Genomic DNA, 57,671 nt, shown 5'->3' on the forward strand with positions numbered 1-57,671 from the left:
TGTTGATCTGTATTTACACAATCATTTTAAAAAATACTTTAATCTACTTTTAGACTATCAATGGCTATTGGTGTTTTGCGTTTTAAAACTGGAATTTTGTTAACTGTTGCTTCGATACTTGGAATAATAATAACTGGGCTTACTTTTATTTTCTCTCTAATCACAACTGCATCTGTCAGCACAAACGGTGTCGGCATCATCCAGTTTTCTCTTTTTTTCATTTTAAATAATGGATTTGTTATTAAGTCAAAAGAACTTTCTAACATCTCCATATCTAAGATTGTTTTACTATCAATTGAAAACTCCATTTCTAATGGCGCATTTTCTAACACATAGTAACTCAAGAGTTTCTTTCCTCTTCGCTTGTATAAAGCCGATTCTTGTCCTAATGATGTAACTCCATTTGCTTTAAAATTATAAATAAGCATTCTTTCGTTAGCAAAAATATCGTAGCGATTTACTTTTCTATTTGGTGTAATTCTAATTTTTAGATTTCTTTGATTTCCTATAATTTGATCTTCTAGAAATTCAATGGTTGGTTTAGCAATTTCTACTTTCGTGGCGTCAACACTGTAAGTAAAGCCAGAATTATATTTACTAAATAATGGAATAGTGTTCAAATCTGTTGCTGAATTTGGGTTTTCACCTAGATAGCTTTTCGTCCAAGAATCTAAGTTAGTATCATATGTCGCCCAGTTGGCTTTATTCGAATCTGCATTATAAATGTATAATAAACTGTTTGATTTTGCTTTTCCTAATTCGTAACCGGAGTCAACATGCGCTTTAGCAAAAAATCCAATAGAAAGTAGTAAAAACAATAAAGCCCATATTCCTTTTTTGGCGAAAGCCCCAAAAGTTGGAAGTAATAAAACGAAGGTTAAAACAGTAAGCAATGCGCTTCCAAAAAGTACTTTCAAGCCTAAACCAATTGGAAACATCTGAATAAAGGGAGCAATTAAAAGTAGCGCAGGAATACTTAAAATTAAATTTAAAACTTTATTAGATCTTTGAGTGATTACGAAAACAGCCAAAATCAATAATCCAAAATATACAGGAATAATTAAAAACCCAGCACCTTTTAAACTAACAGCAAGAGCTATGTTCAGTAAAATCCAAAAGAATAATGGAGCTACATAATGATTTAAGGTCAGTTTTTTAATTGAAAACCGATTATAAACCGCAAAGCAAATAGCAATAGTTAAGAGAACAAAAGTGGCAATATAAGAATGCCCATTATAGGTGAAGCCGTTAAGTAAATCGTTGTATTGTGGGTAAGCAATAAGTAGAATTTTCCACCCAAAAAATGTTACGCATCCTGAAGCAATTAAGGAAATTAATAGTGGTATAAATCCTTTTATAATTTCGGGAACAGATAGAAGACGTTTTGCTATTCCTACAAAAATTAGCCCTGCAAAAAATAGTAATGCGATAATCGCCAGTGGTAAAACCCAACTAAATGGATAATTGACAAAGGTGTAGGGAATGGTAAAGTAAACATAATCGGCTGTAGATTGAGTGGCATTTAAATCAGCATTTGAAAAGTACTTTAATAACGGCATCAAGTAGCTTCCTTGATGAGCTAATGTGTTTTTGTTTAAATGATTAATATCATCCTGGGCTGTGTGATAATTATAATGATCATCAATGAAGGCAAAATTATATCCTTGAATATTTCCTTGCTCTCTAAAAACTGTTAAATCAGTGTCATTGGGCAGCATTTTATAAATGCTATACATTAAGGAATTTGAAACAGGAAAAGTAGCTTTTGCAGCAGCAAATTCTTTTACTAAACCTTCATTTCCTTTATTGGTTTCCATCAACATATAACTTGGTCCAGATGACCCACGCGCTTCAAAGTTTAGTACAACACCAACTTCTTTTGCCCATGAATGTTTCGTTACGAAGAGTGAGGCTCCGTTAAGTCCTAGTTCCTCAGCATCTGTAAAAAGAATAATTATATCGTTTTTGTGAGGTGTTTTATTGTGAATAAAAGCGCGAACACTCTCTAATATTGTGGCAACACCTGAGCCAGCATCGCTGGCGCCTTTAGAGTAGGAATGTGGTGCGCTATCATAATGTGTTAGTAATACAAGTGCTTTTGAACTATTGGAACCATTTATACGAGCTAAAATGTTTTTTGATTTTACCAAGTTTCCCCAATCGCTTAACGTATATCCTTCTTGTAAAGAAGTTTCAAGCCCTAAATTACTCAGTTCTTTTTGGAGATAGTTAGCCACTACTTCATGATTTTCAGAACCTACATAATGAGGTTGCTTTGAAATCTCTGTTACTATATTCAGTGCGCGTTTAGTTGAAAAGTCAGTGAGCATTCCTTCATCATCTGATGTGAATTGTGGCATCATTGTGAAGAAAGTAGTCCCTAGAATTATCGAGATAAATAAAATGGCAAGAATGGAGAAATAATCTTTTTTCATTACAGCAGATTTAAGGTTCTAAATATCTTTTTTGACTAACATATAATAATCATTATCTAGAACCATATATCCTTGGTCGTAGAGGAAATAATATGTATTTCCTGTTTTTGTTTGTAAAACGTTAGTGAAGAATTCAAAGTCAAATCCTTTACTTAGTAATTTTGCTCGGGTTGCTTTAGATTTTCCTTCAGGATTAAGTTCACCTAGAATGCGGTAATTTTTGCGCAACTTGTTGTTGATGTTGCGCATAAAATTAGTACTGTCTTTATTTATTTTATTATTGTAGGCATTGCGACAACCGTCGCTGCAAAACTTTTTGTCTTCCCGACCTACAATTTTTTCTCCACATTCTAAGCAAGCTTTGTTCATGGCTTTATTTTTTTGATATCGTATAAGTCGGTTCTACGATCTTTAAGAATACGAACACTTCCATGCTCATGCAATTCTTTAAGTAAGTTTAAATCTACGTCTACAATAAGCGTCATTTCTGTATTTGGAGTCGCTTCTGCTTTAATTCCATTACTTGGAAAAGCAAAATCAGAAGGGGTAAACACAGCAGATTGAGCGTATTGTATATCCATGTTATTGACCTTTGGTAGATTACCTACACAACCTGCTATTGCTACATAACATTCGTTTTCTATCGCGCGCGCTTGTGCACAATGTTTTACTCGCGTATATGCATTTTGAGTATCAGTTAAGAATGGAACAAATAAAATATTCATTCCTTCATCGGCCATTAATCTGGATAATTCTGGAAATTCAACGTCATAACAAATCATAATTCCTATTTTCCCACAATCTGTGTCAAACGTTTTAATTGTTGAACCACCCGTCATACCCCAGTGCTGCACTTCATTTGGAGTTACATGGATTTTAGAATACATTTCTGAGGTTCCATCTCTTTTACAAAGGAAACCAACATTGTAAAGCGTGCCATCCTCTAGATAAGGCATACTTCCTGTAATGATATTGATATTATATGAAATTGCTAATTCTTGGAATCGTTTCCTAATGGGATCAGAATGTTTAGCAAGTTCGCGAATTGCTTCTGCTTCTGATAGATGATTATAATCAGCCATTAACGGAGCTGCAAAAAGCTCTGGAAATAATGCAAAATCACTACCGTATCCAGAAACTACGTCGACGAAAAATTCACATTGTTCGAACAATGCTTCAAGATTATTAAGCTGACGCATTTGCCATTGTACTAATCCAAGTCGGATTACACTTTTTTCTAAGTTAATTAACCTCGGACTTTCGTCAAAATAGATATTGTTCCATTCTAGTAAAACAGCAAATTCCTTAGAATCAGCATCGCCTTCTAAGTAATTTTTCATAACGCGAATCACGTGAAAATCATTGCTTAATTGGAATGAAAGAACAGGATCATGCAATTCTTTTCTTTTTACTTTTTCAATATAATCTTTAGGAGTCAACTCTTGTGCATGTTGCCCGTAATTAGGAATTCGACCAGCAAAAACAATTGCTTTCAAATTAAGTTGCTCGCATAATTCTTTTCGAGCGTCATATAAACGTCTTCCTAAACGCAGTCCTCTATAGTTTGGGTGGATGAAAACATCTATTCCGTATAGAACATCTCCGTTTTGATTATGAGTCGAAAACGAGTAGTTTCCTGTAATGTCTGAATAATTGTGGTTTTTATCAACTACGCTTTCGTCGACAATAAGTGATAGTGCTGAACCAACTACTTTATCATCTACTAAAATAACCAATTGTCCTTCTGGGAAAATGCTCAGTAATTTTTCAATTTGATGTTCTCTCCAGTAGGAACCTACCATTTCTGGATAGGATTCAACCATTGATTTTTTTAATTCTTTATAATCGTCGTATTTTAAATTTCTTAATTCTACTTTATTTATGTGGGCTTGCATATTGCTTTGTTTTCACCAAATATAACGAATTATTTCCATTTACAAACGTTTACAATTAGTTACAACCGAAAGTAAATAGTTAGTAACCGAATGTTTTTCATTTCTTATCGCATCTTTGCAGTGTTGATTCGAAAGAACGATTTAACAAAACAAACTATAAGCACTAACATTTAAATTTACACGCCATGAAAAACAGAGTACAATTAATCGGAAGAGTTGGTCAAGATCCTGAAGTAAAAACTTTAGAAGGAGGAAAAAAATTAGCTAATATTACAATCGCTACTAATGATGTTTATTACAAAGAAAACGGTGATAAAGTGGAGCAAACGGAATGGCATAGAATTACTGCATGGGGCAAAACGGCAGAGATTATTGAAAAGTATGTTACTAAAGGAAAAGAAATAGGTATCGAAGGAAAATTAACGCATAGAAGTTATGACGACAAGAATGGAGAAAAAAGATACGTTACCGAAGTTGTCGCTAATGAAGTATTGCTTTTAGGAAAATAATCTATCGAGAATTTTTTGTAAATAAAGAATCCCCTCTAATTAAATTAGAGGGGATTTATGTTTTGTTAAGAAAGCTTTTTCAACAAGTCGAGCATTGGACAACGTTTACACCGTTTCTCTTCTCCCTTTTTAAATTTCTTGCAGCATTTAGATTTACAGTTTTCTGCTATCTTAATATTTTCTACAAGCAGTGTCTTGTCCTTTTTCTTATCCTTTTTTTTCTTTTCCAATGTGTAGAGAATTAAAAACTAAGGCAAATATAAATTATTTTTATCTATTCTAAATAAACTTTAACATTCTAAACTACTGGTTTTGTAATTGCAATTTGTTGTAAGTCTCTATCAAATAAATATAGTCCGGCTCTATCGTCGCCGATTAAATTAATTTTGTCTAAAATGGTTTTGGCAGTTGCTTCTTCTTCAATTTGCTCAGCAACGTACCACTGCAAAAAGTTGTGTGTGGCATAATCTTTTTCTGAGAACGTAATATGAACTAACTCATTTATAGAATCAGAAACGAATATTTCGTGCTTGTAGAGCTCTTCAAACATTCCTTTAAAGGTTTCGTAAGTTGTTTTCGGTGCTTTTAAATCGGTGATTTGAGCGTGGCCACCACGTTCGTTCACGTATTTGATTAATTTAAGCATATGTTGGCGCTCTTCATCAGATTGTGCAAACATAAACTGAGCTATTCCTTCAAGTCCGCTAATTTCAGCCCAGCAAGCCATAGAAAGATAAGTCTGCGACGATTCTGCCTCAATACGTATTTGCTTATTTAAAGCTGTTTCAATATTTTTTGATAACATAATAATGGGTTTTTAGTAAAGTTAGAAAATTAAACCACTATAGTACCATTAACGGAGTTTAATAAGATCTTTAAACAGCTTAGATCATATAAATCAACAACTAAATGAGCGTTTTTAATATTCACTAAAATAGATTAATATTTTCCTTTTGTAAATTAATTAAAAATATGATTAAAACTTAATTCTCGGGATTTCATTCTTAAAATTTAAAAATGAATTTACATTCGAACAAAGGAAAATCTTTAATAAGTAAAAATTGTTTATAATAAAATAATTGTAGGATAATAGTAGGGTATTCTAGCTGTAAGATGAATCGAATTTTACTACGATTAATATCAAATAGAACATAAAGTAAATCACCTAAATGAAAAAAGCCCTAAAGGAAATTTCCTTTAGGGCTTTAAATATTATAAGTAGATAATTACTTTACCATGAAAGTAACTCTTCTAACTAATTTTCTTGCAGCATCTGAATCTTTGTTTACTGAAGTGTCTTCACCAGCAGCAACAACGTTCAATCTTGAAGCGTCAATGTTAGCTTTTACTAAAGTATTTTTGATAGTAGTAGCTCTTGCATTAGATAATTTATCATTGTAAGCAGATCTTCCTAATTCGTCAGCATGACCAATAATGTCTACTGAAGCAGATGGATTGTTTCTTAAGTAAGTTAAGATAAAATCAGTTCCCTCTGTAGAAACATTTGTTGGAGTAGATTTATTGAAATCAAAATATGTAGCAACATAACCACCATTGATCAAACTTTTGATTAGGTCATTGTTATATACAGTAGAACCATTTCCACCATTAGCAGCATAATTTTTCATGATGAAATCTTCAGTAACATCATCAACTCCATTATTGTTTTTGTCAATAGACTGTCCTTTAGTGTTAACTAAAGCTCCAGCAGCAGTATCTTTTTCAACATCTAAATAATCAGCTACACCATCATTGTCAGCATCAACCATTTTATCTTCGATTGCAGTAACTCTATCTTTCAAAGCAACTACTTCTTTATCAGTAAGAGTAACCCAGTCAGCATGTTTAGCATTTTTACCTAAGTATACAGTAAGACCAACAGTTCCGTTGAATAAAACTCCACCAAATCCAGGAGAACTTACTGAAGATGCAGCATCAAAAGTACTGTTTTGTTTAGCATTAAGGATTGTTGTGAAATCTCCAGTTAACGAAATTCTATCAGATAATTTAATTTGACCAGTTACACCAGCAATAAAGTTACCCATTCTGTCTTTAACTGCAGAATTTTGATCTTCTAATTGAGCTAAACCGAAACCTGCATGACCTAATAATCCAAGAGTGTTAGTCCAAGTTTCAAAGTTCATGATTCTTCCAAGGTTAGCTACACCTTGTAAGTCTGCTCTATAATATTTAGTATCAAATGCTATTGAACTTTCTCCTTCTTTAAAGCTGTTGTATCCGAAATCAGCTTTTAAACCAAATTTGTTGTTGAACATGTATCTAACTCCTAGGTCAGCTACATAAGAGCTTAGTACTGCAGTTCTGTAACCAGCAGTCATAGGTCTCATTGGTTTGTTTAAACCACCAGCTAATTCAACAGACCATTTGTTATAATCGTTCTCGGTGTTTTTTACAGTTTCAGTTTGTGCAGTTACAGTCGTCGCTGCTGCTACAAAAGCTAAGGCAAACATTAATTTTTTCATTATAGTAGATTTTTATATTTAGTGCAAAAATACAACATAAAAACTAATGAGAATTTTCAATCAGTAAATTATATAAAACAAACTAGAAATTTTATAAATAAAAGATTATACTGCAGTGTTTATTACATATTTAGCTATTATTTACAAAATTAATTTCCAAATTGTAACTAAATTGTGAATTTAATTTTAAGAAAAAAGAGCCTAAACTGAATTTTAGTACTTAAAAACTATATCGTTCACTTTTAAAGGCCATAAACAACGTTACAAACAGCCCATCTTTTTAATGATCGAAGTGGCCTAAAACTTCTGTAATTTTTTCGAAAGAGCTGAAATTTTCATGTTCCACTTTATGGTCAATTCGCTCATGTTCCCATGTAGTGTGAAAAGGAATATGTACCGCATGTCCACCAATGGCTAGAACGGGTAAAACATCTGACTTTAAAGAATTACCAATCATAAAAAACTCAGAGGGTTCTATTTCTAATCGTTTTATCAAATCAGTATAGTCGATTTCTTGTTTATCAGACATGACTTCAATATGATGAAAATATTTTCCTAATCCAGAATTGTGTAATTTTCTGCGTTGGTCTAATAAATCACCTTTAGTTGCAACAACTAATTTATACTTGCCATGAAGTGCTTGCAAAGTTTCTTCCACACCGTCAAGTAAAACAATAGGTTTCTCTGTTAATTCTTTTCCATATTGAATGATGCGTTCAATGGCTTTTACTGAAATTGTATTATTAGAAATTTTCATTGCTGCTTCAATCATAGAAAGAATGTATCCTTTGATTCCGTAGCCATATATTTTAAGATTATCTATTTCAATTTTAAAAAGTTCTTTCGCAATTCCTTGGTTTGAAAGATAATCACTCATCAAGCTGCAGAATTTCTCTTCGGTTTCAGCAAAATAAGTTTCGTTTATAAATAAGGTGTCATCTGCATCAAATGCAATTACTTTTATGTTTTTCATGTTGTGATATTATTTGTAAAGAAGACGTTTCTTTAGCTTTTACTAAATATATTTTTGATAGAAAGAGTTTTAGCATAAAATGTTACCCGAATTCCAAGTAGCAAAATTAACCCGCCAATAATCATTTGCAGTGTTATTTTCTCGTCTAGAAACAACCATGCTAATATAGTCGCTAAAACGGCTTGACCTAATAAAGATAATGATACTCGAGTAGCACGCATATTTTGAGTAGCGTAACTAATTAGTAACCAAGCAATCAATTGACATACTATTCCTTGAATAAACAATACAGTCCACCCTGCATTAGAAAAACCGGTAAAAGGTTCATCAGTAACGAAACATACAATTCCTAGAAATAGAGTAGAAGTGATCAGTGTTACTAACATAAAGGAAAGCACGTCCATTTCTGATAACACATCTTTACTCACTAGCATATATACAGCGTATAGCACTCCAGATAAAATAGCTAGCAGAAAAGCCATGTTGAAATCTAAATTTATAAAAAATTGGAATCCAACCAGAGTGATCATTCCAAATATTGCTATTAATGTTCCAATCCAAAAATTAGTTGCAGGTTTATTTTTTAAAAATAAAAACGAACCTACGCCAACCCATACAGGCGATAAATTAGTTAATAACGTGGCTTGAGTCGCACTCGATTGCTGTATAGAAATATTCCAGACCGCCACATCTGAAGCGAATAATAAACCACAAACAATAGCGAGAATCAAAATATTGGTTCGAGGTAATTTAAACTTTCCTGTAATTAGAACATACGGCAAGAGTAGTGCTCCTGCAATTGCCATTCTATAAAAAGCTGAAATTAATCCACCAGTGAGGTTAAGCTTAACCAATATTGGAAAAACTGAGATGCATAAAATTCCAATGGCTAGAGCTAATCGTGGTTTATTGACTTTCATATTATGATTAATTAAGCTGCTGCCAATTTTTAAATTTAAAAGCTACTTATTATTGGACAAAAACTCAGCTATTTTTCAAAACTGAACGACATCTTAATCAACAAACTTTCTAACTATATATTCTTTAGCTTTATTATCATAATATCCTAAATAATAAGCATCTGTTTTAAATAATGTTTGAGAGGAGAAATCTTTATTCTTCTCTAAAAAATCCCGAATCTTATCGAAAGCCAAAGGCTCTAAATCACCTTTTATATGATTGCCGTTAGCATCAAATAAACCTTCTGTTTTTACCACTTTCCTATTCGCGTAGGAATTAAAACTGTCTAATGTTGGGTTGTAAACTGCAATTGAAACTAGAGCACCAATGAGTCCAAATTGCCCTAAACCTGCTTGCAAGCCAGTTTGCTGCGCTGCTGAAACTCCTCCAAAGGTTACTACATTATTAGTAGCAGTAGTATAACTAGTGACGCCTGCTTTAAGATTATTTAATTTACGAATAAACTGCGATGAATTTTCTAAAACCCTTTTTCCTCCAAACTCCCCTCCTTGTTGAGAAACTTCGGAGTTTTTAAAGTCAATGGGTTGGGTTGATGTAGCTACGTATTCCTTTACAAGATTACCTTCTAAATCCTTTATGGTAAAATAGAATAATTTTGGTGAACTTTTTATCTGATACAATCTACTTTTACTGTAAAAAGAATTAGAATTTACGAATATTCTTTCTTCTTCAATATTGCTGGTTTTTATTCTTTTTTCAGTAGATGTAAAATCCTTTAAGTCAATAGTAATTATCTGCGTAAACTCACTATTAGTATCTAATGTTATGATAATTTTTTTATCTTCTTGGTAACATTTTCTTTTTTTTGCAGCAGCTGTTAATGATGAAGGATTTTCAGAGTTTATTAGCTCTAAAGAAAAGGGTGCTTCAAAAGGAAGTAAATTTTCGCGAAAAACGCCGTATAAGTCTGAAATATAATTATTTGATTCATAAAAGGTAAATGATCTTAAATTAATTACTTTTTCTGCGTAATTACCGTCATTATCAAAAACATATAATTTGAAATTATTGCTATTTTTTAAAACCGTAAGAATATAGAAAAGATCATTTTCACTGAATTTTTGTAATACTTTTTCATCTTTTAAATTAAGAGAAAACTCCTTTGTTTCTGTCTTCCGACTTTTGAAATCATACAACTGTGAAAGAATATTTTTATAATCATTTGATGACCAAAACAACCTAGTGTTTTTATCACTTAGATTATAGCCAATCATATTGGTGTATGTTTTCGTATTTGGTCTTTCAGCAGACATGCTATCTATTACTTGTGTTTTTTCATCAAATTGAATAGCCTTTACATTTGTTTTATCACTTATAAATAAAGTAACTTCTTTCTTATCGCTATTTACGGTCTGAAAAACGTCTCGATTCTTCTTTAAATTTAATGGTAATGTTGACACAATTTGCTGTGAAAAAGCAGTTAAAGCGCTTAGAAAGCAAAATCCAATAAATATTTGTTTTATCATTTTTGTTAAGTTGTTTAATTTTAGGCTATTGTGTTACTTAATTTGCCTAAAAAAAGTAAATAACATATTATAGTAATAAGAAAATGCAAGCATCAATTAAAATATAAAATTGAAACCTGCATTATAACTTTGGACATTTGCAACGGCAATTAATTTATTGTCTCGCCATTAGAAGCATCAGCATCTGGATTTACAAAAACTAATTTCTCCTCTGCATTTGTAGTCATTAATATCATTCCTTGACTTTCTACTCCGCGAAGATTTCTTGGCGCCAAGTTTACTAAAACGGTCACTTTCTTACCAATAATATCCTCAGGTTTAAAACTCTCAGCAATTCCTGAAACAATGGTGCGAACATCAATTCCCGTATCTACTTTTAATATCAGAAGTTTATTAGCTTTTGGCATTTTTGTAGCTTCTAGAATGGTTCCTACACGCAAATCCATTTTAGCAAAATCGTCAAATTGAATCGCTTCTTTTTGAGGTTCGACTACTTTGTTTTCCGCTTTGTTAGCTGTTTTTGTAGCTTCTAATTTGTCTATTTGTTTCTGAATTTCTTCATCTTCGATTTTCGAAAATAATAATTCTGCTTCACCTATTTGGTGTCCTGCAACAATCAAATCTGAATTTTCTGAAATAGTACTCCAAGACAACGGTGATTCTATTTTTAAAATTTTAGATAGTTTAGTTGCTGTAAAAGGTAGGAATGGTTCACATAGTGAACTCAAAGCGGCTGCGATTTGCAAGGCTACATACATTTGTGTTTGTACGCGTTCTGGATTGTCTTTGATTACTTTCCAAGGTTCCTCATCGGCCAAATATTTGTTTCCAAGTCGAGCTACATTCATTAATTCGCCTAATGCTTCTCTAAATCTATATCTTTCTATAGAACTCGAAATCACAGCTGGATACGCTTTTAATTCGGTTAAAGTCGCTTCGTCAACTTCCGATAAATCATTCGGTTGAGGTACAATTCCGCTGTAATATTTATTCGTTAGAACGACAACACGGTTTATAAAATTTCCGTAAATCGCAACTAATTCATTGTTATTTCTAGCCTGGAAATCTTTCCAAGTAAAATCATTATCTTTTGTTTCCGGCGCATTTGATGTCAAAGCATAACGCAATACATCTTGCTGATTAGGAAATTCTTCTAAATATTCGTGCAACCAAACAGCCCAATTTTTAGAAGTCGATAATTTATTTCCTTCTAAATTTAAGAACTCATTCGCAGGAACATTATCTGGTAAAATATAACTTCCTTCCGCTTTTAACATCGCAGGAAAAATGATACAGTGAAAAACAATATTGTCTTTCCCTATAAAGTGTACCAGTTTTGTGTCTTGATCTTTCCAATACGGTTCCCAATCTTTTCCTTCTCTCAAAGCCCATTCTTTAGTAGATGAAATATAGCCAATTGGCGCATCAAACCACACATATAATTTTTTTCCTTCGGCACCAGGAACAGGAACGTCAATTCCCCAATCCAAGTCGCGAGTTACCGCACGAGGTTCTAATCCGCCATCAATCCACGATTTTACTTGTCCGTAAACGTTAGGTTTCCAGTCATTTTTATGTCCAACAAGAATCCACTCTTTCAAGAAATCTTCATAACGATCTAAAGGTAAAAACCAGTGTTTCGTCGACTTCATAATAGGAGTTTCACCTGTAATTGTCGATTTAGGATTGATCAAATCTGTGGCGTTCAGCGTAGAACCACATTTTTCACATTGATCTCCGTATGCTTCTTCGTTGCCGCATTTTGGACAAGTTCCTATAACAAAACGATCTGCTAAAAACTGATCCGCTTTTGCGTCGTACAATTGCTCGGTTACTTGCTCTATAAAATCACCTTTTTCGTATAAAGTTGTAAAAAATTCTGAAGCCGTATCGTGATGAATCTTAGCCGAAGTTCTAGAATAATTATCAAACGAAATTCCAAAATCAGAAAACGATTTACGAATAATTCTATCATATTTATCAATTACTTCTTGCGGAGTAATCCCTTCTTTCTTTGCTTTCATCGAAATGGCAACACCGTGTTCATCGCTTCCGCAAACAAACAAAACGTCTCTTCCTTGCAAGCGCAGGTAGCGTGAATAAATATCTGAAGGCACGTAAACACCCGCTAAATGGCCAATGTGTATAGGTCCATTAGTGTAAGGCAATGCCGCTGTAATCGTATATCTTTTTGGATTCTGTAACATAATTCAGTTTAATTTCGTGCAAAAATAAGAAAATTATTAATGTCTTTGCGAGGAACGTGGCAATCTGGAGCTATTTCCTGCTCCCGAAGCTTCGGGACGCTGCAATCTTTTAGCCCCGATAAAAATCGGGACTAAAAGGATTTCCACTTCTATCAGGGCTAGGGGATTTACAATTCCCAAAACATTTGTCATTCCGAGGAACGAAGGAATCTCATCCTGCATGTCAGGCATTTTTCATAGCTTTGCTAAAATTAATACAGATCAAGCGATAGCATAATGAGTAAATCGTATATAAAATGCCCTAAATGTAATACCGTTAATTTAAATAATGAGTATTGTAGTAATTGTGGCGAATTATTAGATTTAGTTCTCAAGCGCCGATTGGAAACAGAAAAAAAGATTCAATTTAAAATTGACGAGCAAGAGAAGTCAAAAAAACCACCCAATAAATTCGAAATTTTTTTCAATAAAGGGTTAGAGCATTCAAACCTTTTTATAAGATATTTTTTTCAGACTATTTATTCTATTTGGCTATTCTTTGCAGTAGTTATTGGAGGAATTATTGCTGCAGTTACGGCCGCCGCTGCTGGTTAAAAATTCAAATCTTGTGATGGTAACTTCCCCAACTAAGTTTTCTATGTTTAGAAAAGTGCTGTATTTTACATTGTTAATTGTGGCGCTGACAATATATGTAATGCAGCGGTTAAAAATTCCATTGCCTGCTTTGATTAACAATTATATAAATGATTTGTTATATGTTCCGCTAGTTCTTGGAGCGATTGAATATATAATTCAAAGATTAAAAAAAGATGACTATTTTAAATTGCCGTTAGGTTTCATTATTTTTCTATCATGTTCTTATTCTTTTTACTTCGAATATTATCTTCCCAAAATCAATAGTAGATACACAGGAGATTGGATTGATGTGTTGCTCTATTTTGTGGGTGGATTAGCATTCTTTATTATTGGAAATACAAAAAGGAAGGTTTTTAAAAAAGCTGATAAAGAAATCGAATCGTTATAATATTCATTTTAGTAGTTACTAATTAATTAAGATTTTTAAAATGGCGAAAGGACCTGAAAAGAATACTAAAAACAAGGCTTTACATACTAAATTGCTGAATCGTAAAAAGTCAAAACTTCAAGAAGAAAAGAAGGAAAAGGCTTTGCGATTAAAAACCTTGATCACTAAAATGAATCAACAAAACAATAGCAATGAAGCTGAAGGCAAATAAATCTGCTATTTTTTTTATTTTTCGAATTGATAAATAGCTCATTTGTTTCTCTCTTAGTGGGACTGCGTGGAAGGTGGCAATTACTTGATATTTCGATAATCTGCTTTAATCTACATAATCTGTGGTTAAAAATAATTATCATTCAGTAATTTATTCGAAATTTGCACAAACTCCTTAAATTAAACTCCAATGGAATTCGGCAGAATTATAATTTCAGAAACAGCCTCAAATAGCGAAAATGCTCAAGATGTAATCAATTCGAATATTTCGGTTATCAATTTAATGCGGGAAGAAAAAATTGATGATGATTTGATTCACGAAGATGCATTGATGAGTTACTATTTAGATTATTACACTTCGCAATGTACAGAAGGCAATTTTGCTCAATTTGTATATAATTCGAAATGGAATACGGAGCTTAACGAACTAATAGAAGAAGGTCTACAGCTACTTGGCGCCGAAAAGCATTTGGAATTATTCCAACAACAATGTAAGAAAGTGAAATTGATGAGCAGTGTAAAAAGAGATAAATTCTTTAAAGGAAAACTGGAAGGAATAAATCCAGTTCGTGATTTAATGAACAGCGATACTTTTTTTGAAATTGAGGAAAATTTAGTACAACTTAACGCTGATTTCTTAAGAACTCATCCTGACTTAGAAGTGCTCTCTGTCGATGATATGTTTGCTGCATTAGAGGAATTTGTAGGTCACGAAATTAAAAGAGATTAAAAATTCAGACACGAATTTCACTAATGGTCACGAATAAAAAATTAATTTAATTTCACTAATTTTAAAAATAATACAGATAATTTGTTTGTGTAAGATTAGAGATTTTATTTATCATTAGTGAGATTAATAGTCTAATAAATTTGTGCTAATTCGTGAAATTCGTGTCTTAAGCTGCCAATCACAAATGCCTGAATTTTTAGCTCGTTTCTATCAAACATTTCCTTAAATTTGCTTCCATTATTAGAAATATAATAGGTATAAAAAATAAACTATGTTACAAACTGCATTTATTAGAGAGAATCAGGAGAAAGTAATCAATGCTTTGGCAAAAAGAAATATGGATGCCAAAAGTATTGTTGAAGAAGTGGTACAACTAGATGAAAAACGTCGCGCTACGCAAGTAGAGTTAGACGGAATTTTATCTGAATCTAATAAATTATCCAAAGACATAGGCGAATTGATGAAAAACGGTGAGAAATCAAAAGCCGCAATTCTAAAAGAAAAAACTGTTTTAAATAAAGAGAAAAGTAAGAAACTAGCAGAAACTGCTGATGTGCTTGCTGCTGAACTTTTGGACAAATTATATACTTTGCCTAATCTTCCTGCGGATATTGTTCCAGAAGGAAAAACTCCTGAAGAAAATTTGAATGTTTTTCACGAAGGTGCTATTCCAGTTCTACATGAAGGTGCGCAGCCACATTGGGAATTAGTGAAAAAATATGACATCATTGATTTTGAGCTAGGTGTAAAAATTACAGGAGCAGGATTTCCAGTTTATAAAGGAAAAGGCGCCAAATTACAACGCGCGCTGATCAATTATTTTTTAGATAAAAATACTGCTGCAGGTTATAATGAAGTTCAGGTGCCACATATGGTAAATGAAGCTTCGGCTTACGGAACTGGACAATTGCCAGACAAAGAAGGTCAAATGTACCATGATAAAACCGACGATTTATACTTAATTCCAACAGCTGAGGTTCCTGTTACGAATTTATTTCGTGATGTAATTTTAAATGAAAGTGAATTACCTATTCTTACCACAGCATATACGCCATGTTTCCGTCGTGAAGCGGGTTCATATGGTGCGCACGTACGAGGATTAAACCGTTTGCACCAATTTGATAAAGTTGAAATTGTAAGAGTAGAACATCCTGATAAATCGTATGAAGCATTAGACGGAATGGTAGAACATGTAAAATCTATTCTTCAAGAATTGAAATTACCCTATAGAATTTTACGTCTTTGTGGCGGCGACATGGGTTTTACTGCTTCATTGACATATGATTTTGAAGTGTTTTCAACTGCTCAGGACCGTTGGTTAGAAATTTCTTCTGTATCTAATTTTGAGACTTTTCAAGCAAACCGTTTGAAATTGCGTTTCAAAGATAAAGATGGAAAAAATCAATTGGCACACACGCTTAACGGAAGTTCATTGGCTTTGCCAAGAGTTTTAGCTGGAATTTTAGAAAATTATCAAACTCCAGAAGGAATTGTAATTCCTGAAGTATTGCGTCCGTATTGTGGATTCGATATTATAGATTAATTTAGTGTTCAGTCCTCAGTGATCAGTGTTCAGTTTGTTTTTTGGACAGTACATTGGTTCGCAAACTGAACATTGAATACTGAACACATTTAATATGAAATACTTTTTTCTTTTTCTCACTTTCTTTTTCTCACTAGTTGGATTCGCGCAAAACGAACAATTAGCGCAGTATTATTATGAAAAAGGAGATTTTGAAAAAGCACGAATAGGTTTTGAGGAATTACTATTAAATGTACCACAAAACACTCAATATTTTCTGCGCACTATTGACTGCTATCAGCAACTGCAACAATTCGATATTGCCGAAAAAGCAATTCAGCAAAGATTAGATAAGTACAAACAAGGCTATCTACTTGTTGAGTTAGGCTATAATTTCCAACTACAAAAACACCAGACTAAGGCTAATAACTTTTACGATCAAGCCTTAGAACGTATTAAAAAAACTCCAACTGAGGTCTATAGCATTTCAAGCTCTTTTGAGCGAAAGGTTTTATTAGAATATGCCTTAAAATCGTATCAGAGCGCTACCGCTGTAGATGCTAATAATAATTTTAATTACCAAATAGGATTTATTTATGGTCAGTTAGGGAATATAGATATGATGATATCTACTTTTCTGGATGAAGCATTTGTAAACCCTCAAAATTCTGTTAGGATTCAAAATCAACTTGTACGTTTTATGGTTGACGATGGTGATGCCAATTTTAATGACAAATTAAGAAAAGCATTGATTTTGCGAACTCAAAAAAACCAAGATCTTTTTTGGAATCATTATTTGAGTTGGTTTTATGTGCAGCAAAAAGAGTTTGAAAAGGCTTTTATCCAGCAAAAAGCTATCTATAAAAGAAACCCAGAATCACTAAGTGCAATAATTAATTTAGCTCAATTAGCCATAGATGAAGATAATCAGGATGCTGCGAAGGAAATTTTAAGTTTTGTTCTTGAAAATACTAAAGACTTAGAATTATTGATCCAAGCAAATTCTTATTTGATGGATATGAAAATCGAGAAGTCAACTGAAAAAGACTATACTGGAATTAGTACGGAACTAGCGAATTTGCTCAGCGAATTTGAGATTACGCCTTTTACCTTATCTTTGCAACTGACTCAAGCGCATTTTGCGGCTTTTAATTTAAAAAAACCTGAAGAAGGTAAAGCTATTATAAAAAAAGCTCTAGAATTGCGATTGAATGAGTACGATGTGGCTCGAGCCAAAATGGAATTAGCAGATATTTTGCTTTATGAAGAAAAATTCAATCAAGCTTTAATCTATTATTCTCAAATTGAATTAGATTTAAAAAATGACGTAATGGCGCATGAAGCTACATTAAAAGCTGCAAAAACGAGTTATTTTAAGGCAGATTTTGCTTGGGCTTTGAAGCAGTTTAAAGAATTAAAATCAGCTAATACACAATTGATTGCTAATGATGCATTAGAATATTTTCTTTTAATAAATGATAACACTGTTGCTGATTCGACACAAACTGCTTTAAAGCAATTTGCAAAAGGTGATTATCTTTTATATCAAAATAGAAATCAGGAAGCGGTAACGCAATTTCAATCTATATTAAAAAGTTTTAAAGGAGACGAAATCGAAGCAGTTACATTACTGAGATTAGGCGAAATTTATGAAAAATTAGGTGATTATAATTTGGCTTTAAGCCAATACCAAATAATTATCGATAATCACAGCGATGGAATTTACAGTGATGAAGCGCTATTTTTCTCAGCTGAAATATATAATAAGCAATTGCAACAACCTGAAAAAGCAAAGCCGTTGTATGAAAAGATAATTTTCAATCATCAGGATAGTATTCATTTTGTAGAGGCAAGAAAAAAATTCCGACAGTTGCGAGGAGATACAAATCTTTGAAATGATTTTGGTTTGAAATAGAATCTAAAATCAAAATTAAAACACACAATAAAAAATGATAATATACAACGTTACCACAAACATACACGAGAGCGTTCATGATCAATGGATGCTTTGGATGAGACATAAACATATTCCGGAACTTCTAGCTACAGGGAAATTCTCTTCTGCTCGAATGGTCCGTGTTTTAATTGAAGAGGAAATGGGTGGAACAACTTACTCAGTTCAATACACAACAGATAGTAAGGAAACACTAGAGAAATATTACCAAGAAGATGCAGCAGCTTTCCGTGAAGAAGGACTGAAATTATTTGGTGATAAAATGCTAGCTTTTCGAACGGAATTAGAATTGATAAGCGATCATTAAATAGTTTTTAGACTTAGATGCTAATTTTAATTATTAGTTGTCAGTCTTAATTCGGAAACAAAAAAACTTTCTTTTTTTGTGCCAAGAAATAAATGTGTTTAGCGCTTTGATGCTACGTGAATCGCAAGGTTGATTTTTAAGACCTTTGAGAATAGAAAATAATAAAATTAAGTGAGCTTGCTTCGTGCCTCGCAATGACAAAATGGAAAAAGTAAAAGCCAAAAAACACCTCGGTCAGCATTTCTTGAAAGATGAAAGTATTGCTAAAGATATTGCCGATACGTTAAATTTAGTAGGATACGATGATGTATTAGAGATTGGGCCTGGAATGGGTGTTTTGACAAAATATTTGTTAGATAAACCAGTTACTACCTATGTGATCGAAATTGATCCAGAGTCAGTAACATATCTTGACGAAAATTATCCTAAATTAAAGGATAAAATTATTTCTAAAGATTTTTTAAAATATAATATAAACGAAATTTTTGAAGGGAAGCAATTCGCTATAATTGGTAATTTCCCTTATAATATTTCGACTCAAATTGTTTTTAGAGCATTAGAATATCGCAGTCAGATTCCTGAATTTGCAGGAATGTTTCAAAAAGAAGTAGCGCAACGTATTTGTGAAAAAAAGGGAACTAAAGCATATGGCATTTTGTCGGTTTTAGTGCAGGCATTCTACGATGCTGAATATTTGTTTACAGTAGACGAGAATGTTTTTATTCCACCACCAAAAGTTAAATCAGGTGTTTTGCGACTGCGTAGAAAAGAAGATTACAGTTTGCCTTGTGGTGAAAAATTATTTTTTACAGTTGTCAAAACAGCTTTTCAACAACGTAGAAAAACGTTGCGAAATAGTTTAAAAACAATGAACTTATCTGATAAGTTAAGAGAAGATATTGTGTTTGACCTTAGACCAGAGCAACTTAATGTAGAACAGTTCATTGAACTTACCCAAAAAATTGAAGCAGATGGAGTTTAAAATAAGTAGAGAATTAATTCATGAGTTAGAGGATCTTATTAAAAGCAGAAACGACAGGCAACTGGAAGTTTTACTTAATGATATGCACCACGCTGATATTGCTGAAATTCTTGATAAGCTTGATTTTAACGAGGCTACTTATGTCTTTAAAGTATTAGATAGCGAAAAAACAGCTGAGATACTTCTTGAATTAGAAGATGATTTAAGGGAGAATATATTAGGCCGACTTTCTGCAAAAGAGATTGCTGAGGAGTTAGATGAGCTTGAAACTAATGATGCGGCTGATATTATTGGGGAACTTTCACAAGATTTGAAAGCGGAAGTTATATCAGAGCTTTTAGATGTTGAGCATGCAAAGGATATTGTTGACTTACTGCGTTACGATGAAGACACTGCCGGTGGAATCATGCATAAAGAGTTAGTCAAAGTAAATGAAAATTGGAATGTACTGACTTGTGTGAAGGAAATGAGAATGCAAGCTGAAAATATATCTAGAGTGCATTCTATTTATGTTGTTGATGATGAAGATCGATTAAAAGGTCGTTTGTCTTTAAAGGATTTATTAACGACCTCTTCTAGAACGGCGATAAGCGACGTCTACATTCGGAAACTGAATTCTGTAAAAGTAAATACAGAAGACGTTGAAGTGGCTCGAATAATGCAAAAATACGATTTAGAGGCTATTCCTGTGGTTGATGAATTAGGTCGATTAGTTGGCCGAATTACCATTGATGATATATTAGATGTAATAAAAGAAGAAGCAGATAAGGATTACCAGTTGGCAGCGGGTATTTCCCAGGATATTGAAGCGGATGATAGTATCTTAGAACATACTAAGGCGCGTTTACCATGGTTAGTTCTAGCACTTCTAGGAGGATTTGTAACTGTTAAAGTTTTGGGGTTATTTGAACCAGCAATGGAAGAGCACGGGAAGTTATTCTTTTTTACTCCTTTGATTGCTGCAATGGCCGGTAATGTGGGTGTACAATCGTCAGCGATTATTGTGCAAGGTTTAGCAAATAATTCCTTGAGCGGCTCACTCTTTAGTAGATTAGTAAAGGAAGTTATGCTTAGTTTACTTAACGGATTAATTCTAGCGATTATCTTGTTTTTAGGAAGTCACTTTTTATTAGATGTCGAGTTTATAATTGGATTTATTGTGACAATTGCGTTAGTTTCTGTGATTATTATTGCGTCATTAATTGGTACTTTTATCCCGTTACTTTTAGAGAAATTTGGCATTGATCCCGCATTAGCTACGGGGCCATTTATCACAACGAGTAATGATATATGTGGAATTTTAATTTATTTCTCGATCGCAAAAATGATTTTAGGGTTTTAAGTAATAAAAAAAGATATTCAAATTTAACAGATAAATAGCAACAACCATTAACCAAAAAATGAACAATTTATGACTTAATAATGATTTTTAGAAACGAATAATGAAGTAACCACATTATCTTAAAATCAAGTAATAAAGAAAATTAACCAAAACTATAATGAAAGTACATATTATTGGCGGTGGGAATTTAGGAGTTTCCATTGCCTTGGGATTATCTAAATTTTCCTCAGAAAACCAAGTAACAATAACCAGAAGGAATATTTCTAGCATTCAATATCTAGAAAAACTTGGAGCTACAGTTTCCAGTAACAACACACATCTAATTGAAGAGGCAGATGTAATTATTCTAACGATAAAGCCATACCAAATTGATGTTGTTCTAAATGAAATTCTCCCTTTTATTTCGAATAAAATAATTGCTTCAGCAGTTAGCGGATTATCTATTGAAAGCTTACAAAACAAGATAGGTGAGTCTAATACCGCCATTAGAATTATGCCAAATATTGCAGCACAGTTTGGAGCTTCGGCGACTTGTATTGCGTTTCAGGAAAAAAATAAAGATAAAGCAACTGGCGTAATTACTCTTTTTCAAACATTAGGAACTGCTCCTATAATTGATGAAAAATTAATGGATGCGGCTACAGTTCTTGCGGCAAGCGGAACTGCATTTGCATTGCGATACATAAGAGCTTCGATGCAAGCTGGGATCGAAATAGGATTCGACTGGCAAACAGCATTAGCTATTTCTGCACAAACCGTTAAAGGTGCTGCTGAAATGTTGCTAGAAGAAAAAGTTCACCCTGAACAACTTATAGATCGTGTTACAACTCCTCAAGGTTGTACAATTGCTGGACTGAATGAAATGGAAATGCATGGATTTAGCTCTTCGTTAATTAGAGGAATTAAAACTTCTTTGAAACAAATAAAAGGCTAATAAAATTTCTAATTTATCAGTTTTCTAATTTTTTTGTTATCTATAAGCGGATATAGTTTTCACCCGTTTGATCATGAAATTATTATTTCGTCTATTTAAAAATCAAATTTCTAATAATTTTTGTAGTATAAATTTCTAATTAAATTGTTTCTACAATAGAAAACGCCTCGCTTAAATACTATTTAAACGAGGCGTTTTTGTATAGAATTATAAGATTGATTTATTTTTTCCGATCAGCTTTTAAATTGAAATTTAAGAATAAGAAACCAACTGTACCTGCGATGAATGATGCAATAAGAATTGCTATCTTGGAATACGTTATCACTTCTTCTCCATCATTTTTAAAAGCGAGTAATGTGATAAATATCGACATTGTAAATCCTATTCCTCCTAGCATTCCAGCGCCTACAATATTGCTCCACTTTAAATCGCGGGGTAATGAGCATATTCCAAAGCTTACTGCTGCAAATGAAAACAACCAAATTCCTAAAGGTTTACCTACTACAAGCCCTAATATAATTCCAATTGTGTTCGGGTGATTTAGTTCTGAACTCCAATCTGAACCAATCGCTATTCCAGTATTTGCCATGGCAAACAAAGGAAGTATAAAGAAAGCTACAGGTTTATGTAAAAAGTGTTGTAATTTATAAGAAGAAGTTTTTCTACTACCATCTCCAAATGGTATTACAAAAGCTAGTAGCACTCCAGTAATTGTTGCGTGTACTCCAGAATTCAGCATAAAATACCACATTCCTGCACCACCAATTAAGTATGGGATAATGTTATGAACCTTTCTTCTATTCAATATGAACAAGAAGCCCATAATTCCAAAAGCAATAAGTAAATTTATAAACGCAATATTATCGGTGTAAAAAATAGCAATTACCAAAATTGCTCCAATGTCATCTATAACTGCAAGTGCCGTCAGGAACACTTTAAGCGACGTGGGCACACGACTTCCTAAAAGTGATAAGATACCAATAGCGAAGGCTATATCTGTCGCCATAGGGATTCCAGCACCATTTTGTGTTATTGTTCCAAAATTCAATAGTAAAAAGATTCCCGCTGGAACTACCATCCCTCCAAGCGCTCCAAAAAGAGGTAGAGAAGCATTTTTTATATTCGATAATTCTCCTTGATATATTTCACGTTCTAATTCTAATCCAATTAATAGAAAGAAAATAGCCATTAAACCATCATTAATCCAATGGGTTATGGAATGACTTCCAATATTAGTTTCCCAAAATGCAATATATTCAGTTTGAATGATTGAATTAGCTAAGAAGAGAGATATTATAGTTACAGAAAGCAATAAGAGTCCACCTGATTTTTCACTTTCAAAAAAAGCCTTGAATGTTTTACTTAATTTCATTTTTCATTTTTCATTTATTACGTTTTTCCGATTTGTAATAAAAATTTAGAGCGCTAATTTATGAATTTAAGGTCAAATTTCCTTGGTAAAAATAATAAACCGTAATTTTTTTGTTTATTTGAAGGATCAAAAAAAATTAAATTATGGACATCAAAATCCTTCATATCGATAGTAATAACCCATTACTTTGGGATCAATTGCAAAATGCTGGGTTTATAAACCACAGTGATTTTACATCTTCAAAAGAAGAAATTGAAGCTAAGATTCTAGATTATCAAGGGATTGTAATTAGAAGTAGGTTCAAAATTGATAAGATCTTTTTAGATAAAGCTACTAATTTACAGTTCATCGCTAGAGTAGGAGCAGGATTAGAAAGCATTGATTGTGAACACGCTAATTCTAAAAACATTACACTTATAGCTGCGCCCGAAGGAAATAGAAACGCAGTCGCAGAACACTCTCTCGGGATGATTTTATCTCTATTTAATAAATTAAATCAAGCGTATACTGAAATCCAATCTGGACATTGGAACAGAGAAAGTAATAGAGGGCATGAGTTAGATGGTAAAACTGTAGGAATTATTGGTTATGGTAATATGGGAAAAGCATTTGCTAAAAAACTTCGCGGTTTTGATGTTGAGGTGCTATGTTATGACATCAAAGAAAATGTGGCTGATGCCAATGCTAAGCAAGTTTCATTAGAAGAACTAAAGCAAAAAACTGATGTGCTGAGTTTACATTTACCATGGACTCCTGAAACAGATAAAATGGTTGATGCTGAATTTATCGATGGATTTGAAAAACCATTCTGGATTATAAATACTTCTAGAGGGAATAATGTTGTAACTGCTGATTTAGTCACTGCGATGCAATCTGGAAAGGTGCTTGGCGCTGGACTAGATGTTTTAGAATATGAAAAATTGTCTTTTGAAACACTCTTCAAAGATAAGCACACCCCTGAAGCATTTAAATATTTATTGAAAGCTAAAAATGTTATATTAAGTCCCCATATTGCTGGTTGGACCTTTGAAAGCCATGAGCGATTAGCGCAAGTAATCGTTGATAAAATCAAAGCAAAATATTTTGGTAATTCTAATCCAAAAGCAACCGAAGAAAGAGTAACAGGAATTGGAGGTTTCTTTTTTAAATCTAAAAATCCAAAAAAACTACTTTCATGGTACGCAACCCATTTAGGTTTAAAAACAGATGATTTTGGATCCACTTTTCTTTGGAAAGATGAAAATGACAATCAATGTTCAACGCAATGGTCGCCTTTTGTAGAGGAAACCGATTATTTTGCTCCAAGTGAAAAACAATTTATGCAAAACTTCAGAGTAGTAAATTTGCATGATTTATTGAACAAATTGTCTGAAGAAGGTGTAACAATTGTAGGTGATGTGCAGACTTATGAGTATGGTAAATTCGGATGGATTCTAGATTTAGAAGGAAATAAAATCGAACTCTGGGAACCAATAGAGTAATATTTAAAAAGTGTAACTATTAACTAAACTAAAATGTAATTTTAAAAAATGGAAAATTCAAGACACGAGCAATGGAATAATCCTAAGCCAATTAGACAAGACAACAAAAAGTTGCCAGCTGGAATTTTAGCAATACTTCTAGGAGCATTTGGTATTCATAAATTTCTTTTAGGCTACACCAAAGAAGGAATAATATGGCTGGTAATAAGTATTTGTACTTGTGGAACTGTGACCAGTTTACTCGGACTTATTGAAGGAATTATATATCTAACAAAATCTGATGAAGAGTTTTATCAAACCTATCAGGTAGAGAAAAAAGCATGGTTCTAAGAAATAAAAAATCCCGTTAACTTCTTAAATTAACGGGATTTTCTTTTCTATATAATTCGAAGATTAATCTTCTTTTTCATGTAGTTTTCTTTCAAGCTCTTTTTGGAACTCTTCCATCACTGGTTTCATAGTGCTTTCTGGAATATCTGCAATTCTGATATACATTAATCCATCGACCGCATTGTTGAATAATGGATCAACATTAAAAGCAACCACTTTTGCATTTTGCTTAATGTATTTTTTAATAAGGACTGGTAAACGCAAACTTCCCGGTTCTAATTCATCAATAATCTTATCAAATTTATTTAAATCAGATTCAGCTTCATCAAAAATGAAATCTTTGTCTGCATCCTTTAATTTCACTTTATATTCTTTCTTTGGATGAATATATTGCGCAATATAGGGATCATAATAATTGGACTTCATGAATTCAATCATCAATGATTTTGAGAAATCAGAAAACTGATTGCTAATACTAACTCCTCCTAACAAGAACTTATGTTCAGGATAACGAAGCGTGGTGTGCATAATCCCTTTCCAAAGCAAGAAAAGTGGCATTGGTTTTTGTTGGTATTCTTTGATGATAAATGCACGACCCATTTCAATGGATTTATGCATCATATCATATAATTCTGGCTCAAAACGAAAAAGATCGTTGAGGTAAAAACCATTTATTCCGTATTTTGGATAAATTTTTGATCCTAAACCCATTCGATAAGCACCTGCAATTTTATTGGTTTCATTATCCCATAAAAATAAGTGGTGATAGTATTGATCATGCTTATCTAAATCTATAGACTCATTAGTTCCTTCACCTACTTCTCGAAAAGTGATTTCTCTTAATCGGCCTATCTCATGAAGAATATTGGGAATTTTTTCAGCTTCAGTGAAAAACACCTCATAGTTTTTACTTTGTAAAAGACGACAATCAGTATTTCTAGCGGCATCAACTTCAGCAATCATTTTTTCTCTATTGGCACCACCCACAATTTTCTTTGGGCTTTTAGGGCTTTTTAAAGTTGGTGTTGGTAAAAAGTGAGTTTCCTTTTCGAAAGGATTAGCCAACATGTAGGTTTTCTTTCTTAAAAATTCAGAGTATTCCTCTATTGTTTTGTACTCATTTTGTTCGTTAACTGAGATTGGTTTCCCAACGCGTACTTTTATTACTCTATTCTTTTGACTAAAAACTTCAGAAGGTAGTTTTGCAGTTCTAAACGTGCTACTAATTTTTGAAAGCAGATAAAACAAGCGACTGTTTTTTGCATGGAAATAAATAGGAACAACAGGTACCTGTGCTTTTCTAATTACTTTTATTGCTCCTTCTTCCCACGGTTTGTCAACCATTAATTTTCCATCCTTATACGTTGAAACTTCGCCGGCAGGAAACATTCCCAGGGGTTTTCCATCGCTTAAATGGCGTAAAGTTTCTTTAATTCCTACAACGCTAGATTTTGCATCCTTATGATTTTCAAAAGGATTTACGGGCATTATGTATTTTTTGAGAGGTTCAATTCGGTGTAATAAAAAGTTAGCAATGATTTTGAAATTTGGTTCTCTTTCAAGCATCAATTTCAACAATAAAACTCCGTCAATACCACCAAGAGGATGATTTGATATTGTTATGTAAGCCCCTTCTTTTGGTAAACGTTTTAAGTCTTCTTCTGGTATTTCAAATTTTATCTGTAAATCATCTAATATTCCATTCAAGAAATCTACATCTTGTAAATGTCTATTTCTATCGTAAACTTTATTTAATGTAGAAATTTTAAGCAACTTCATTAGCATCCAACCGGAAAAAGTGCCAAGAACTCCATACTTATCTACATTAATTGCTTTTGCAACTTCTTTGGCGGTTACTAAACCCATTTATTTTTTGTTTTTAGAGCAAGAAACAAAGATAGCAAAAAACTCCATTTTCTCTATTTTTCTAAGTCAAACTTCTTCTTTTTTATTACTTTTGAAACTCTAAAAAAAACTTCAATGAAAATTATTTCATACAACGTCAACGGAATCAGAGCAGCGATTTCTAAAGGATTTATAGATTGGTTGAAGCAAGCAAACCCAGATGTAATTTGTCTTCAAGAAATTAAAGCTATGGAAGATCAAATTCCTGTAGATGCAATCACAGAAGCGGGTTATCCTTATCAATACTATTACTCAGCAACTAAAAAAGGATATAGTGGCGTAGCAATTCTCTCGAAGTCTAAGCCTAATAATGTCGTTCATGGAACTGGAATTCAGCATATGGATTTTGAAGGTAGGAATCTTCGTGCCGACTTCGATGATGTTTCTGTCATGAGTTTGTACTTACCATCAGGAACAAATATTGATAGACTCGACCACAAATTTATGTTTATGGATGACTTTCAAAATTATATCAATGACCTTAAGCAAGAAATTCCAAATCTTGTTATTTGCGGTGACTATAATATTTGTCACGAAGCTATCGATATTCATGATCCTGTAAGAAATAAAAATGTCTCTGGATTTTTACCGCAAGAACGTGCTTGGCTTGACGGGTTTATGAAGTCTGGATTTGTAGATAGTTTTCGTCATTTCAACAGTGAGCCACATCAATATTCTTGGTGGAGTTACCGTGCTGGAGCTAGAGGAAACAATAAGGGTTGGCGCATCGATTACAACTTAGTAAGTGATTCTTTAAAACATAAATTAAAAAGAGCCGTTATTTTATCTGACGCAGTACATTCTGATCATTGCCCCATTTTAGTGGAAATTGAATAATTTTTTTAGGAACTATATCCTGCTTTTAATGTTTCGCGACGCTGCAATCTTACTGCTTTTTCAAAAAAGTAAGAAGGATTTTCAATACTTTCAATGTTAGGGTTTTTGGTTATAATGATTACATTTGGTAAAAGACAACGCATAAAAATATAAAAAAATGATAAAAAAACTTTCGATAGGATTACTGGCAGTGGCACTTTCGACCTCATGTGTATCAAAAAAAATATACAATGATCTCGAAACTAAATTTGCCGATCTGAAAAAAGAAAATAGAAGTATATCTGATGAAAATGCTGATTTACTAAAGGCTAAAAACCAACTAGAATTGTATCGTGATGGATTGACTTCTGATTTAAGTAAATCAAAAGCGGAGCTTAATAAGTTGAAAGTAGATTATGCTGCAGCACAAGATAAATTTAAGGTTTTACAAGATTCATACGATGCTTTAGAAAAAAATAGCAGTGATGCTTTGCAAAGTAACATGAAGAAAAATCGTGATTTGCTGGGACAACTTGACGAAAAAGCAAAAGCTTTAGCTCAGGAACAAGAGCGATTAAATAAAAATGCACAGCGTTTGCAAGAACTTGAGAATTTAATTGCTACTAAAGAAGCAAGCATGAGAAAATTAAAAGAAACGCTTTCTAAAGCTTTAAATAGTTTTGAAGGTAAAGGCTTAACTGTAGAACAAAAGAATGGAAAAGTATATGTTTCAATGGAAAACAAATTACTATTTAATTCTGGAAGTTATGCTTTAGGTTCTGAAGGGAAGAAAGCAGTTACGGAAGTTGGTAAAGTTTTGGGTGACAACCCTGAAATTTCAGTTCTTATCGAAGGACATACGGATAACGATGCTTTTTCTGCTGCTGGTCCAATCGCCGATAATTGGGATTTATCAACTAAAAGAGCCACTGCAATTGTTGCTATTTTAACTGAAAACAAAAAAATAAATAAACAAAATCTAACTGCTGCAGGTAGAAGTGAATATTCACCTTTAGTGAGTAATGCAACTGCTGAGGGAAAAGCAAAAAATCGTAGAATCGAGATTATTCTAACGCCTAGATTAGATGAAATTGCAGATATGCTGAATGATTTAAACTAAAATTTAGTTTATAAACTATTATTTTTAAGGCTCAAAGCATTTTCTTTGAGCCTTTTTTATGTTTATATACATAAACGTTTCATAAAAATAGTTTAATTGCAAACCGAAAAGTTTTAATAAATATACTTTTGTAACTTAATTAAGAATCTTCAAAAATGAAATACACTACTTTACCGAATACTGATATAAAAGTGAGTAAAATATGCTTAGGCACAATGACTTTTGGACAACAAAATTCAGAAGCTGATGGTCATTCGCAAATGGATTATGCATTTGAAAATGGTGTTAATTTTTTTGATACTGCTGAGATGTATTCCGTTCCTGCGAGTAAAGAAACTTACGGTAATACTGAAAAAATCATTGGTACTTGGTTAAAAAAATCAGGGAAAAGAGAGGAAATAGTACTAGCGTCTAAAATTGCGGGACCAAATCCTAATTTTACTTATATGCGTGATACTATAGATTTCTCTGCTGAAAGTTTAAATTATGCATTGGATAATAGCCTGAAAAGACTTCAAACAGATTATTTAGATGTTTATCAATTGCATTGGCCGGAACGTAAAAATAATTGCTTTGGTCAGCGTGGTTTTAAAGTACAAGATGATTCATGGGAAGACAATATACACCAAGTTTTAGAGACTTTAGATGGATTTGTTAAAGAAGGTAAAATTAAGCATATTGGTCTCTCAAATGAAAATCCATGGGGAATTATGCGTTTTCTAGAAGAAAGTAAATATAAAAATCTTGCCAGAATTAAAACGGTTCAAAATCCCTATTCGTTATTGAATAGGTTGTTTGAAGTAGGAACTTCAGAAATTTGCATGAGAGAAAAGGTAGGTTTGCTAGCGTATTCCCCATTAGCTTTTGGTGTTTTATCTGGAAAATTCTTGACAGGAGAAAGTCATCCCAACGCTAGAATTAAACTTTTCCCTCAATATACAAGATATAATAGCGAGCAGTGTACCCAAGCGACAATGTTGTATAATGAAATTGCAAAGAAAAACGGATTAACCTTAACAGAATTGTCTCTGGCTTTCGTTGAACAGCAGCCTTTTGTGACTAGTACAATCATTGGTGCCACAACATTGAAACAATTAAAAGAAAATATTGATACTATCAAAGTGTCACTTTCTGAGGATATTCTAGCAGAAATAAATAAAGTTCAAGCCATTATTCCAGATCCTGCTCCGTAATTTTGATTTATAACACTAAAAAAAGCCTGATAGAAATTTTATTTTATCAGGCTTTATTTTTACAATTCAAACTCAGCGATTGAAGGTATGGAATCAATTTCTGTTGAATCTTTGGCTTTTAACCTAAGATACGATTTTGCTGGACCAGAAATATGTAATGTTTGCTGCTTGTAAATGGTATCGTCAACAGTCAACAATCCTCTTCTAGTCATAATATTAGTTAGAAAATTTTCTTGCTGTAATGAAAAATCTCTCAAGATCCCTTGATCATTAAATTGATACATAAACTTTTTTGGACTTGGGATAATTCTAGCAAGATAAAGACATTCTTTTAAGTCTAATTCTGAAGGTCTTTTTTGGAAGTAAAACTGGCTCGCTTCACCTATTCCATAAATATTTGGTCCCCATTCAATAATATTAAAATATACTTCTAACATTCTCTCTTTGCTGGCTATTCGATTGTTTTCTAGAATGTAAACTAATAGAATTTCCTCTAGTTTTCGAGACAATGTTTTTTCTCTAGTTAGAAATACATTTTTTACTAATTGCATACTTATGGTGCTGGCACCGCGCGAAAACTTTTTCGTTTTTATATTCTTTACAATTGATTGTTTAAATGCCTCGTTTATAAAACCACGATGAGAAAAGAATGATGGATCTTCAGTAGTTAATACGCTCTTTCTCAAATAGGGTGAAATCTGCTCGAGCGGTGTAAAATTTGGATTGGTATTTCCAACTAATACCGGACGTTGTAAAACGTCTTTTATAATGGCACGATATATAAATTCACCATTTAGTTTGTTAAGATTCGCTTTCCCATATTTTGTGATTTTTAAGTTTTCTTTCTTGAGATTACTATCAAAAACCAAGTCATTAGGTTTATTTACATTGTATTTAAAATCTAATTTATATTCGAACGTTCCTGCGGCTTCCATTCCTTGAAAGTTTGTGAAAAGACCGTCTGGCAGAGAAGAAATAAAATCTTGTGCTGCCATTTTTGGTAACGCTACCTTGAGTCTGTAAACAGTATCTTTTTCATTGTCATAGGACAAATAAGGATGGAGTTTGATTTTATTGAGCTGGACCGTGGAGCTACTATCAATAGAAATAAAGTTTGATCCTAACAAGAAGCGATAATCAAATCGCGCATTTTTTATAACGACATCTTTTCTTGCAATTTTAGGATGATTTATTTTTAAGTTGGCAATTGAAGCAAATCCATCAAGATGCAGTTCTCCACCACTTTTATCAATATTTTCAATGTTCAAACGGATGGAATCAAAGCTCGAGATAAGATTATAACGCTCATCAAAATAGGGAACTTTAATCGCGCCAGTATCAAGATTAAAAAAACGAACATCTGCTTTCTTATTTCTTGGATCAGCAAAGCCTTTTATTTTCCAGCGCTGCGCAAAAGTATTGGTCTGTACATCTATTGAAGTTTCGAGCACTTTGTTTAATAGTACTAATTTTTTAATGTCTATAGTTGCTTTTTTGCCATTATCATCTAATTTAAAAGTCAGATTTTCAACGTCCATATCTGTAGGTACCAGATTTAGCACCTTTGTAATAATACGATAGGCAAAAGCAGCGTAGTCTTTTTTATCACTACTTTTTGATTCGTTTTTATCCTTTTTTAGAAAAGCGGCAAAGTTTTTTATTTTACCTTTTTGTATTAGTTGTACTTTTCCGTTTTTAATTTCTAATGTGCCTAATTGAACTTCACCAAGCGCTAATTGCCAAATATTAACGCTCGTTCTCATTTTCTGGATAGTTATCAGCGTATCTAAATTTCGCGGAGTAAGTGTTATCTCGTTTAGACTTATACCTGAAAAGCCCTCAAAAGAAGCTTCTTTAATCGTTAAATCACTATCGTATTCTAACTCTATTTTTACTGTTGCTTTTGCAATTGCTTGTTTTAAAAGTACATCTCTAAAAAAATAAAAAGCTACTGCAATCACAGCTACTAATATCAAAAGTATCTTTAGGATTAAAAATATTTTATGTTTTGTAGATTTCATTAATTATGAAACGTTTTTGTAACAGGTTTATTCTTTAAAATTTAGATAAAAGATCATCTAATTTAAATGAGGTCAGTTTGCTAAAAAGGTAAATTTAAAGTGCAACAATATCAAATGGTAGACTTTAAATAAATAATAAATAAACAATTTTTTTATCCAAATAATTCAGCGGCTACATCTTCAATTTTCGCAACTAAACGAACCGTTATTCCAGTACTCTTTGTTGCAATCTTATTGTATTTAGAAACATAAATGGTAGAAAATCCTAGTTTTTCTGCTTCCTGAATTCGCTGGTCTACGCGGTTTACAGGTCGTATCTCGCCCGAAAGTCCCACTTCACCTGCAAAACAGAAATCTTTGTTCACTGCTATATCTTCATTTGAGGATAATATGGCAGCAACAACAGCTAAGTCTATAGCAGGATCATCGACTGAAATTCCTCCTGTTACGTTCAGGAATACATCTTTGGCGCCAAGCCTAAAACCAGCTCTTTTTTCAAGAACTGCTAATATCATGTTTAATCTTTTAGCATTGTAACCGGTAGTACTTCGTTGCGGTGTTCCGTAAACTGCCGTGCTCACTAAGGCTTGGATTTCGATCATCAACGGTCTCATTCCTTCCAGAGTTGATGCGATTGCAGTTCCTGATAATTCTTCGTCTTTGTGCGAAATTAATATTTCTGATGGATTAGAAACTTCGCGTAATCCACTTCCAAGCATTTCGTAAATTCCAATTTCGGCAGTAGAACCAAAGCGGTTTTTTAAAGAACGTAATATTCTATAAACATGATTTCTATCGCCTTCAAACTGAAGAACAGTATCCACCATGTGCTCTAATATTTTTGGACCTGCAATATTCCCATCTTTTGTGATATGTCCAATAAGAATCACTGGAATATTAGTTTCCTTTGCAAATTTTATAAGTTCTGCAGTGGTTTCTCTAATTTGAGATATACTTCCTGCAGTGGATTCGATGTAATCCGTATGTAAGGTTTGTATCGAATCGATGATTACAATTTCAGGTTGAATTGCTTCTATTTGTTTAAAGATATTCTGCGTTTTAGTTTCCGTCAGAATATAACAGTTCTCGCTGCTAGGAGTAATTCTTTCAGCACGCATTTTTATCTGCTTTTGGCTTTCTTCGCCTGAAACATATAAAGTTTTGTACGGAAGCTTTAATGAAACTTGGAGTAGTAGGGTGCTTTTTCCAATTCCAGGTTCTCCGCCTAAAAGTATTAACGATCCAGGAACAATTCCGCCACCTAAAACTCGATTTAATTCGGCATCAGTAGTGTCCATTCGTATTTCTTGAGCAGAATCTATTTCGTCAATTCGTAAAGGCTTTGGAGCTATGCTGCTTGAACTCGGTTCACTTTTCCAAGCTGCTTTTTCTTGCTTCTGAATAATCTCTTCGGCGATGGTATTCCATTCCTTGCAAGAGTTACATTGTCCTTGCCATTTGGCATATTGTGCGCCACAATTTTGGCAAAAAAAAGTTGTTTTTACTTTTGACATTGATGTTGGAATAATATTGAATTCAAATTTACAGTAAAGTACGCTTGTAAAAAAACATTGTTTCTTAAATTCTACAGCTTCTTAAAAACAGTAAAAACTTCTTAAAAAGTAAAAGCCACTCTGTTGAGGAGTGGCTTTCAATGATAAGAAATTTTATTTTATGTTAGTGAATTGTCATTTTCATTTGGAAAAATAATCCATGGTTTAAAAGTTTTTGCTTCTTCAAATTCTAGTGTTGCATAGGAGATGATTATGATAATGTCATCTTTTTGAACTTTTCGTGCTGCAGGACCATTTAACGTGATCGTTCCTGAGTTTTTCTCGCCTTTAATAGCATACGTTTCAAAACGTTCTCCATTATTGATGTTTACAATAGACACTTTTTCTCCTTCAATAATGTTTGAAGCTTCTAATAATGACTCGTCAATAGTAATACTTCCGATATAATTTAAATCGGCTCCAGTTACTTTAACGCGGTGTATTTTTGATTTTAAAACTTGAATTTGCATGGCACAAAAGTAAATTAATTTAATGAAATAGTATCAATCAGACGAATATTGTTAATTAATACCGCAATAAAAGCACGATATTTTTTATTCTTGTCTTTTCTAGAACAGGACAGTAAAGTTGCTTCATCAGCTATAGTGAAATATTCTAAAGCAAAATTAGGATTTTTTTCTAAATTTTTCTGAACCCATTCTGAAATCTTCGCTGTACTCTCTTTTGGGAATTTTTCTTTTACAGTGCTTAATATTTGGAATATAATTGCTGCTTCATTTCTTTCATTTACTGATAATCTTTCGTTTCTCGAACTCATAGCAAGATGATTGGATTCTCTATGAATAGGACATCCAATGATGTTTACTTTCAATCCATTTTTAGAAACCATTTTCTTTACAATTTGTAATTGTTGGAAATCTTTTTCTCCAAAATAAGCGTTTGTTGGCTCTACAATTTCAAAAAGTCGCTTAACAATCGTACCAACACCATCAAAATGTCCAGGTCTAAACTTGCCTTCCATTTGGTTTTCTAAGCCATCAAAATTAAAGCTTTGTGATTCTACGTTTCCTTCATAAATATCATCTACAGAAGGCGCGTATAAAACAATTTTCGGGTCTAAATTGTCCAGTTTTTTAACATCTGCTTCGAGCGTTCTAGGATATTTAGCTAAATCCTCAGCATTATTAAATTGCGTAGGATTTACAAATATACTGACCACAGTAGTGTCATTTTCTGATAAGGATTTTTGCATTAAAGCCAAATGACCCTGATGCAAAGCACCCATAGTGGGAACAAATCCAATTGTTGATTGGGCTGTTTTTATGGATTTAAGATGTTCCATTAAAGATGCTTTTCCGTAGAAAATAGGCATGGCAGTATTATTAAAATTAACTGCAAACTTACTATTTTTGTTAATAACTGCATAAATTTTTGTAATTTTGCATGGTTTTTATTGCCAATAAATTAAGTAAATTACAATATGAAAGATAAGAGGATATTATACGTATCATCTGAAGTGGTGCCTTATCTCGCTGAAAACGAGGTTTCTTTAATGTCTTACGACGTTCCTAAAATGATCAATGACCAAGGCGGACAGATTCGAATTTTTATGCCTAGGTATGGAAATATTAACGAGAGAAGACATCAATTACATGAAGTAATTAGACTTTCAGGTATGAATTTGGTTGTAAATGACCTTGATATGCCATTGATTATCAAAGTTGCTTCTATCCCAAAAGAGAGGATTCAAGTTTATTTCATTGACAATGATGAATATTTTAAAAGGAAAGCTACATTCACTGATGAAGAGGGTGTAATGTTTCCTGATAACGATGAACGCGCTATATTCTTTGCAAAAGGTGTCGTTGAAACCGTTAAAAAACTGAACTGGGTTCCTGATATTATTCATGTTCACGGATGGATGGCTGCTATGTTACCTATTTACATGAAGCATTTTTATAAAAATGAAGCTTTATTCTCTGAAACAAAAATCGTTACATCTGTTTATGCTCCTTCATTTGAAGGGACTTTGAATAAGGGAATGATTAATAAAGTTAAGTTTGATGGAGTTCCTGTAGATGCTATCGCAGATTTAGAAACACCTAACTATGAAAATATCATAAAAGCAACCATCAATCATTCTGATGCTGTGATTATTGCGTCAGAAAACCTCCCTTCAAGTTTAACAAAATTTATAGAATCTTCAGGAAAACCTTTTTTACCTTTCGCCCCGAAAGATGTATTCGCGGAAGCGTATACCAATTTCTACAGAAACGAAGTTCTTTAAATTAAACTTTTTTAATAAATATGTACAATAATTCTTTTTTTAAGAAAATTCTTCTAGTTGCTACTGTTGTAATTTTTTCTTCTTGTGATAAAGATTACAATGAGATCGGTGGAAATTTAATTGGAGGAAATAACTTTGATCTCAATAAAGCATCTTATAGTGTTCTTGGTTACAACCAAAAAACAGGACCTATTCAGTCCAACAATCTTGAAGTTAATGCGCTAGGTATTTATAGTAGTACTAATTTTGGTGAAACCACTGCAAATTTCAATACTCAGTTAAGTTTACCAACATTTGTTAGTGCTGTAGGTGCTAGACCTTTTGTGGAAAGTGTTACTTTGACAATCCCTTATTTTACGGATGATACAAAAACTAAGACAAATGCAGATGGCAGTCACACTTACGTTTTAGATTCAATTTATGGTCCAGAGATGGCAAAAATGAAACTAAGTGTATATGAATCTGGTTATTTCATGAGAGATGCTGATCCTCTTGAATCATTCAAACAACAACAGAAATATTTCACAGATCAAGATACAGAGTTTAATAGTCTAAAAGTTGGTTCGCCTTTAAACGATAGTTCGGATAAGTCACAAAATGATGAGTTTTTCTTTAGCCCATCAGAGCATGTTGTAGTAACAGCTGATTCGATAACATCTGTAAAAAGCACAAAATATACTCCGCCAGGAATGCAGTTGAATTTGAATAAAGGTTATTTTAAAACTAGAATTCTTGATGCAGCAAATTCTGGTAAACTAGCGTCTAACGATGTTTTCAAAAATTATTTTAGAGGACTTTATTTCAAAATGGAAAAGTCAGCTGGTGCTGCTGGAAATTTAGCAATGCTTAATTTTAAAGCTGGTAAAATAACTATTGTATACAAAGAGGATGTTGCATCAGCAACTGGAACTGCTCCTACAAGAGAGAAAAAAACATTAGTATTAGACATGGCTGGAAATTCTGTAAACTTATTGAAAAATGATTACAGCGCTACCGGTATGACATATAACGCTTTGCCTAGCACTGGAAACAGTGCAGATGGAGATGATAAATTATTCTTAAAAGGTGGTCAGGGTTCTGTAGCAATCTTGCAATTATTTGATAAGACAGATGTAAAAGGATACGATGCTAATGGTGTTGTAACTGCAGGTCCAAATGGTGTTTCAGATGAACTAGATGATTTAAGAAACCCTGCCGGTGGTAAAAAACTATTAGTTAACGAAGCTAATTTAGTTTTCCATATTGATGCTGCTGCAATGTCAAGTAGTTATGAGCCGCAAAGAATTTATCTTTATGACTATACAAATAGTCGTTTAGTTGTGGATTACACATTAGATCCTACTTCAAGCAGCACTAGCCCAAAGAATTCAAAAGCCTTGTTTGATGGTATGATTAAAAAAGATGCTACCACAAAAAGAGGAGCTACTTATAAAATTAGAATAACAAACCAAATTAGAAATCTTATCAACAATAAAGATTCTACTAATGTAAAATTAGGTCTGGTAGTTACTGAAGATATTGAGAAAATCAATTCATACAAAGTTAAAACTCCAAATGCTTTTATAACCCAAGCGCCAAAAGCTTCAGTGATGAATCCTTTAGGAACTATTTTATACAGCGGAAAATCTACCGTACCAGCGGATAAGAGATTAAAACTAGAGATTTATTTTACAAAACCAAATTAAACCAAATTTATGTGCGGAATCGTTGGATACATTGGATATAGGGAAGCATATCCTATAGTAATAAAAGGATTAAAAAGATTAGAATATAGAGGTTATGATAGTGCAGGAGTAATGCTGTACGATGGCCAAAATATGAAAGTTGCTAAAGCTAAAGGTAAAGTTACAGATCTTGAAGAAAGAGCTGAAAAAGAAATTACGCTTAATGGAACTATAGGAATTGGACATACTCGTTGGGCAACACATGGTGTTCCAAACGATGTGAATTCGCATCCACACATTTCAAATTCAGGTGATTTAGCAATTATCCATAATGGAATTATTGAGAACTATGCTCCTTTAAAAGCAGAGTTGAAAAGTAGAGGTTATGTTTTTCATTCCGATACTGATACTGAAGTTTTAGTAAATCTTATTGAAGAAGTTCAAAAGAAAGATAACCTAAAGTTAGGTAAAGCAGTGCAAGTAGCGTTAAACCAAGTTGTAGGTGCTTATGCAATTGCCGTTTTTGATAAAAAAAATCCAAACGAAATTGTAGCAGCACGTTTAGGTAGTCCGCTTGCAATTGGTATTGGTGAAGGAGAGTTTTTTATTGCTTCTGATGCATCACCATTTATAGAATATACATCTAATGCTGTATATCTAGAAGACGGTGAAATGGCAAATATTAGATTACATAAAGAAATGAAAGTTCGTAAAATTCAAGACGATACTTTGGTTAACCCTACAATTCAAGAACTTCAAATGAATTTGGAGCAAATTGAAAAAGGAGGATACGATCACTTTATGTTGAAAGAGATTTATGAGCAACCTAGCGTTATAAAAGATACGTACCGCGGACGACTTCATGCTAATGAAGGTTTGATCCAAATGGCAGGTATTGAAGATAACTTAGAAAAGTTTTTAAACGCGGAACGTATTATTATTGTTGCGTGTGGAACTTCATGGCATGCTGGTTTAGTAGCTGAATATATATTTGAAGAATTTGCAAGAATTCCTGTTGAAGTTGAATACGCTTCTGAATTTAGATATAGAAATCCAATTATAAATAGAAAAGACGTTGTGATCGCTATTTCTCAATCAGGGGAAACAGCTGATACGATGGCCGCAATAAAACTAGCGAAAGAAAACGGAGCTTTCGTTTTTGGAGTTTGTAATGTAGTAGGTTCTTCTATTTCTAGAGAAACACATGCAGGTGCTTATACACATGCAGGACCAGAAATTGGTGTTGCTTCGACAAAGGCATTTACAACTCAAATTACAGTTTTGACTATGATTGCTTTACGTTTGGCTAAAGCCAAAGGAACGTTGTCAAATTCTGTGTTTCATTCTTATCTACAAGAATTAGAGATTATTCCTGAGAAAGTGAAAGAAGCTTTGGAAACAAATGAAAGAGCTAAAGAAATTGCTGCAGTTTTTAAAGATGCACCAAATTGTCTTTATTTAGGTAGAGGATATAATTTTCCAGTAGCTTTAGAAGGTGCTTTAAAATTAAAAGAAATTTCATATATTCATGCTGAAGGATATCCTGCTGCAGAAATGAAGCACGGTCCTATTGCATTGATTGACGAACATATGCCAGTTATCGTTATTGCACCTAAGCAAGGACATTACGATAAAATCGTAAGTAATATTCAAGAAATAAAATCTAGAAGCGGAAAGATTATTGCAGTTGTTACTAAAGGAGATACACAAGTACGTGAATTAGCGGATTACATTATTGAAATCCCTGAAACATCAGATGCTTTATCACCATTAATTACTACAATTCCTTTACAGCTTTTATCCTATCATATTGCTGTAATGCGCGGATGTAATGTGGATCAACCACGTAATCTAGCAAAATCAGTTACTGTAGAATAAGTTCAGTTTTAGATTATCATAAAAAAGCCTCGCGAAATTTCTCGAGGCTTTTTTTATGGCCTGTTATGAATTATGATATGAAAACAAACTTTACCATTCGAAAAGAGAAATGTATGTTAATTATTCAAATAAGTGCACTTTTATCAAATATCTAGTTATTAATTAGTTTTTTGATATATGTTCATAAATCGTATGCATGCATAGTTATTTTTTGATATTTTGACATATTTAAGAATATAAAATTATAATTTTGAATTGTAGGATATGCACAAATGAGGCAAAATAACTGCTGAATATGAAATATTTAAAGCTGTTTTTTAATAATGTCAAAAATAATTGTACTTTGGCTTCATAAACCAACAAATTTTAACCAAATGAGAGTGTATTTACTTTTTTTGTCATTGTTTTTTTGCGGGATAACCTTCGCTCAAAATTCAATTTCAGGTATTGTTACAGACAGTAGCAACCAACCTATTCCTGGAGCCAACGTAATGATTGTTGGTGAAAGCGCCAGTACGGTTACCGATGTTGATGGAACTTTTATGTTGCAATCTTCTAGAAAGCCACCGTATACGATTAGCGTTACAAGCGTGGGTTACGAGTCTCAGAAAATTTCTGTTACCTCAAATAGCCAAAAAGTATCTGTGAAATTGGTTGATGAAGAAACATTGTTGAATGAAATCGTAGTTTCAGCGTCAAGAACTCCTGAAAGAGTTTTAGAATCACCTGTAACTATTGAAAGAATGGGAATTGCTGAGATTAAAAAAACAGCTTCTCCTTCGTTTTACGATGGATTAGAAAACTTGAAAGAAGTGCAAATGAACACTTCAAGTATGTCTTTTAAATCGATAAATACTCGTGGTTTTGCTTCGGTAGCAAATACTCGATTTATGCAATTAGTTGATGGAATGGATAATTCATCTCCATTATTGAATTTTGTGTTAGGAAATCTAATTGGAGTTTCTGAAATCGATGTTCAAAGTGTTGAGTTGTTACCTGGAGCATCTTCTGCTTTATACGGTGCTAATGCTTTTAACGGAATTTTGTTCATGACTAGTAAAAGTCCCTTTACAAGCGAAGGAATTAGAGCATATGCAAAATTTGGACAAACAAGCCAGAAAGCTGCAGGAACAAATGATTATGTGGATTATGGTGTTCGAATGGGTAAAGCTTTCAATAAATACTTTGCAGGTAAAGCAAACTTCGCTTACATGAGAGGTACAGAATGGAATGCAGTAAATTATGATGATAAAACTCGTCAAGGTATTGATAGAGGAACTATCAACTATGATGGAATAAACGTGTATGGTGATGAGGTAGCAACTAACCTAAAAGGTGTTGGTTCAGCGTTAGCAGCCCAAGGATTAATTCCAGCATCTGCAGTTAACTTATTGCCTAGCACAAATGTTAGTAGAACAGGTTATAACGAAGTAGATTTAACTGATAATAAAGTTTCTAATACTAAGATAGATTTATCACTTCATTTCCGTCCATTTGGCGATGAAAAGTTAGAGGTAATTGTACAAAGTAAATTTGGATTTGGTAACACTGTATATCAAGGAGCAAACCGTTATTACTTGAACAACTTTTTTATGCAACAACATAAAATCGAATTTAAAGGTAAAAACTTTTTCTTAAGAGGATATACAACTACTGAAGATGGTGGTCAATCATACGACATGTTATTTACAGGTATTAATGTAAATAGAAAGTGGAAAGATGATAAAACATGGTTTGGTCAATACGCTGGAACTTATGTTCAATCTACATTAGCTGGACTTACGCCAACTCAAGCACACTCCCGTGCAAGAGATGTAGCTGATACAGGTAGATTAATTCCTGGAACTGCTGCTTTTAAAAATGCATTTAATCAAGTTATTAATGATCCAGATGTATTAAAAGGATCAAAGTTAGTAGATAACTCAAAAATCTATCACGCAGACGCTAATTACAATTTCAAAGATCTTATTGAGTTTGCTGAAATTCAAGTTGGTGGATCATACAGACAGTATGAATTGAATTCATTTGGTCGTATTTACACAGACGGCGATGGACCAATTCGTTATGACGAATATGGAGCGTACACTCAAGTAATGAAAAAATTATTAGACGATCGTTTGAAATTTACAGGTTCTGTTCGTTATGATAAAGCACAAAACTTTGACGGTAACGTATCGCCAAGATTATCGTTAGTTTACTCAGGCGGAGAAAGCAGAAAACATAATTTTAGAGGTTCGTTTCAAACAGGTTTTAGAAATCCTTCTACTCAAGACCAATACATTGGTTTTAATGTTGGAAGTGCTATTTTGTTAGGTTCAGCCAAAGATAACTTAGCTAGATTTGTTGAAACTTTACCTATTGCTACTGCAGTTGGACAAGCTTTTGCTCAAGGAAATACAGTCACGATCACAGGTGCTAATGCATATGAAAATTCATTTACAGCTGCATCGGCTACAGCATTTGCAGTAGCTGGAAACCCAGCGCTTTTACTAAAAACAAACGTTGATTTAGTGAAACCAGAAGAAGTAAAAGCATTTGAATTAGGATATCGCTCTTTCATTAATAAAACGTCGATTGATATTAATGGGTATTACAATATCTACAACAACTTCATTGGTAATTTAAATGTAGTAACTCCATTATACGGTAAAGCTTTAGACGGAGGTGGATTAACTAGTGCAGACGGTCAACAAGCATTGCATGCACTTGCAAACGGTAACTCGAGAGCTTTTCAATTGTACACAAATACAGACTTAGAAATTAAATCTTTAGGTTTTGGAATTGGATTATCAAGAAAAGTATACAAAGAATTTGAATTAGGTGTGAACTATAATTACGCTCAATTTGATTTTGACCAGTCTAAAGATGCTAGTTTTGAAGCAGGCTTTAACACACCTAAACACCGCGTAAAAGCTTCTATTGGCAACGAGAAATTGATCGCTAATTTAGGATTCAATGTTAGTGCTAGATGGAATTCTGAGTATTTATGGCAGTCTTCTTTTGCTGATGGAGTAATAGCTTCAGCAACTGTAGTTGATGCGCAAATAAACTATGATTTTCCATCTTTAAAATCTACATTTAAAATAGGTGCTTCAAATATTGGAGGTAAAGAGTACGGTCAAGTTTTAGGAGCAGGGCTTATAGGACAACAATATTTTGCGTCTTGGACAATCAATCCGTAATAATCATTAATTATAAAATCAAAAGGCAATGATAAAAAATTTCAAATGGTTACTATTTGCTTCCTTAGCATTTGTAGCATGTAATAATAATGATGATGAAGTAATGATTGATGCCGCCTCTTCAGATGGTAAGCCATTAACTTCAGGAACGGCTGTTGTTACAAAATATGTTGCATTAGGTGACTCTTATGCAGCGGGTTTTAGTGATAATGCTTTATTTAAATTAGCACAAGAGGGATCTTATGCTAATGTTATCGCTCAACAATTTTCATTAGCAGGCGGAGGTGATTTTAAAACACCTTTAATGGCTGACAATGTTGGTGGATTACTTTTAGGCGGAAATGTGATTTTAGGGCCAAGATTATTTTTTAATGGAACTGCGCCAGTTCCTGTATCTGGAAGGCCAACTACTGAAGTAACCAATAAATTAGCAGGCCCATTCAATAATTTAGGAGTTCCTGGTGCTAAAAGTTACCATTTACTTGCTCCAAATTATGGAAATGTTGCTGGAATAGGCGGCGGAACAGCTAATCCTTATTTTGTTAGATTTGCTTCAACTCCTTCTACGACAATTGTGGCTGATGCAGTTGCTCAAGATGCTACCTTCTTTTCTTTGTGGATAGGTGGTAATGATATTTTAGGATATGCAACTTCTGGGGGTTCTGGTACAAATCAAACAGGAAATCTTAATCCTGCGACTTACGGAAGTACTGATATTACTGACCCAACTGTTTTTGCTTCTACTTACACAGCAATTGTTAATGCAATGACTGCTAAAGGCGCAAAAGGTGTAGTAGCTAATTTACCTTACGTAACAGCATTACCTTATTTTACAACAGTTCCTTATAATCCTTTGACTGTTTCAGTTTTAGGAGGTGGAAATATAGCTGTAGGGCAAGGAACTATTGCGGCCTTAAATGCACAGTTGTATGGACCTTTGAAGCAAGCTTTGACGGCGTTTGGCGCTGGAGGCCGTCTTAATTTATTATCTGCAACAGCACCGAATCCACTTTTAATTATTGACGAATCACTTCCTGATTTATCTCTTCAATTAAAAGCTGCTTTTACTGCAGATCTGGGAGTAGCAACAGCAACTGCTTATGGTGTTATTTTTGGGAAAGCAAGACAAGCTACTAAAGATGACTTAGTGGTTTTAACTGCTCAGGCTGTTATAGGTTCATCTCCACAAGGGATTCCTGCGCCTTTAAACAAATTTGGTATTACATACCCGATGCAGGATAAAGATGTTTTAACAAAAGCTGAAATTGCAGAAGTTAAAGTGGCAACAGATGCTTATAATTTAACAATTAAAACAATCGCAGATGCTAAAGGTTTAGCATTCGTCGAATTAAAAGGAGTTACAGATCAGTTGGCAAGTGGTGGAATTGTTTATAATGGATTCACTACAACATCTACTTTTGTTACAGGTGGAATGTTCTCATTAGATGGGGTTCACCCGAGTCCAAGAGGTTATGCTATAATAGGTAATCTATTTACTGAGGCGATTAATACAAAATACAATTCAAACTTTAAAAAGGTGAATGTAGGATTATATAGAATTTTATACCCTGCTTCATTATAATATAATAAATTGTTTTTTTTTTACTAAAACCACCCGTTTTAATGACGCGGTGGTTTTTTAATTTTAGTATCTATCATAGCCTTTCGTTTGTTTTAAATCTCTTTTTTAAGAATCGTTTAAATTTTCGTTTTTTTATCCTAAAAGATGTTGATTTTTTATATTAAAAAATTATCTTTGCAAACTGAAAAAAGCATGTAATCGATACGTTTCGGTTGATACTAATTCATAAACCTAAATAGCTATTTAATAAATACATAAGTAATGTCAAAAGTAATAGGAAAAGTTGCCCAAATCATTGGACCAGTAGTTGACGTAGTTTTCAACGGTAAGGATGTTGAACTTCCAAAAATTTATGATTCGTTAGAAATCACAAAAAAAGATGGTACTTTATTAGTACTTGAAGTACAATCTCACATCGGTGAAAATACAGTCCGTACTATTTCGATGGACTCAACAGATGGTTTGAGTAGAGGTTATGAAGTAGTTGGAACAGGAAATCCTATCCAAATGCCAGTTGGTGCAGACGTTTACGGTCGTTTATTCAACGTGATCGGTGATGCAATTGATGGTTTAGGAAACTTACCAAAAACAGGCGAAAACGGAATGTCAATTCACCGTCAAGCTCCACGTTTTGAAGATTTATCTACATCTTCTGAAGTTTTATTCACAGGTATTAAAGTAATTGATTTAATTGAGCCTTACTCAAAAGGGGGTAAAATTGGATTGTTCGGTGGTGCTGGTGTTGGTAAAACAGTTTTGATTCAGGAATTGATTAACAATATTGCAAAAGGTCACGGTGGACTTTCAGTATTCGCAGGAGTAGGAGAAAGAACACGTGAAGGGAATGACTTACTTCGTGAGATGTTAGAGTCAGGAATTATAAAATACGGTGATGAATTCATGCACTCTATGGAAAATGGAGGATGGGATTTATCTAAAGTTGATATGCCAGGAATGAGAGAGTCTAAAGCTACTTTCGTTTTTGGACAAATGAATGAGCCACCAGGAGCTCGTGCTCGTGTAGCACTTTCTGGATTATCTATTGCTGAATATTTCCGTGATGGAGCAGGAAGCGATCAAGGTAAAGATGTATTGTTTTTCGTTGACAATATCTTCCGTTTTACACAAGCAGGTTCTGAGGTTTCGGCACTTTTAGGTCGTATGCCATCTGCTGTAGGTTACCAACCAACATTGGCAACTGAAATGGGAGCGATGCAAGAGCGTATCACATCTACAAATAAAGGATCTATTACATCTGTACAAGCGGTTTACGTTCCTGCGGATGATTTAACGGATCCAGCACCAGCTACAACTTTTGCTCACTTAGATGCTACAACAGTATTGTCTCGTAAAATTGCTGAGTTAGGCATTTATCCTGCAGTTGATCCATTGGATTCAACTTCAAGAATCCTTACTCCACAAATTTTAGGTGATGAGCATTATGACTGTGCTCAAAGAGTTAAAGAAATTTTACAAAAATACAAACAACTTCAAGATATCATTGCGATTCTTGGTATGGAAGAATTATCTGAAGAAGATAAATTATCTGTTTCAAGAGCACGTCGTGTACAACGTTTCTTATCACAACCTTTCCACGTTGCTGAGCAATTTACAGGATTAAAAGGTGTTTTAGTTGATATTAAAGATACTATCAAAGGATTTAATATGATTATTGATGGTGAATTAGATCACTTACCTGAATCAGCTTTTAACCTTAAAGGTACTATCGAAGAAGCTATCGAAGCTGGAGAAAAAATGTTAGCAGAAGCATAAAAATAGTTATTGGTATTTAGTGTTCGGTTTATAACTGAACACTGAAAGCTGAACACTAAACACTAAAAAATTATGATTTTAGAAATAGTTTCACCAGAAGCAAAATTATTTTCAGCACAAGTAACTTCGGTTACCTTACCTGGAGTTAATGGAAGTTTTCAAATTTTGAATAATCACGCACCAGTTGTTTCTATTTTGGAAAAAGGTGAAGTGAAAATTACAGCTTCTAGTTTTACTTTCGATAAAGAAGTAGCAGCTAAGTTCACAAAGCTGGATGATCAAAATTATACATTATCTATCAATTCAGGTACAATTGAAATGAAAGACAATAAAGTTATCGTTTTAGTTGACTAAAGTGATTTCGAATATAAAACTCAAGCCTAGCGGAAACGTTAGGCTTTTTTTATGGCAATAATCCACCTCTTTTTCACTTCTATTTTATTCCCCTCCGCTGGAGGGGTGCCCGTAGGGTGGGGTGGTTTTTATATTTCACGCACCAATGTCTTAATTTTTAAAAATTTACTTCCCAACAACAACATCATAAGCGATTTTCAACTTGTTAATTACGATTTCAATTTCATCTTCATTTAGATGACCAAAACCAAATCGTATGGCGCAAGTGTTCTTATCTTGATAGAGAATAGTTTTAGGTAGCGATAAATCATTTTTACTTGATTCGTCGGCTAATTGAACTAATGATATTTTTGGTTCGAATTCTAACCAAATTGCTAATCCACCACTTGGTGTTTTCCATCGAACTGTTTCTTTAAAATAGTATTCTAGCATTTGCGACAAGCGATCACGCCTTTGCTTGTAATTGACAATATTTTTTTTAATTAAACGATGAATTTCGCCTTCATGAATTAATTCAGAAAGCATTTGCTCTTGAATCACATCGCCTTGTTTGTCTAGCATTTGTAGATAATTCTTAGCTTCTTGAATTAAAGTAGTTGGTGCAACTACAAAACCGGTTTGGAAACTAGGAAAAAAAGATTGTCCTAATTTCCCTAAGTAGATTACATTACCATTAGAGTCCGAACTTGCCATTGGTAACATTGCTGAACCTTCAAACTGAAAGTCATAATCGAAATCGTCTTCTATAATGGCAAATTCATATTCTTTCGCTAATTCTAATAGTTCTAATCTTCGTTTTGCACTGAGCGTCCAAGTCGTTGGATAATGCCGATGTGCACACACGTATACACAACGGATTGACTTTTTGCTATACTGCTTTCTTATAAAATCTATGTCTAATCCATCTTCATCAATTGGAACAGTACGGATAGTTGCGCCAACTTGTTGAAAAATCATATTGGCTGCAAAATTGCTCCAGTTCCCAACCAAAACCACATCCTTAGGCTTTACTAAAAGCTGTGAAACGATGTATAAACTCATTTCTATACTTCTAGTGCTCATTAAATTTTTAGGATCGATATGAAAGCCGCGAGTAGCATTCAAATAATTACATAACTGCTTTTCATAAGTAGAGTAATTACTGTTTTCTATTTGATTCCATTTTGAAAGCACTGCTTTTCGTTTCATGGTAGCACTATACCACTTTGAAAATTGATGCGTTGGATGTAGTCTTAAATCTGGTTGCCCGTCATTAATCGTGTATTTGGTCTGACTTTTTTCAACAGTAGAAGCTAAGTGAAAAGAGGATTCAAAATCAAATCCTGTTTTTTCAGTGTATTCTTTATCTTGATTTTCTGGATAAGTAATAGCTTTAATTGAAGCTGTTTTTTGTTCTGGAACAATAACAAATGTTCCTTTGTTTGGTATGATTTCTACCCAACCTTGCGCTGCTAATTCATCGTAGACCGCAACTACAGTATTCCTGTGGATTTGTAGTAATTGACTAAGAGATCGTGTTCCAGGCAATGCAGTTCCTTTAGTTAAGTAACCGCGCTGAATGGCGTCTATAATTTGATGAGAAATTTGAATAAATACTGCTGTTGATGTATTTTTTTTAAATAGAATTATTTGTTTTAAGAGCGCTTCAACCGGACTATTCATAATTTAAAAGGTGGACTAGATTACTGGTCCGGAAAGTTACGACTTTTGCACCGTTTTAAAAATGAACAATAAAATTAATTATGAAAAACACGATGGCATTGGCTTCTTTAGTACTTTTTACTTTAGCAGCAAAAGCACAGCAAACCCAGCAACAAACAGATTCGCTAAAAGAAGTTATAGTGACTTCCTCAAGAATCGATTTGCCTTTTGACAAAAATTCTAGAACTATTCAAATTGTCACCGCAAGTGACATAAAAAAATCAGGAGTAACAAATGTCGCTGATGCATTACAGCAAGTAGCTGGTGTTGACGTACGACGTCAAGGTGTCAACGGAATGCAGGCCGATTTATACATAAGAGGTGGAAGTTTTGACCAAACACTTTTGCTGATTGACGGAATTAAAGTAGATGATGCGCAAACAGGACATCACACTCTAAACTTAGCTTTACCAATTGAAGTTATAGAAAGAATCGAAATTATTAAAGGACCAGCGGCGCGTATTTTTGGTCAAAATGCATTTTCTGGGGCTGTAAATATTGTTACTAAAAATGCGCCTCAAAACACAGTAGTAACTAAGTTACAAACAGGTTCCTATGGACAATTTTTGGCAGAAGCCACAGGATCAATTAATCTAGAGAATAGTAGTCACATTGTTCATTTTAGCAAGAATTTTTCTGAAGGCTACAGAGAAAATACAGATTTTGATAATGTAAACATATTTGTAAAAAGTCAGTTTAATAAAAATAAACTACCGATAAATTTAATTGCTAGTCATTCTGAAAAGAAATTTGGAGCGAATGGATTTTACGGAATTCCATCGGCAACAAGACAATACGAAGAAACGCAAGCTTCTTTAGTTGGCTTTTCGACCGTTATCGAAAAGGGAAATTTTACTTGGAAACCCAGAGTATATTGGAGAAGAAATCAAGATGAATATATATACGTTAGAGAAAATCCTTCTTCATATAGAAATTTACACTTGACTAATAAAGTAGCCGCAGAATTGAACGGTTCTTATTCGTCCTCTATTGGTGTCACTGGTTTTGGTTTGGAATTCTCAAAGTATTTTATAAGTAGTAATCGTTTAGGTGATAATCAACGAGAAATTGCGACACTATTTTTAGAGCATCGTTTTCAATTTATGGATGATAAATTCGATATTACGCCAGGAATTGCAGCGTCTTATTTTTCTGATTTTGATAACAAATTGTTTCCAGGAATTGATGTAGGATTTAAGATAAATGATGAAGTTCGCGTGTATGGAAATATTGGCTATACCTATCGCGTACCAACGTATACTGATTTATATTATATAGGGCCACAAGCAATAGGAAACCCAAATTTACAAGCTGAAGATGCTTTAGCACAGGAAGTAGGAATAAGATGGAACACGAATCGTTTTAGACTTTCGTTAGTTGGTTTTAATAGAGATTCGCATAATTTGATTGATTACGTAAGGGTAAATAGTACAGATCTTGTTTTTTCTCCACAGAATATACAAGATGTGAATACAAAAGGATTTGAAACACAATTCGATTACAATTTTAAATTTAATAATCTAGATCAAAAAATTAATTTAGGCTACACTTTTAGTGATGATGAAATTAAGAAAACTGCTGCTGTCGAATCAAGATATTCAATCAATTCATTGAAGCATCAAATGGTTGGTTCGTACCAAATGCAATGGTTTAAAGATTTTAGTAATTCGATTGCCTATCGCTATATGGAAAGAACTTCGGGAGTGAGTTATAATGTGGTTGATTTAAGTGCAGCTTATAAAATTCAAGAGTTAGAGCTTTCAATATATGCCAATAATATTTTTAATACTGAATATTCTGAAAGTAGTTTGATTCCAATGCCAAAAGGTAATTTATTGTTTGGATTGAAATATACTTTTAAATAACGCAAGGCTTTTGCATTTAGCTCGTAATTATAGCAAAAAAATTACTCTAATGATAGATTAAACCTTATTGATCTCAGTAATTAAAGTTTTTTTGCCAGAGATTTCAAAGATTAAAAGGATTCAATTTGTGGAAATTAGTTTAATCTCTGGGAAATTTTTTTATACAGTTCGTCACAGCAAATCGTGAGTTTAAAGAAGTTAAATTATTAAAGACATTGTTTTGTTAATTCAAGGCAATGTCTTTTTTTATTACACTGAAATTTCTTTTTACATATTAAAGCATTTAAATTATAATCGGAAATTTACGCATTCTCCAGCTCCTTTACCTTCTGATAAATCAAATTATTTTCCCAGCCTTTTCGAAGAAAATAATCACAGAATTTCTTTCGCTTTTTCAAAACATTTTTCTCGAAGGTAGTTTCCCAATGCTTTTCTGTTAATTCGTCAAACATTTCGAAATATTCTATATCATTAATTTCTTTTAAAGCGATTTTTATTACTGTCGCAGAGATTTTTCTAAACTTTAATTCATTTATAATTCTGATTTTACCCCAATGTTTAATTCGGTGTTTACCTCTGGCATAACTACAAGCAAAACGTTCTTCATTTAGGAAGTTATCAGCAATAAGTTGGACTATAATAGTATCAATTTCATCAGCATCCATCTTCATGGTTCGCAGTTTTTGAACTACTTCCTCATGACAACGATCTTGATAGGCGCAATAATGTTCGAGTTTTTGTGTGGCTTGTTTTATGGTGAAAAAGTCTTTCATTTTGCAGGTTTTACGACTAAGTTTTTAAGTAAAAAAGATTGCTCGCTTGTACAAAAATACAATTTCCTAAATGCAATTTCCAATTTTATTGATATGAAGCCATCATTGATTTTCAAACGCATTACTGTGTTTTTTATAAAAATAAATTTTTTAGAAAAACAGTGTAGGTTATTGTGATTTTCAAATAAATTATTTACGCATTTTAACGACTAAATATGCTTTTAGTCGACGATAATTGATTCTTTTAAAAGTGCGACTATCTTTGTAGGTTAGCTCGTTTCAGCGCTCTTAATTTTAAGGAATATTTGTAAATAATTTCGCTTTGCCTACTAAATATATTGAAAATTCGCCCCATGAATAAAAAAATACTTCTTGCAGTTTCACTTCTACTAAATTTTACGTTTGGTTACGCGCAATGCGCCTACACAGGATTAACATCACCTCAAGTTGGATCAGATTATACTTTTTGTATTGATAATCCAAACACAATTACAACAGCACAAGTTAATGCTGGACAATATGTTGTAGTGAATGTGGTTAAAGGATTTACCTATACTTTTTCAGTTGGAGAAGTTTTTCCAGGTACAGAAAACCTAACTTTATTTAATGCCGCTGACAATTCAAATTTAGGAACTGCAGGTTATGGAACTGGAGCGACAGGAGCGTCAATTTCTAGCTGGACGTCAACCTTGTCAGGAAAAATAAAGGTTTTACTTTCAAGAGCTAGTTGTATTAATAGCTCTAATCAATATAGTGGTACTTTAACATTGACTTTAAATAGTGTTGGAAACACTCAGGATTCACAAACAGCTTCTGGTACAGATCAGTGGGTTGGTCATGTGTACAATTGGAGCGGTTCAGCTCCTCCAGGAGGAACTTCTCCTACAACTCCTACAACTACAACATCTCCTTTTATAGATGCCAATTATGTTGGATATTATAACATTGCAACTGAAACAATTTCTGAAAATTTTGGCGGTGACACAAAATGTTTTACAGTGCTAGTGGATGGGGTGAATAGAACTAATATTTACACAGAAACTTTTGCGGTACGTTACAGAATGCGCTCTACCAAAACAGGTTGTTATTTTTTGAATGTAAATGGCGATGATGGTGTGCGTGTCTATGTAGATAATGTTTTAGTTTTTAATCAATGGAAAGAGCAAGGAAATACATCGTATTGTAACAATTTGATTTATTTGAAAGGGGATAGTGAAATTGTTTTAGATTATTACGAGAACATAGGAGGAAATGTAGTAGGTTTTAGTTTAACACCTTTTGATGGTTCAGGTAATAGTATTGCGGGTGTTGCTACACGTAATGTTTGTTCTGGGATTTCACCAGGTGTTTTAGACGGAAGTACGTTTGGTAATTGTACTGGAGGAACAAATTCAATTTATCAATGGCAAGTTTCAACGGATAATGTAGCTTTTACGGATATATCGGGGGCAACTTCAGAAGATTATACGCCACCAACTCAAACAGCAACAACAACAAATATCGTTATATATTACAGAAGAGTTTTAAAACCATTAGTAAATAATGGAGGGAGATGTAATTTTGTGTCAAATTTCGTTACAGTTACCACAAGTGCGGGCAGACCTAATGCTCCTGGAACTATTACAGGTTTACAAAAAGTATGTAAAACAACTTCCTTGACATACAGTATTGCTGCAGTAGCAAATGCTGTAAGCTATACCTGGGCTACAACAGCAACGGGATGGACAATTACTCCTGCAGCAAATGGTCTTTCAGCAAGTATAGCATTCAGTGCTGGGGCAACTCAAGGAGATCTTACTGTTTCTGCATCCAATGGCTGTGGTACAAGTAATAGTAGTTCTACTTTAAATATTCAAGTAGGAGATTTACCTACGAGTGCAACTATAAGTGGTAATGCTTCAGTTTGTGTAGGTGCAGCACCTCCTGTAATTACAATAACTAATCCTCAAAATTATGAAGCAAAAGTTATTTATACAATAAATGGAGGAAGCAACAATGAAGTTAGTATTGCTGCAAATTCATCAATAAATTACATTACTGCTCCTACAGGAACTGCTGGAACATTTATTTATAAATTAGTAAGTGTTAAAAATGGCGTAGGTTTCGATAACTGTTCGACCACATTATCTGATAGTGTTACTGTTATTGTTGGTAAACCTATTACAGCTGGTGCCATCACTGGAACATCAACTGTTTGTCAAGGGCAGTCTGGCGTTGCCTATTCAGTGCCAGTTATTTCCAATGCTGTAAGTTATGTATGGACATATTCAGGAAGTGGAGCTACAATTAGTAATGGAACAACAGCAACACCCACTATTACATTTGCTGATACTGCAACTGCAGGTAATTTAACAGTGTATGGAGTTAATGGTTGTGGAAACGGTGTGGCGTCTGCAAATTATGCAATTACTGTTAATTTAAAACCGATAGCAAATGCAGGCTCAGCATTAATTCCAATTTGTCAAGGGGGCACTACAATACAAATGGGAGGATTTATATCAGGTGGAGCAACAGCCTCTTTATGGACAGGAGGAACTGGTACGTGGACAAACGCCAATAATCCATCAACTGCTAAATATACCGCTGGCGCTGATGAATCAGGAAATGTTACTTTGACCTTAACAGCAAGTGGAGGTTCATGCGGAACTACTACTGCCACTAAAATTATAAAAATAAATGCAGTTCCCGTAATAACAGTAACTAAAGCTGATGAAAGTTGTAGCGATAAAAACGATGCTACAATAAATCCTATAATTTCGGGAGGTTTAAGTAATGTAAGGTATATTAAGGTGACACAGCAAATTAATGAATTTATACAAGTAGCAGAAATTCAAGCATTTGAAGTGTTTAGCGGCACTAATGTTGCGTTAAGTTCAAACGGAGCGTCAGCTATTTCTAGTTCAAACTACCTAAACAATCCAACTATATATGGACCTCAAAAAGCTATTGATGGTGTTTTAGATACTAGCAATGATTTTTGGCACAGTAGAGAAGAAATTAGTGGTGAGAATATAAAAGTTGATTTGGGCTCAGGAAAAAACCTGAAAAACATCGTAATTTATAATCGAGATAGTAATTGCTGCCGTGATAGAGGGCGAGATGTGCTATTAGAGCTTTTTGACGCATTAGATAATTTAGTATATTCGAAAAGAATTGATTTACGTGGAATCACAGGATCATTGGGTTTTGCTACTATCAATGTGATAAACGTTTCCTGGGCTGATGGCGCAACAACTCTTAATCGAACAGGTTTAGATTCTGGTGCATATACTTTTAATTATAGTGATGCTCTAGGATGTTCTACTAGCAAAGTAACAACGATAGCAGCTACAAGTTTAACTCCGGTTGCTCCTACAGTAGGCACTATAGAAGATATTGATTGCGTTAATTCAACAGGAAGTGTTACTTTGACTGGTTTGCCAGCAGGTAATTGGACAATTAATCCAGGAAATATTTTTGGAACAGGAGTTACTAAAAAAGTAACGGGTTTAACATTAATTGGTAATCCTTATACTTTTACTGTAACTAATGCTGCAGGTTGTATTTCACCTCCTTCTTTACCGGTAGTAATAAAAGATGAGTCGTCAACAACATGGAATGGTTCTGCTTGGTCAAACGACACTCCAACGAGTACTAAAAAAATAATTTTTTCAGGTAATTATACTTTTGGTGCAAATACGCCAGCGTTAGATTTAGTAGGATGTTCTTGCGAGGTTACTACTGGGACTATTATAGTACCAAGTGGCTTTACAATGACCTTAACCAACGAATTGAAAGTTAGTGGCGGTTCTCTAACTTTCGAAGATAAATCAAGTTTAGTTCAAACAGCTGCTGTTGCTACTAACAATAATACAGGACCTATAATTTATAAAAGAACAACACCTTCATTAATAGAAACTGATTACACCTATTGGTCATCCCCTGTCGCTGGTCAGAAATTGAGTATTTCTCCTGAATATGATTATGGCTATATGAATTCGTTTGATTCTAATACAAATTATTGGGGACCTGCAAATTTATCTACAGTGATGGCTTTTGGTGTTGGCTATGCTATTAGAGGACAAAGAGCAGATAATACTGCTTACACTATAACAAGTACTTTTACAGGAGTACCTAATAATGGTACAAAAACTACACCAACTGGTCCAACCGGAAACTTTGTTCTGTTAGGAAATCCTTATCCATCTGCTCTTAAAGCCGAGGATTTTTTAGATTTTAATTCAAATGAAATTGAGGGGACCATCTTTTTCTGGACACACAAAACGGCTATACAAGCAGCTTCAGGTATTGATCCAGGAAAGGCAGGCTCAGGGACTTTTGCATACACTTCAGACGATTATGCTCCTTATAATTCCGTTGGTGGAGTTGCTGTAGGTATTGGTCAACCATCAATTAGCGTTAGTCTAACGCCATCTGGAAATATAGCATCAGGTCAAGCTTTTTTTGCAACGAGTAAAGGAGCCGGATCAGTTACCTTCAACAATGACATGAGAGTTGGTGGCGGAGCTTCATTAAATAATAATGCTCAATTTTTTAGAACTAAATCAAATGCTAAAACGAAAAGCACTATCGAAAAAAGTCGTGTTTGGCTAGATCTTAGTAATTCTGAAGGAGCTTTTAAACAAACTCTAATAGGATACGTAACTAATGCAACCAATGATTATGACGATCGTTATGATGGTGAAAGTTTTTCTGCAAATAAGTATGTAGATTTTTACAGTGTGAATAACAATAGAAATTTCGTGATTCAAGGAAGAGCATTACCATTTGATAAAAATGATATTGTGCCTTTAGGATACACATCACAATTAGTTGGTACTTTTAGTATTGGTATTAATGATGCTGATGGTCTGCTTAAAACTCAAAATATTTTTCTAGAAGATAAACTGCTAAACGTAATACATGATTTAAAAACAGCTTCTTATAGTTTTACGACACAAAAAGGAACTTTTAATGATCGTTTTGTTTTACGTTATACTGATCGAACTTTAGGAAACACTGACTTTGAACAGTTAGATAATTTAGTGCTAATTTCTAAAGATAAAAATGAACTAAAAATTAAATCGCAAACAGAATCAATCGAGCGAATTACCGTTTTTGATTTATCAGGAAAGAAAGTATTTGAAAAAGATAAAATAGGTACTAATGACTTTAGTTCTTCAAGAATTCCTTTATTGAAGCAAGTAGGGGTAGTAAAAGTAACTTTAACTAATGGTAATGTGATAACTAAGAAAATCGCTTTCTAGTTAAGAACTTTCTTATTGGAAACTATTGAAAATCCCATTGTGCTAAGGCATAATGGGATTTTTTTTGAGTATTTTTAAAATAAATTTGAGTTTTTAAAAGTTTTATTTTTGGAATTATTTGATTTTATATAAAGTCTCTATATTCTATAATATGTATGAATTGTATTAAATAAATAATCGTAAATATCCCTAAATGTGGGTATTGTGTAAAATGTAGATTGTATTTATTTTTATTAAAATTATCTTTCTTAAATAAGTTAAAGATTTTTTGATATAAATTTAAGCTAATCAACAGGTGAAAACAAAACTACTTTACTCCGTCTTTTTATTATTCTTTTTTATCACTAATATTACGTATTCTCAAGAAGGAAAAGCAGATGCTACTTTCAATACTTATGATGATGGTTTGCTTGGTGATGGTTTTGATGGAACTGTTCGAACAGTTACTTTACAATCAGATGGAAAATTAATCGTGGGTGGCGAGTTCTCAAATTTTAATGGTGCCATAACACCTAAACTCTGTCGTTTACTTCCTGATGGCTCTAAGGATCCTAGTTTTATAACTGGATCAGGTTTTAATGGTATAATAAATTGCTCTTTAATTCAGTCTGATGGGAAAATACTTGTAGGAGGATCTTTTACGTCATTTAATGGGATTGCTGCTGACCATTTACTTCGATTAAATATTGATGGCTCTCTTGACCTTACTTTTGATAGTTCCATTGTTGAAAATAGTAATGCAGTCTATTCTTTTGCCTTGCAAATTGATGGTAGTTTTATCATAGTGGGTAGTTTTTCTAAGTACAATGGCAATACTGTAAATAGAATCGCTAGGATTTTTCCGAATGGAAATCTTGACACATCTTTTACAACTGGATTGGGACCAAATGCTCTCGTTGAGACTGTGCAAGTTCAATCTGACGGAAAAATAATCATAGGCGGTAATTTTACTTTATTTAACGGTGTTGCATGTAACCGAGTAATAAGATTAAACCCTTCAGGAAGTGTAGATAATACATTTAGTATTGGAAGTGGATTTGATAATAATGTTAAAAGTATTGCTATTCAAGCTAATGGTAAAATAGTGTTTGGTGGAGATTTTACAAGTTTTAATGGAATAGGCATTAATAGAATAGTGCGGTTAGATAAGAACGGATTACTAGATGCTACATTCGAATCTGGATCTGGATTTAGTAATGGTTCAGTTTCTGTTATCAAAATCGTGAATTCAGGTGAAATTATGGTTGGTGGTTCTTTTTCAGCATCATATAATGGAAAAGACGTTAATAGACTTGCGTTGTTAAATGCTGACGGCACGTTAGTCTCAGCATTTGATATAGGTAAGGGACCTGCTTCGGCCGCAGTTTTATCAGTAACTTTAGATTCTGATCTTTCTTTTTATATCGGAGGTTCTTTTTCAGTTTTTGATTCTCAAAATCAGGGAAGACTTGCTAAGATTGATTCTGATGGAGCTTTACAAATAGGTTATTTGACTTCAGGAGTAGGATTTGATAATGCTGTTTTAAAAGTAATCTCTTTAGCAGATAATAAAACGATGGCATTTGGTAGCTTTAGTAAATTTAATGGGAAAAGTGTAGCACGCATTACGCGATTATTGGAAAATGGATCAATAGATTTATCTTTTAATTCTGCTGGAACC

At 33.4% G+C, this 57,671-nt stretch carries 42 protein-coding genes and 1 pseudogene (1 of these 43 only partly in view); 26 read left to right on the top strand and 17 right to left on the bottom strand.

What is annotated here, in order from left to right; translation table 11 throughout:
- Positions 1 to 38: 38 nt before the first annotated feature.
- From RCH19_RS05565 to RCH19_RS05575, 3 genes are read right to left on the bottom strand one after another with little or no spacing between them, the layout of a single operon-like run.
- Entirely contained in the window at positions 39 to 2,435 is a 2,397-nt protein-coding gene (locus RCH19_RS05565) for a M28 family peptidase (RefSeq protein WP_343022385.1), read from the bottom strand.
- Positions 2,436 to 2,453: 18 nt separating this feature from the next.
- Complete coding sequence (locus RCH19_RS05570; protein WP_121924632.1) at positions 2,454 to 2,804, bottom strand: hypothetical protein; 351 nt, start codon at positions 2,802 to 2,804, stop codon at positions 2,454 to 2,456.
- Positions 2,801 to 4,330, bottom strand: coding sequence for a bifunctional GNAT family N-acetyltransferase/carbon-nitrogen hydrolase family protein (locus RCH19_RS05575; protein WP_121924631.1), 1,530 nt, complete (start codon positions 4,328 to 4,330; stop codon positions 2,801 to 2,803). Before RCH19_RS05575 ends, RCH19_RS05570 begins: the two co-directional genes overlap by 4 nt.
- 185 nt (positions 4,331 to 4,515) lie before the next feature.
- Between RCH19_RS05575 and ssb the strand changes: the two genes are divergently transcribed.
- Positions 4,516 to 4,839, top strand: coding sequence for a single-stranded DNA-binding protein (ssb, locus tag RCH19_RS05580; RefSeq protein WP_343022386.1), 324 nt, complete (start codon positions 4,516 to 4,518; stop codon positions 4,837 to 4,839).
- Between the two features lie 298 nt (positions 4,840 to 5,137).
- Here ssb and RCH19_RS05585 read toward each other — a convergent pair whose 3' ends face one another.
- The 6 genes from RCH19_RS05585 to metG form a co-directional block, all read right to left on the bottom strand.
- The gene (locus RCH19_RS05585; RefSeq protein ID WP_343022387.1) at positions 5,138 to 5,644 is read right to left on the bottom strand and encodes a ferritin; all 507 of its coding nucleotides are present in this window, start codon (positions 5,642 to 5,644) and stop codon (positions 5,138 to 5,140) included.
- Between the two features lie 421 nt (positions 5,645 to 6,065).
- A complete protein-coding gene (locus tag RCH19_RS05590; RefSeq protein WP_343022388.1) occupies positions 6,066 to 7,322 on the bottom strand; it encodes an OmpA family protein in 1,257 nt (418 codons plus the stop codon).
- A gap of 280 nt (positions 7,323 to 7,602) precedes the next feature.
- Positions 7,603 to 8,295, bottom strand: a complete 693-nt coding sequence (locus tag RCH19_RS05595; RefSeq protein ID WP_121924627.1) for an HAD family hydrolase — start codon at positions 8,293 to 8,295, stop codon at positions 7,603 to 7,605.
- Between the two features lie 32 nt (positions 8,296 to 8,327).
- On the bottom strand, positions 8,328 to 9,215 hold the full coding sequence (locus tag RCH19_RS05600) for a DMT family transporter (protein ID WP_343022389.1): 888 nt from the start codon (positions 9,213 to 9,215) through the stop codon (positions 8,328 to 8,330).
- Positions 9,216 to 9,308: 93 nt separating this feature from the next.
- Positions 9,309 to 10,742 (bottom strand): hypothetical protein, encoded by a 1,434-nt coding sequence (locus tag RCH19_RS05605; RefSeq protein ID WP_343022390.1) that lies wholly within the window; start codon positions 10,740 to 10,742, stop codon positions 9,309 to 9,311.
- Between the two features lie 149 nt (positions 10,743 to 10,891).
- Positions 10,892 to 12,949, bottom strand: a complete 2,058-nt coding sequence (metG, locus tag RCH19_RS05610) for a methionine--tRNA ligase (RefSeq protein ID WP_343022391.1) — start codon at positions 12,947 to 12,949, stop codon at positions 10,892 to 10,894.
- A 276-nt stretch (positions 12,950 to 13,225) separates the two neighbouring features.
- On the opposite strand from metG, the gene RCH19_RS05615 reads away from it, so the two are divergent.
- The 10 genes from RCH19_RS05615 (at position 13,226) to proC (ending at position 21,954) form a co-directional block, all read left to right on the top strand.
- The gene (locus RCH19_RS05615; RefSeq protein WP_343022392.1) at positions 13,226 to 13,543 is read left to right on the top strand and encodes a hypothetical protein; all 318 of its coding nucleotides are present in this window, start codon (positions 13,226 to 13,228) and stop codon (positions 13,541 to 13,543) included.
- Positions 13,544 to 13,559: 16 nt separating this feature from the next.
- Positions 13,560 to 13,973, top strand: coding sequence for a hypothetical protein (locus RCH19_RS05620; protein ID WP_343022421.1), 414 nt, complete (start codon positions 13,560 to 13,562; stop codon positions 13,971 to 13,973).
- A gap of 40 nt (positions 13,974 to 14,013) precedes the next feature.
- The gene (locus RCH19_RS05625) at positions 14,014 to 14,184 is read left to right on the top strand and encodes a hypothetical protein (protein WP_343022393.1); all 171 of its coding nucleotides are present in this window, start codon (positions 14,014 to 14,016) and stop codon (positions 14,182 to 14,184) included.
- 189 nt (positions 14,185 to 14,373) lie between these two features.
- Positions 14,374 to 14,913: a DUF4375 domain-containing protein gene (locus RCH19_RS05630; RefSeq protein WP_121924622.1), complete on the top strand. Its 540-nt coding sequence runs from the start codon at positions 14,374 to 14,376 to the stop codon at positions 14,911 to 14,913.
- 271 nt (positions 14,914 to 15,184) lie between these two features.
- On the top strand, positions 15,185 to 16,456 hold the full coding sequence (gene serS / locus RCH19_RS05635; protein ID WP_343022394.1) for a serine--tRNA ligase: 1,272 nt from the start codon (positions 15,185 to 15,187) through the stop codon (positions 16,454 to 16,456).
- A 94-nt stretch (positions 16,457 to 16,550) separates the two neighbouring features.
- On the top strand, positions 16,551 to 18,329 hold the full coding sequence (locus RCH19_RS05640; RefSeq protein ID WP_343022395.1) for a tetratricopeptide repeat protein: 1,779 nt from the start codon (positions 16,551 to 16,553) through the stop codon (positions 18,327 to 18,329).
- A gap of 55 nt (positions 18,330 to 18,384) precedes the next feature.
- A complete protein-coding gene (locus tag RCH19_RS05645) occupies positions 18,385 to 18,696 on the top strand; it encodes a DUF4286 family protein (protein WP_121924619.1) in 312 nt (103 codons plus the stop codon).
- A 202-nt stretch (positions 18,697 to 18,898) separates the two neighbouring features.
- Positions 18,899 to 19,678, top strand: a complete 780-nt coding sequence (gene rsmA / locus RCH19_RS05650) for a 16S rRNA (adenine(1518)-N(6)/adenine(1519)-N(6))-dimethyltransferase RsmA (RefSeq protein WP_121924618.1) — start codon at positions 18,899 to 18,901, stop codon at positions 19,676 to 19,678.
- Positions 19,668 to 21,020 (top strand): magnesium transporter, encoded by a 1,353-nt coding sequence (gene mgtE / locus RCH19_RS05655; RefSeq protein WP_121924617.1) that lies wholly within the window; start codon positions 19,668 to 19,670, stop codon positions 21,018 to 21,020. Before rsmA ends, mgtE begins: the two co-directional genes overlap by 11 nt.
- Positions 21,021 to 21,177: 157 nt before the next feature.
- A complete protein-coding gene (proC, locus tag RCH19_RS05660; RefSeq protein ID WP_343022396.1) occupies positions 21,178 to 21,954 on the top strand; it encodes a pyrroline-5-carboxylate reductase in 777 nt (258 codons plus the stop codon).
- Positions 21,955 to 22,174: 220 nt separating this feature from the next.
- Here the strand turns inward: proC and nhaA are convergent, their stop codons facing one another.
- Positions 22,175 to 23,326 carry a Na+/H+ antiporter NhaA gene (gene nhaA, locus RCH19_RS05665; protein ID WP_121924615.1) on the bottom strand — a complete coding sequence of 384 codons (1,152 nt, stop codon included), beginning with the start codon at positions 23,324 to 23,326 and terminating at the stop codon, positions 22,175 to 22,177.
- A 143-nt stretch (positions 23,327 to 23,469) separates the two neighbouring features.
- On the opposite strand from nhaA, the pseudogene RCH19_RS05670 reads away from it, so the two are divergent.
- Together RCH19_RS05670 and RCH19_RS05675 are read left to right on the top strand one after the other, a co-directional pair.
- Positions 23,470 to 24,408, top strand: a pseudogene (locus RCH19_RS05670) (2-hydroxyacid dehydrogenase); the annotation flags it as partial.
- Between the two features lie 447 nt (positions 24,409 to 24,855).
- Positions 24,856 to 25,137, top strand: a complete 282-nt coding sequence (locus RCH19_RS05675; RefSeq protein WP_343022397.1) for a TM2 domain-containing protein — start codon at positions 24,856 to 24,858, stop codon at positions 25,135 to 25,137.
- Between the two features lie 63 nt (positions 25,138 to 25,200).
- Here the strand turns inward: RCH19_RS05675 and RCH19_RS05680 are convergent, their stop codons facing one another.
- Positions 25,201 to 27,003 (bottom strand): lysophospholipid acyltransferase family protein, encoded by a 1,803-nt coding sequence (locus tag RCH19_RS05680; RefSeq protein WP_343022398.1) that lies wholly within the window; start codon positions 27,001 to 27,003, stop codon positions 25,201 to 25,203.
- A gap of 114 nt (positions 27,004 to 27,117) precedes the next feature.
- Here RCH19_RS05680 and RCH19_RS05685 point away from each other — a divergent pair, with 114 nt between their 5' ends.
- The 3 genes from RCH19_RS05685 to RCH19_RS05695 all read left to right on the top strand — a co-directional run bounded on the left by RCH19_RS05685 (position 27,118) and on the right by RCH19_RS05695 (position 30,171).
- Positions 27,118 to 27,879: an exodeoxyribonuclease III gene (locus RCH19_RS05685; protein ID WP_343022399.1), complete on the top strand. Its 762-nt coding sequence runs from the start codon at positions 27,118 to 27,120 to the stop codon at positions 27,877 to 27,879.
- A 157-nt stretch (positions 27,880 to 28,036) separates the two neighbouring features.
- Positions 28,037 to 28,978 carry an OmpA family protein gene (locus RCH19_RS05690; protein WP_343022400.1) on the top strand — a complete coding sequence of 314 codons (942 nt, stop codon included), beginning with the start codon at positions 28,037 to 28,039 and terminating at the stop codon, positions 28,976 to 28,978.
- Positions 28,979 to 29,133: 155 nt separating this feature from the next.
- Positions 29,134 to 30,171: an aldo/keto reductase gene (locus RCH19_RS05695; RefSeq protein WP_343022401.1), complete on the top strand. Its 1,038-nt coding sequence runs from the start codon at positions 29,134 to 29,136 to the stop codon at positions 30,169 to 30,171.
- Between the two features lie 59 nt (positions 30,172 to 30,230).
- Here the strand turns inward: RCH19_RS05695 and RCH19_RS05700 are convergent, their stop codons facing one another.
- The 4 genes from RCH19_RS05700 to panC all read right to left on the bottom strand — a co-directional run bounded on the left by RCH19_RS05700 (position 30,231) and on the right by panC (position 35,078).
- On the bottom strand, positions 30,231 to 32,192 hold the full coding sequence (locus RCH19_RS05700) for a biosynthetic peptidoglycan transglycosylase (RefSeq protein ID WP_343022402.1): 1,962 nt from the start codon (positions 32,190 to 32,192) through the stop codon (positions 30,231 to 30,233).
- Between the two features lie 152 nt (positions 32,193 to 32,344).
- Positions 32,345 to 33,706: a DNA repair protein RadA gene (gene radA / locus RCH19_RS05705; RefSeq protein WP_343022403.1), complete on the bottom strand. Its 1,362-nt coding sequence runs from the start codon at positions 33,704 to 33,706 to the stop codon at positions 32,345 to 32,347.
- A gap of 158 nt (positions 33,707 to 33,864) precedes the next feature.
- Complete coding sequence (panD, locus tag RCH19_RS05710) at positions 33,865 to 34,215, bottom strand: aspartate 1-decarboxylase (protein ID WP_343022404.1); 351 nt, start codon at positions 34,213 to 34,215, stop codon at positions 33,865 to 33,867.
- Positions 34,216 to 34,229: 14 nt separating this feature from the next.
- Positions 34,230 to 35,078 carry a pantoate--beta-alanine ligase gene (gene panC, locus RCH19_RS05715; protein WP_343022405.1) on the bottom strand — a complete coding sequence of 283 codons (849 nt, stop codon included), beginning with the start codon at positions 35,076 to 35,078 and terminating at the stop codon, positions 34,230 to 34,232.
- A 108-nt stretch (positions 35,079 to 35,186) separates the two neighbouring features.
- Between panC and RCH19_RS05720 the strand changes: the two genes are divergently transcribed.
- From RCH19_RS05720 to RCH19_RS05750, 7 genes are all read left to right on the top strand, one after another.
- Positions 35,187 to 35,993: a glycogen/starch synthase gene (locus RCH19_RS05720; RefSeq protein ID WP_343022406.1), complete on the top strand. Its 807-nt coding sequence runs from the start codon at positions 35,187 to 35,189 to the stop codon at positions 35,991 to 35,993.
- 20 nt (positions 35,994 to 36,013) lie between these two features.
- Positions 36,014 to 37,678, top strand: coding sequence for a DUF4270 domain-containing protein (locus tag RCH19_RS05725; RefSeq protein ID WP_343022407.1), 1,665 nt, complete (start codon positions 36,014 to 36,016; stop codon positions 37,676 to 37,678).
- Between the two features lie 9 nt (positions 37,679 to 37,687).
- Positions 37,688 to 39,535 (top strand): glutamine--fructose-6-phosphate transaminase (isomerizing), encoded by a 1,848-nt coding sequence (glmS, locus tag RCH19_RS05730; protein WP_121924603.1) that lies wholly within the window; start codon positions 37,688 to 37,690, stop codon positions 39,533 to 39,535.
- Positions 39,536 to 39,909: 374 nt separating this feature from the next.
- Entirely contained in the window at positions 39,910 to 42,717 is a 2,808-nt protein-coding gene (locus tag RCH19_RS05735) for a TonB-dependent receptor (protein WP_343022422.1), read from the top strand.
- A 28-nt stretch (positions 42,718 to 42,745) separates the two neighbouring features.
- Positions 42,746 to 44,299, top strand: a complete 1,554-nt coding sequence (locus tag RCH19_RS05740) for a G-D-S-L family lipolytic protein (protein WP_343022408.1) — start codon at positions 42,746 to 42,748, stop codon at positions 44,297 to 44,299.
- Positions 44,300 to 44,560: 261 nt separating this feature from the next.
- The gene (gene atpD, locus RCH19_RS05745; protein ID WP_121924601.1) at positions 44,561 to 46,072 is read left to right on the top strand and encodes a F0F1 ATP synthase subunit beta; all 1,512 of its coding nucleotides are present in this window, start codon (positions 44,561 to 44,563) and stop codon (positions 46,070 to 46,072) included.
- A 72-nt stretch (positions 46,073 to 46,144) separates the two neighbouring features.
- Positions 46,145 to 46,426 (top strand): F0F1 ATP synthase subunit epsilon, encoded by a 282-nt coding sequence (locus RCH19_RS05750; RefSeq protein ID WP_121924600.1) that lies wholly within the window; start codon positions 46,145 to 46,147, stop codon positions 46,424 to 46,426.
- 165 nt (positions 46,427 to 46,591) lie between these two features.
- Here the strand turns inward: RCH19_RS05750 and RCH19_RS05755 are convergent, their stop codons facing one another.
- Positions 46,592 to 48,088 (bottom strand): PLP-dependent aminotransferase family protein, encoded by a 1,497-nt coding sequence (locus tag RCH19_RS05755; RefSeq protein WP_343022409.1) that lies wholly within the window; start codon positions 48,086 to 48,088, stop codon positions 46,592 to 46,594.
- A gap of 80 nt (positions 48,089 to 48,168) precedes the next feature.
- On the opposite strand from RCH19_RS05755, the gene RCH19_RS05760 reads away from it, so the two are divergent.
- On the top strand, positions 48,169 to 49,992 hold the full coding sequence (locus RCH19_RS05760) for a TonB-dependent receptor (RefSeq protein ID WP_343022410.1): 1,824 nt from the start codon (positions 48,169 to 48,171) through the stop codon (positions 49,990 to 49,992).
- A 302-nt stretch (positions 49,993 to 50,294) separates the two neighbouring features.
- Here RCH19_RS05760 and RCH19_RS05765 read toward each other — a convergent pair whose 3' ends face one another.
- Positions 50,295 to 50,765 (bottom strand): RecX family transcriptional regulator, encoded by a 471-nt coding sequence (locus tag RCH19_RS05765; RefSeq protein WP_343022411.1) that lies wholly within the window; start codon positions 50,763 to 50,765, stop codon positions 50,295 to 50,297.
- 353 nt (positions 50,766 to 51,118) lie between these two features.
- On the opposite strand from RCH19_RS05765, the gene RCH19_RS05770 reads away from it, so the two are divergent.
- Entirely contained in the window at positions 51,119 to 56,011 is a 4,893-nt protein-coding gene (locus RCH19_RS05770; protein ID WP_343022412.1) for a T9SS sorting signal type C domain-containing protein, read from the top strand.
- A 295-nt stretch (positions 56,012 to 56,306) separates the two neighbouring features.
- Positions 56,307 to 57,671, top strand: partial view of a T9SS sorting signal type C domain-containing protein gene (locus RCH19_RS05775; protein ID WP_343022413.1) — the start only. Its footprint extends 2,496 nt past the window's final position; 1,365 of the gene's 3,861 nt are visible here — the first part of the coding sequence; its start codon is at positions 56,307 to 56,309; its stop codon lies beyond the right edge, outside the window.

The organism is Flavobacterium sp. PL12, assembly GCF_039123485.1.
GTDB lineage: Bacteria > Bacteroidota > Bacteroidia > Flavobacteriales > Flavobacteriaceae > Flavobacterium > Flavobacterium weaverense.

What these genes read in the sequence shown, in the direction of transcription:
- RCH19_RS05700 (WP_343022402.1), bottom strand. Translation starts at nt 32,192, where the DNA reads ATGAAATCTACAAAACATAAAATATTTTTAATCCTAAAGATACTTTTG.
- RCH19_RS05620 (WP_343022421.1), top strand. Translation starts at nt 13,560, where the DNA reads ATGGTAACTTCCCCAACTAAGTTTTCTATGTTTAGAAAAGTGCTGTAT.
- RCH19_RS05600 (WP_343022389.1), bottom strand. Translation starts at nt 9,215, where the DNA reads ATGAAAGTCAATAAACCACGATTAGCTCTAGCCATTGGAATTTTATGC.
- RCH19_RS05570 (WP_121924632.1), bottom strand. Translation starts at nt 2,804, where the DNA reads ATGAACAAAGCTTGCTTAGAATGTGGAGAAAAAATTGTAGGTCGGGAA.
- RCH19_RS05735 (WP_343022422.1), top strand. Translation starts at nt 39,910, where the DNA reads ATGAGAGTGTATTTACTTTTTTTGTCATTGTTTTTTTGCGGGATAACC.
- RCH19_RS05685 (WP_343022399.1), top strand. Translation starts at nt 27,118, where the DNA reads ATGAAAATTATTTCATACAACGTCAACGGAATCAGAGCAGCGATTTCT.
- nhaA (WP_121924615.1), bottom strand. Translation starts at nt 23,326, where the DNA reads ATGAAATTAAGTAAAACATTCAAGGCTTTTTTTGAAAGTGAAAAATCA.
- mgtE (WP_121924617.1), top strand. Translation starts at nt 19,668, where the DNA reads ATGGAGTTTAAAATAAGTAGAGAATTAATTCATGAGTTAGAGGATCTT.
- RCH19_RS05565 (WP_343022385.1), bottom strand. Translation starts at nt 2,435, where the DNA reads ATGAAAAAAGATTATTTCTCCATTCTTGCCATTTTATTTATCTCGATA.
- serS (WP_343022394.1), top strand. Translation starts at nt 15,185, where the DNA reads ATGTTACAAACTGCATTTATTAGAGAGAATCAGGAGAAAGTAATCAAT.
- RCH19_RS05595 (WP_121924627.1), bottom strand. Translation starts at nt 8,295, where the DNA reads ATGAAAAACATAAAAGTAATTGCATTTGATGCAGATGACACCTTATTT.
- RCH19_RS05755 (WP_343022409.1), bottom strand. Translation starts at nt 48,088, where the DNA reads ATGAATAGTCCGGTTGAAGCGCTCTTAAAACAAATAATTCTATTTAAA.
- RCH19_RS05765 (WP_343022411.1), bottom strand. Translation starts at nt 50,765, where the DNA reads ATGAAAGACTTTTTCACCATAAAACAAGCCACACAAAAACTCGAACAT.
- radA (WP_343022403.1), bottom strand. Translation starts at nt 33,706, where the DNA reads ATGTCAAAAGTAAAAACAACTTTTTTTTGCCAAAATTGTGGCGCACAA.
- RCH19_RS05645 (WP_121924619.1), top strand. Translation starts at nt 18,385, where the DNA reads ATGATAATATACAACGTTACCACAAACATACACGAGAGCGTTCATGAT.
- RCH19_RS05725 (WP_343022407.1), top strand. Translation starts at nt 36,014, where the DNA reads ATGTACAATAATTCTTTTTTTAAGAAAATTCTTCTAGTTGCTACTGTT.
- panD (WP_343022404.1), bottom strand. Translation starts at nt 34,215, where the DNA reads ATGCAAATTCAAGTTTTAAAATCAAAAATACACCGCGTTAAAGTAACT.
- metG (WP_343022391.1), bottom strand. Translation starts at nt 12,949, where the DNA reads ATGTTACAGAATCCAAAAAGATATACGATTACAGCGGCATTGCCTTAC.
- RCH19_RS05690 (WP_343022400.1), top strand. Translation starts at nt 28,037, where the DNA reads ATGATAAAAAAACTTTCGATAGGATTACTGGCAGTGGCACTTTCGACC.
- RCH19_RS05585 (WP_343022387.1), bottom strand. Translation starts at nt 5,644, where the DNA reads ATGTTATCAAAAAATATTGAAACAGCTTTAAATAAGCAAATACGTATT.
- glmS (WP_121924603.1), top strand. Translation starts at nt 37,688, where the DNA reads ATGTGCGGAATCGTTGGATACATTGGATATAGGGAAGCATATCCTATA.
- RCH19_RS05605 (WP_343022390.1), bottom strand. Translation starts at nt 10,742, where the DNA reads ATGATAAAACAAATATTTATTGGATTTTGCTTTCTAAGCGCTTTAACT.
- RCH19_RS05750 (WP_121924600.1), top strand. Translation starts at nt 46,145, where the DNA reads ATGATTTTAGAAATAGTTTCACCAGAAGCAAAATTATTTTCAGCACAA.
- rsmA (WP_121924618.1), top strand. Translation starts at nt 18,899, where the DNA reads ATGGAAAAAGTAAAAGCCAAAAAACACCTCGGTCAGCATTTCTTGAAA.
- RCH19_RS05640 (WP_343022395.1), top strand. Translation starts at nt 16,551, where the DNA reads ATGAAATACTTTTTTCTTTTTCTCACTTTCTTTTTCTCACTAGTTGGA.
- RCH19_RS05680 (WP_343022398.1), bottom strand. Translation starts at nt 27,003, where the DNA reads ATGGGTTTAGTAACCGCCAAAGAAGTTGCAAAAGCAATTAATGTAGAT.
- RCH19_RS05590 (WP_343022388.1), bottom strand. Translation starts at nt 7,322, where the DNA reads ATGAAAAAATTAATGTTTGCCTTAGCTTTTGTAGCAGCAGCGACGACT.
- ssb (WP_343022386.1), top strand. Translation starts at nt 4,516, where the DNA reads ATGAAAAACAGAGTACAATTAATCGGAAGAGTTGGTCAAGATCCTGAA.
- proC (WP_343022396.1), top strand. Translation starts at nt 21,178, where the DNA reads ATGAAAGTACATATTATTGGCGGTGGGAATTTAGGAGTTTCCATTGCC.
- RCH19_RS05720 (WP_343022406.1), top strand. Translation starts at nt 35,187, where the DNA reads ATGAAAGATAAGAGGATATTATACGTATCATCTGAAGTGGTGCCTTAT.
- panC (WP_343022405.1), bottom strand. Translation starts at nt 35,078, where the DNA reads ATGCCTATTTTCTACGGAAAAGCATCTTTAATGGAACATCTTAAATCC.
- RCH19_RS05740 (WP_343022408.1), top strand. Translation starts at nt 42,746, where the DNA reads ATGATAAAAAATTTCAAATGGTTACTATTTGCTTCCTTAGCATTTGTA.
- RCH19_RS05695 (WP_343022401.1), top strand. Translation starts at nt 29,134, where the DNA reads ATGAAATACACTACTTTACCGAATACTGATATAAAAGTGAGTAAAATA.
- RCH19_RS05760 (WP_343022410.1), top strand. Translation starts at nt 48,169, where the DNA reads ATGAAAAACACGATGGCATTGGCTTCTTTAGTACTTTTTACTTTAGCA.
- RCH19_RS05675 (WP_343022397.1), top strand. Translation starts at nt 24,856, where the DNA reads ATGGAAAATTCAAGACACGAGCAATGGAATAATCCTAAGCCAATTAGA.
- RCH19_RS05770 (WP_343022412.1), top strand. Translation starts at nt 51,119, where the DNA reads ATGAATAAAAAAATACTTCTTGCAGTTTCACTTCTACTAAATTTTACG.
- RCH19_RS05630 (WP_121924622.1), top strand. Translation starts at nt 14,374, where the DNA reads ATGGAATTCGGCAGAATTATAATTTCAGAAACAGCCTCAAATAGCGAA.
- RCH19_RS05615 (WP_343022392.1), top strand. Translation starts at nt 13,226, where the DNA reads ATGAGTAAATCGTATATAAAATGCCCTAAATGTAATACCGTTAATTTA.
- atpD (WP_121924601.1), top strand. Translation starts at nt 44,561, where the DNA reads ATGTCAAAAGTAATAGGAAAAGTTGCCCAAATCATTGGACCAGTAGTT.
- RCH19_RS05625 (WP_343022393.1), top strand. Translation starts at nt 14,014, where the DNA reads ATGGCGAAAGGACCTGAAAAGAATACTAAAAACAAGGCTTTACATACT.
- RCH19_RS05575 (WP_121924631.1), bottom strand. Translation starts at nt 4,330, where the DNA reads ATGCAAGCCCACATAAATAAAGTAGAATTAAGAAATTTAAAATACGAC.